Genomic DNA, 54945 nt, shown 5'->3' on the forward strand with positions numbered 1-54945 from the left:
ATGCCCGCCAGCGTTGTCGCCTGCAGGGGCTGCTGGCGTCCTGGGGGGCGACGGTGGTGGCTGCGGCCAGCGGTGCCGAAGGGCTGGCCTTGCTGGAACAGGGGCAGTGGGACGGCGTGGTGGCCGATTCCCGTCCGGCCGACGGCGACGCTGGGGACCTGCTCGGGCACCTGGCCCGGAGTCCCGGCCGGGTGCCGCTGCTGATGCTGCTCAGCCCCAGCCGCATGCGCCAGGAGATCGCCCGTTGCAAGGCTTTGGGCGTGGGACATTACCTCGGCAAGCCGGCCCTGGCCGACGAGCTGTGGCGCAGCCTGCAGGCATTGCTGGAGCCCGCCGTGGCCGGGGTCCCCGCCACGGTGGCGGAGGCTGCCGGCACGCCGCCGGCAGGCCTGGAGGTGTTGCTGGCGGAAGACCACCCGGTCAACCAGCAGCTCATGCGCAACATGCTGGAACGCATGGGCCACCGGGTGACCCTGGCCCGCCACGGCGGGGAGGCGGTGGCGGCAGCGGCCCGCCGGCGCTTCGACCTGGTGCTGATGGACATGCAGATGCCGGAGATGGGGGGCGAACAGGCGACCCGCCTGATCCGGGCCGACGAACAGGCCAGGGGCCTGACGCCTCTGCGCATCTACGCCCTGTCGGCGGCGGCGCGGCGGGAGGACCGGCAACGGGGGCTGGCGGCCGGCATGGACGGCTACCTGCTGAAGCCCCTGCAGCAGAAGGACCTGCAGGAAGTGCTGGCGGGTCTGGCCCGGCCCGGGCAGGAAGAGGGGGGCTTCGACTACGGCAGGATGCTGGAAGGGGCCGACAGGGACGTGCTGCAGATCATCGGCGACGTCTTTCCCGGATTGGCGCGGCTGGAAATGGCCGCGATGGAGGAGGCTCTGGCCGCGGCTGACTGGGAGCGCCTGGGGCGGGTGGCCCATTCCCTGCGCGGTGCGGCGGCCAATTTTGGCCCTTCGCCGCTGGTGCAGCAGGCGGCCGAGGTGGAGCGCCTGGCGCCTCATCAAGCGGTGCAGCCGGCCCATCTGGCCGAACTGCGGCTGGCGCTGGAGGCGTTGCTGCAGGGCTTGCAGCAGTTCGACCGCTAGGGGCGGCGCTGCTGCCGCGGGAGTTGGAGCGGCGGAAGCCTACTGGGCCATGCCCAGAGCCTGCAACAGGCCTTCCCGGTTGATGGGCTTGATCAGCAGGTCGTCGAAACCCGCTTCCATGATCTGGTTCTTCTCGCTGGCAAAGGCGTGGGCGGTGTAGGCGATGATGTGCAGGCCCCGGGTCCTTTCCTCCTCCCGCAGGCGCTGGCAGACCTCGATGCCGGTCATGCCGGGCATGCTCACGTCGAGCAGCACATGATCCACCTCCGGCGTCCGGGCCAGGCATTCCAGGGCCGCCTCGCCGGAGTCCGCTTCCAGCACCTCGATCCCCAGCTTGCTGAGGATGGCGCGGGGCAACATGCGATTGACCTTGTGGTCGTCTACCACCAGCACTTTCATCATTCCTCCTTCTCGCCGATGGGCAGCGTGAAGTAGAACTCGCTGCCCCGGCCCGGTTCGGATTGTAGCGTCAGGCGTCCGCCCATCAGTTCCACCAGCTGGCGCGACAGGGCCAGGCCCAGGCCGCTGCCGCCCTGGCGCCGGGTGGCGAAGCTTTCGCCCTGGCGGAACTTGTCGAAGATCGTCTCCTGATCCGCCGGGGCGATGCCGGGGCCGCTGTCGCGCACGGCAAAGCGGATGCGCTTGCCATCCCTGCGCACGCTCACGTCCACTGTACCCCGATCGGTGAATTTCACCCCATTGTGCACCAGATTGTTGAGCACCTGGGTCAGGCGCAGGTGGTCGCACAGCAGCTGCCGGGGCACGTCCCGGTCGATTTCCAGGTTCAGGGCCAGGCCCTTGCCGTCGGCCTGGGGCTGGTGGGCCTGCACCACCCGCTGCAACAGGGGCTGGAGCGGCTCCAGGGTCGGCGCCAGTTCGAAGCGACCGGCTTCGATCTTGGCCAGGTCGAGGATGGAATTGACCAGTTCCAGCAGGTGGCTGCCGCTGCTGTGGATGGTGCCGGCGTATTCCCGCAGATCCTGGTCGTCGGTGCTTTCCTGCAGCAGTTCGGCATAGCCGATGATGCCGTTGAGGGGCGTGCGCAGTTCGTGGGACATGGAGGCGAGGAACTCGGACTTGAGCCGGTTGGCCTCTTCCGCCTTGGCCCGGCTCTGTTCCAGGCGCGCCAGCAGCAGGCCGATGCCCCAGGAAAAGGCCAGCACGATGAGGGTGACGAGGCCGCCGAAGGCCAGGTAGCTCCAGGCCCGGTGCCGGGTTTCGGCCAGGGCCTCGTTGCGGTCGCTGCCGACGATCACCATCAGGGGATAGTCGAAAAGGACCCGGTAGGCGAAGAAGCGGTCGATCTTGTCAATGCTGCTGGTGAGTTCCAGGGTGCCGCTGGCCTCCTTGCTGGCTGCCGTCAGGATGGGGCTGTTGGCCAGGCTCTGGCCCACCTGTTCATCCTTGCCCGACTTGCGGGCGCGGACGATGCCGTCCAGCCCCAGCAGGGTGATGACGCTGTGGGGGCCCAGGTTAACGTCGGCATAGAGCTGGGTGAAGTAGAGGGGGTCCAGGGAGACCACCACGACGCCGCCGAAACTGCCGTCCGGCTTGTTGATGCGGCGGGTCAGCTGCAGCGACCATTTGCCCGAGGCCCGCCCCAGCACCGGCTTGCTGACGAAGAGCTGGCCCGTGTCGCGGGCGATGTGCACGCGGAAGTGCTCCCGGTCCGAGAGGTCCAGCACCTTGTGGTTGGGCAGGTTGGAGAGGATGTACTGGCCGTGCTCGTCGATGATGCCCAGCTGGTTGAAGAGGTTGGAGAAGATCATCCCGTCCCGCACGTAGGCGGCGATGTCCACCTTCTCCGGATGCCGCTCGTACTGGTACTTGAGGAACATCACCGCCTGATCCACGCTCTTCAGGGTGCGCAGGGTGTGCTCTTCCAGGGCCCGGGCCAGGTTCAGGTTGTCCTGGTTGATGGAGGCGATTTCCAGGCTTTCCTCGTTGTGGATCTTGAAGGTGATGGCGCACCAGTTGAGCACCAGCAGGGCCAGGGCGAAGGTCCACACCAGGCGTCGCCCCTGGGCCGAGGCGGAGTGGGGATTGCTGGCGGGTGGGCGGGACAGGTCGGGCATCGGTGTCAGCTTCAAGGGATGACGTGGGTATCCGGATAACGGATTCCAGTATATTGAAACGGACAAAATACGGTCCCGGGTGAAACCCTAGGTCGGCCCCCTGGGAATCTCCCTGAAAAAGGGCATTTCTCCTCGTGCCGCCAGCCCTTACGTGGTCTACAATGCCGCCAGCCCTCACTCACCGATAGCCATGCAGCGTGTCAGCATCAACCGGCTCCAGCCCGGCCTCTTCATCTCCCTGTCCCATGTGGGCTGGGTGCGCCATCCCTTTTTGCTCAACGAATTCCGCATCTCCAGCGAGAAGCAGATCCAGGTCCTGAAGGAAATGGGCCTGGAGGACGTACCCTGGGATCCCCAGCGCAGCACCACCGTGCCCCTGCCCGAAGTGGCCCGCAGCGCCGCGCCGGAAGAGGTGGATTTCGGTGCGGCGGCCCTGGCCGGCATGCTCGACGAGAAGAAGCTGCGCATGGAGCGGGTGCGGCGCCAGCGGGAACGCCTGGCCCGGCGCGAGCGGGAATACGATCAGGAAATCAGCGCCGCCTCGGAAATCCTCAAGACCCTCGGCCCCCAGCCGGCGGAGGCCCACGCCGAAGCCCAGAAGCTGGCCAGCCGCATCGTCGATGGCCTGATGGGCTCGGAGAGCGTGGTCATCCAGCTGATGAGCCAGAAGGTGCGGGAGGCCGGCCTGGCCTTCCACTCCATCAACGTCATGGTGCTGTCCCTGCTGCTGGGCAAGGCGGCGGAGCTGTCGGCGGAGGAGATGAAATACCTGGGGGTGGGCGCCCTGCTGCACGACGCCGGCAAGACCGAGATTCCGCCCCGCATCCTGCGCGCCACCACCCGCACCCCGCCGGAAGAGGAATACTACCGGGCCCACGTGGGCTACGGCATCAAGGCCGTGGCCGGGGCCAAGGGCATGGCCGTGCCGGCCCGCAACATCATCGCCTGCCACCATGAGCGCTGGGACGGCAACGGTTTCCCCAACCGCCTGGCCGGCGACAAGATTCCCCGCCTGGCCCGCATCGCTGCCCTGGCCAATCGCTACGACAACCTGTGCAACCCCTTCGACATCCAGAGCGCCAAAACGCCGGCGGAGGCCCTGGGCCATCTCTTCAAGAAGGAAAGCGGGGCCTTCGATCCGGATCTGCTGCAGCGCTTCGTTAAGGTGCTGGGGGTCTATCCCCCCGGCACCTTCGTCACCCTCTCCAACGGTGCCGTGGGCCTGGTGGTGGAAAGCAATCCCAACCGCCTGCTGCAACCCCTGGTGATGCTCTACGACGCCGATATTCCCCGTCACGAGGCCCTCATGCTCGACCTCAAGGAAGCCGAGTTGAACGTGGAGAGCACCCTCAACCCGGCCAACATGCCCCTGGAAGTGGTGGAGTATCTGGCGCCCCGGGGCCGCATCGACTACTACGTCGAAGGGGCGCCGTAAGGTATTTGCCCGTAGGCATTCGGTGGCGGCTGTGCTAGTCTGGAATTGTGTCGTGGCTGGCGGCACCCACGATGGCAGTTGGCAGTCGCCGTGTTTCAAGGAGACCCTATGACCGTTGCAGATAGGCATGTCTTTTGAGATTACCGGGTAACACCAACGACGGCGAAAAGCCGTATTCCCGAGCCTGAAGGGCCAGGGAGGCAGCAACGGAAAGCCCATGCGATGCTTGCATGGGCTTTTTCTTTGGCGCTCGCAAAGACGGCTAGCTTGGCCCGGTGCGGCGCGTAGAATTGGGCGGTGATCTTCCCTTGCGGAGTACTGCCATGAGCCACAAGCACGCCAATCTGCTGCGCAGTATTTTCCAGGACCCCTTGAGCGCCAACATCCACTGGCGTGAGGTCGAATCCCTGCTGCATCATCTGGGGGCCGCCGTCGAGCCGACCCACGGCGCCCGCTACCGGGTGGTGCTGAACAAGGTGGAAGGCTTCTTCCACCATCCCCACAACAGCTCCACCTGCTCCAAGACCGACATCAAGCAGCTGCGGGAATTCCTGGGGCACGCCGGCGTTTCTCTTTCCGCCTACGAAAAGGGGCCGGACTGAGACGCAGGGCCCGGTCGCGCCGTGCGGCGCCACGGGACGCTGTTCCGTATCCGTCAAAAAAAAGCCCCTCCGGCGCATGCGGGAGGGGCTGAAGAAGCCGGCGGGGGGCCGGCCTCGGGGGTTGTGAGCCTTACTGGCCGGCCTTGGCCACCGGCGCGGCGGCCTTGTCGTTGCCGGAGTTCTTCAGGGATTCGGCCTTGAAGTCGTCCTTCCAGCCGCCGCCTAGGGCCTTGAACAGGTCCACGGCGGAGCTCAGGCGGGCCTGGCGGGTGCTGACGTAGTCCAGCAGGGCGTCGTTGGCGCTGCGCTGGGCGTCAAGCACTTCGAGGAAGGCGGAATAGCCTGCCTCGTAGCGCAGCTGGGCCAGTTCCAGGGTCTTCTGGGTGGCCTGCACCCGCTTCTCCTGGGCCCTTTCCCCTTCGCCGTTTTCCCGCAGTCCCACCAGGGCGTCGTTCACTTCCTTGAAGGCGGTCTGCACCGTCTTCTGGTAGCTGATCAGGGCCTGTTTCTGCTTGGCCGTGGCCTGGTCGATCCGGGCTGCGTTACGGCCGAAATCGAAGATGGGCATGGTGGCGGCCAGGCCCAGGGACCAGGCGCCGGCGGCGGAGGTGAACAGGTTGGTGAGGGCGGCGCTCTCGCTGCCCAGGCTGCCGGTGAGGGACAGGCTGGGGTAGAGGGCGGCCTTGGCGACGCCGATCTTGGCGTTGGCCGCCACCAGGGTTTCCTCGGCCTGGCGGATGTCCGGACGGGCTTCCAGCAGGGAGGAGGGCAGGCCGGCCGGGGGCACCGGCGGCAGGGGCAGCTGGCGCAGGTCGCCGGCGGCGATCTTCAGGTCGGGCTTGCCGGTGAGTAGGGCCAGCTGGGTCTCGGCCACGGCCCGCTGCCGGCGCAGACTGGCGGCCTGGGCCTGGGCGGTGGCCAGGGTGCTTTCGGCCTGGTGCAGGTCCAGGGGTGAGGCGCTGCCGGCTTCCTGCTTGCTCTTGACGATGTCCAGGGCCTTTTCCCGGGTAGTTACGGTGTCCCGGGTCAGGGCCAGGTCGGCATCGGCGGCGCGCAGGGTGAGGTAGGCATTGGTCACCAGGGAGGCGACGGACAATTCCACTGTGTCCCGGGCGTAGCGGCTGGAGAGCAGCTGGGCCCGGGCGGCCTCGTTGGCGCGGCGCAGCTTGCCCCACACGTCGATCTCGAAGGAGGTGCTGAGGCTGGCCTTGCGGCTGTCCCGCAGACGCTGGGTATTGGCCGCCGGCAGGGGATCGGTCTTCATGCTGATCTCGTTGCGGCCGCCGCTGGCGTTGGCATCAATCTGGGGGAAGAAGGCGGCGCCCGCTTCCCGGGCCACACCTTCGGCCTCTTCCACCTGGGCCACGGCCAGCAGCAGGTCGTGGTTGTGCTCCTGGGCCTGGCGCACCAGGTCGTTCAGGGTGGCGTCCTGGAACAGCTTCCACCATTCCTTTTCCACCGGCGCCTGGGCCGCCGGGGCGGCTTCGGCGGTGGCCACGTAGGCTTCCGGCAGGGTGGCTTCGGGGCGCTTGTAGTCGGGGCCCACGGCGCAGCCGGCGAGGGCCAGCAGGGTCAGGGTGGCGACCAGGCCCTGGCTCAGGGCGAAGGGGGCGTGGGATGCAGGGCGGCTCATTGGCCTTCCTCCTTGTTATCGTGCGCAACGTGGTGGTAGGAGCCTTCCGGCAGGTTGGCACGGCGGCCCGACAGCCAGGTGAAGAACATGGGAATGAAGATGGTGGCGATGAAGGTGGCGGCCAGCATGCCCCCGAACACGCCCGTGCCCATGGACTTGCGCGCCGCGGCGCCGGCCCCGGTGGCCTTGACCAGGGGGAAGACGCCGAGGATGAAGGCCAGGGAGGTCATGACGATGGGGCGGAAGCGCAGGCGGGCACCTTCCAGGGCCGCCTCCAGCACGCCGAGGCCTTCCGCCCGCTTCTGGGCGGCGAACTCGACGATCAGGATGGCGTTCTTCGCCGCCAGGCCGATCAGCACCACCAGGCCGATCTGGAAGTAGATGTCGTTGGGCATGCCGCGGATCATCACCGCCGCCAGGGCGCCGAAGAGGGCGAAGGGCACGGCCAGGATCACCGCCAGGGGCAGGGACCACTTCTCGTACTGGGCCGCCAGGATCAGGAACACCATGATGATGCCGAAGCCGAAGGCAACGGCGGAAGTGGTGCCGGTGCGCTTTTCCTGGAAGGCCTGGCCGGTCCATTCCAGCTCGTAACCGGCGGGCAGGGTTTCCTTGGCCACTTCCTCGACGATCTTGATGGCGTCGCCGGTACTGACCTTGGGCACGGAGCTGCCCATGACCTTGGCGGAGAGGAAGCCGTTGAAGCGCTCCAGCTGTTCCGGGCCGACCACGGACTTGACCTTGATCAGGGCCGAGACGGGCACCATGGAACCGCTGCTGCTCTTCACGTACACCCGGCCCAGGTCTTCCGGCTTGGAGCGGAACTGGCCGTCGGCCTGGAGCTGCACCCGGTAGGTGCGGCCGTTGAGGTTGAAGTCATTGACGTAGAGGGTGCCCATGGTGGCCTGCAGCGTCTGGTACACGTCGCTGACGGCGATGCCCATGGAGATGGCCTTGGCTTCGTTGACCTCGACGCTCAGCTGGGGCGAGGTGGGGCGGAAGAAGGTGTTGATGCCCACCAGTTCCTGGCGCTTCTTCAGGCCTTCCATGAACTGCTGCACGACACCGGAAAGCTTCTGGGGATCGGCGTCGCCGCGGGCCTGGATGTAGGCTTCGAAGCCGCCGGCGTTGCCCAGGCCGCGGATGGCGGGCGGGTTGAACACCAGGCCGAGGCCGTCCGGCAGCATCATGCCCATGCCCATGAACTTCTTGGCCAGGTCGTCGGCGCCGGCCTTGCGTTCGTCCCAGTCCTTCAGCGGGATGAAGACGGTGCCGGCATTGGGCTTCATGCCGCCGCCGATGATGTCGTTGCCGGCGATGACGAAGACCCGGTCCACCGCCTCGTCCTGCTTGATCATGGTCTGGAACTGTTCGCCGGTGGCGCGGGTGCGCTGCAGGCTGGCGCCGTCGGGCAGCATCAGGGCGCTGATCAGGTAGCCCTGGTCTTCTGCCGGCACGAAACCGCCCGGCACGATGCGGAACATGAGGATGGAACCGCCGAGGATGATGACGCAGGCCACGGTGCCGATGATGCGGTGGTGCAGGGTCTTGTTCACCGTGTCGGTGTAGGACTTGGTGAAGCGCTCGAAGAGGCGGTTGAAGGGACGGAAGATGACCGGCTCTTCATGCTTGGGCTGCAGCAGCAGGGCGCACAGGGCCGGCGTCAGGGTCAGGGCGACGATGCCGGAGAGGGTGACGGAGATGGCCACGGTGACGGCGAACTGCTTGTACAGCATGCCGGCGATGCCGCCGAGGAAGGCGACCGGGATGAACACCGCGCACAGCACCAGGACGATGGCCACCACGGCGCTGGAAACTTCGCGCATGGCTTCGATGGCCGCTTCCTTGGGCGCCATCTTCTCTTCCCACATCAGGCGCTCGACGTTCTCCAGCACCACGATGGCATCGTCCACCACGATACCGATGGCCAGCACCATGGCGAACAGGGTCAGGGTGTTGATGGAGAAGCCGAACAGCCACAGGCCGGCGAAGGTGCCAATCAGGGAGACGGGCACGGCCACCAGGGGAATCACCGTGGCGCGCCAGTTCTGCAGGAAGACGAAGACGACGATGGCCACCAGGATCAGGGCTTCCACCAGGGTGTGCACCACTTCGGTGATGGAGGCCTGGACGAACTTGGTGGTGTCGAAGGGCACCACGTAATCCACGTCGCTGGGGAACTTCTGCTTCAGTTCGTCCATGCGCAGCTTGACCTTCTTGGCCACGTCCAGGGCGTTGGCGCCGGACTGCAGGAAGATGCCGACGCCGACCACGGGCTTGCCCAGCAGGGCGGTGGAAGCATCGTAGTTCTGCGCGCCCAGCTCGACCCGGGCCACGTCCTTCAGGTACAGGGCGCCCTTGGGGCCGTCGGCGCGGATGACGATGTTGCCGAACTGCTCCGGCGTCGTCAGGCGACCCTTGGCGGTCACCGTGTAGACCAGCTGCTGGCCGTTGGGGGCCGGCTCCTGGCCGATCTTGCCGGCGGCGTTCTGCTTGTTCTGGGCGGCGATGGCGTTGGAGATTTCTGTCGTCGTCACCCCCAGCTGGGCCATGCGGTCGGGCCGCAGCCACAGCCGCATGGAGTAGTCCATGGCACCGAAGATCTGGGCGTCGCCGACGCCGGGAATGCGCTTCAGGTCGTCCAGGATATTGACCAGGGCGTAGTTGGACAGGTACAGGGGCGTGCGGGTGCCTTCCGGCGAGGTGATGGCAGCCACCATCAGGATGTCGTTGGAACGCTTCTGCACGGTCACGCCGTACTGGCGCACCACGTCCGGCAGGCGCGGCTCGGCGATCTTGACCCGGTTGTTCACGTTCACCGTGGCCATGTCCACATCGGTGCCGACCTCGAAGGTGGCGGTGATGGAGAGGGAGCCGTTGGCGGAGGCCGTGGAGTTGAAATACATCAGGTTTTCAACGCCGGAGAGCTGCTCCTCGATGGGGGCGGCGACGGTCTTGGCCAGGGTTTCGGCGGAGGCGCCGGGGTAGGAGGCGGAAATGATCACCGTCGGCGGCGCGATTTCCGGGTACTGGGAAATGGGCAGCACCCGGGATGCCATGATCCCGGCGATGACGATGACGATGGAGATGACCGATGCGAAGATCGGCCGATTGATGAAAAAGCGTGACATGTTGGGTTCGAATCCCTTTCTGGCTCAGCTTATTGCTTGCCTTGGGCAGCAGGCTGGGCGGGCGTCTTGGCGGCATCACCCTCGGCGCCCTTGGCAGGCGCGGCGGCGGGGGCGGCATCGGCCGGCTTGGCGGCGGCAGGCTGGCCCTGGGCCGGGGTGCCCGGAGCGGCGCCAGGGGCGCCGGGTGCAGCCTGGGGACCGTGGGGCGCCACGGGCGCACCGGGGCGGGCCTTCATCAGGTTGTCCACGATCACCTTGTCGCCGGCCTTGAGGCCGCCGGTGATGACCCAGTCCTTGCCGCGCCATTCGGCGGTCTGCACCGGGCGCGGGGCGACCTTGCTTTCGGCGTCCACCACCATCACCAGGCGGGCCTGTTCGGTCTGCATGACGGCAGCCTGGGGCACCAGGAAGACGCCTTCCCGGTTGCCGGTGAGCAGGCGCACACGCACGAACTGGCCGGGCAGCAGCTTGCCGTCGCTGTTGTCGAATTCGGCGCGCAGCTGCTGGGTGCCCAGGGTGGTGTCGATGGTGGAGGCGAGGAAGTTGATCTTGCCCGGCTTGTCATAGACGCTGCCGTCGGGAAGGATCAGCTCGACGCCGCTGACCATCTCGGCCTTCAGCTGGCCGCCGGGCAGGTTGGCGGTGTCGGACTCGGAGAGGCCGAAGCGCACCCACATCGGATTGGCCTGGTACACGGAGGTGAGCAGGCTGGCGTCGGAGGTGTTGATGAGGTTGCCTTCGGACTTCACGGCCCGGCCGGAGGTGCCGGAAACGGGGGCGGTGACGGTGGTCCAGGACAGGTTCAGCTGGGCTTGGCGCAGGGCGGCCTGGGCGATGGCGTTGTTGGAGGCCGCATCGTCGTATTCCTTCTGGCTCACGGCCTGGCGGGCCAGCAGGCCCTTCAGGCGGCCTTCTTCCCGGGCCGTCTGCTCGGCCTTGGCCTTGGCTTCGGCCAGGGCGATCTCGTAGGGCGCCCGGTCGATCTGGAACAGGGGCTGGCCGGCCTTCACCAGGGCACCTTCCTGGTACAGGCGCTTCATCAGGATGCCGCCCACCCGGGCGCGCACTTCCGTTTCCTTGGCACCTTCGGTCTGGGCCATCAGCTCCAGGGAGGCCGGCAGGTTCTGGGGCTGCATTTCCAGCACGGTCACCGGCAGGGCCTGGGGGGCGCCGCCCTGGGGGGCTGCGTTTTCACCGGAACAGGCAGCCAGGCCGAGGGCCAGCACCAGGGCGGCGGCAGCCGGCCGCAGGCGGAGGAGGGGGGCGGGGAATTGTTGGGTGGACGACATGAGTGGAGCTCCGGACTTTGAATTATGCTGATGATTATATACAATCAAGGTTGTATGTAAATCGACCTATTTGTAACGTTGTGTATCAAACGGCCCGGCAAACACTTGGTGTGCAGCCAGGGCCAATGGTTCGCGGAGCGGCGCCAGGCGCCGTTCCAGAGGAAGGAAGCATGGTCAGGAAAACCAAGGCCGAGGCGGAACAGACCCGGCGCGAAATCATCGATGCGGCCCGTTGCGTATTCCACGAATGTGGCGTCAGCCGTACGTCCCTGGAAAAGATCGCCCGGGTGGCCGGAGTAACCCGGGGCGCCGTCTATTGGCATTTCGAGAACAAGGCGGAACTGTTCTTCGCCATGCGGGAAGATTCCCTGGCGGTGCTGGACGAGGTGGATGCCTACCTGGATTCGCCGGATCTCCCGAATCCCCTCGACGGCATCGAGCAGAGCCTGCTGGCGTTTTTCCGCATCATCGACGGACGTTCGGAAGTCCGTCAGGTTTTCGAGATTATGACCCTGCGCTGCGAGTATGTGGATGAATTTGCGCAGGTGCTGCAGGAAGTCAACAAACCCTGCATGGACTTCCTCGCCAAGCTCATCCGCTCCTACCAGCGTGCTGCCGACAAGGGCTACCTGCGTCCCGGCCTGGACCCGGAGGGGGTCGCCTACGACACCCTGTCCTTCACTGCCGGCCTTTTCAACAACTGGCTTTCCAGCCAGCCCGGCGACCTGCTGCGCCTCAAGGTGCCGGACATGATCCGCCAGCACCTGCTGCTGCGGCGCCCCTGATGCCCGCCCTGCAGACCCTGCTGCTGTTCGTCGCCACCGCCGTGGCGGAAATCGTCGGTTGCTACCTGCCCTGGCTGTGGCTGAAAAAAGGGGGCTCGGTCTGGCTGCTGCTGCCGGCGGCCTTCAGCCTGGGCCTGTTCGCCTGGCTGCTGACCCTCCATCCCCAGGCCGCCGGCCGCACCTACGCGGCCTACGGCGGCGTCTACATCGGCGTGGCCCTGCTCTGGCTGTGGCTGGTGGACGGCATCCGCCCCACCCTATGGGACGGAGTCGGCGCCACGGTGGCCCTGGCCGGCATGGCCATCATCATGTTCGCCCCCCGCTCTGCCTGATCTTTATGTAAAACGATACGACCTCAGCGGCGGGTCAGTCGTTTTTCATGTTAGCTGTTTGATTGGGTGGTTATCTTGGACGCCTGGATGCTTGTCCGCCATGGCCATTGCCCTTCTGAAGTTAGTCAATAAATCACTCGCGCCTTTTCCGGCAGGGAAAATGTTGATGCTTTTAGATTACTAGTTCGGCCATTTTCCTTTGCTTAAGTAATCAAGGAACCATCTACTTTCGTAGATGCCAGAGAGTGCTTATTCGCCCAGCAGCAGGAAGGGGTTGATGCCGATGCGCTGGTAGCCTTCCTCGCTCACCAGGATGTCCAGGGCCAGGGTGGCCATGTCGTCGGCGATGGGGTCCAGGCCGGGGGCCTTCTCGGCCAGCAGCAGCTTCAGATAGTTGCGGCAGGTGTCGCAGGCTTCGGCCCGGGCGCCGTCTTCCCGCTCGTCGAGGGCGCGGTAGCTGACTTCCTTGCCTTCGCCGCAGGCGACACAGGTGGCGCGGACGTGGTGCCAGGCGGTGTGGCAGAGGCCGCAGTGCAGGTAGCGCAGGCCGCCGGATTCGTTGCCGACGTGGATGACGCCGGCCACCGGGGCGCTGCCGCAGACGGGGCAGCTGTGGGCGGTGGCGGGGGCGGCGACGCTGGCGGCGTCCAGGCCGGCGGCGTGGCGGGTCCAGGCCACTTGCAGGGCGGCCATGACGAAGGGGGCGAGGATCATGTCGTCCGCTTCCATGGTGCCGCCGACGATGCGCTCGGCCAGGGCGCTGAGGCTGGCGGCGTCGGCCTGCTGCAGGGCGGCCAGGGTGGGACGGGCCGGTTCGGGTACCTGGTCCTGGAGCAGGGCCAGCAGGGCCTGCAGGTCGCCCTGCCATTGCTGTTCCGGCGAGGCGCCGGGGGTCAGGCCGGGGGCGGCGTCGATGCGTTGTTGCTGGGCGTCGCTGAGGGTGGCGACGAAACCGAGCCAGTCGCCCAGGCTGTGGCCTTCGGCCAGCTGGCGCAGGCGGGCGGCCCGGGTCTTGAAGACGCTGGCGGCGGCGGGCAGGCGCACGGGGGAGGGGGACTGGCCGGGCACCAGGCCGGCGGCGGCCATGGCGGCGGCGGTGTCGTCGTGGGCGGAGAGGGTCATGTGGGTGGGTCTCTTCAGTGGGCGGTGAGGGCCGGATTGGGCCCGGGCTGGCGGGCCATCGGCGCAGGGTTGCAAGAATCGTGCACGGGATTGTGCCCGGAAGCGGCGCCGGGCGCGAATGGCGGGGCGGCGGAACGGCGCGGCGCCAGGGCCGTGGCGGGGTCCGGTACCGATGGCGACGGCCCATTTTCGGCCCCGCTGCGGGGGCGGGGTAGGGCCTTTCTGCTGCGCTGCAGCGGGACATTCTGTCCGGTCAGCGAGGGACAGAATGTCCCGTTTTTGCTTGCTGCAAAGCACAAAACCCTTGTGGCGAAGCGGTTTTGGCGGGTGGCACGGAAAGTGCGAAATGTTCCCCGAGCCGTGGGCGGCGACGGTCCGGCGGAAGGTCAGGCGACTTCTGCACGGGCGGCCCGGAGCACGGCAATTCCGCTTTCAAGGGAGGATTCATGCAAGTCACACGACGGCAGTTCTTCAAGGTTTCGGCGGCGGGTCTTTCCGCCTCCAGCCTGGTGGCCCTGGGCTTCTCGCCCGCCACCGCCCTGGCCGAGGTACGTCAGTACAAGCTGACCCGGGCCAAGGAAATCCGCAACACCTGTACCTACTGTTCGGTGGGCTGCGGCCTGCTCATGTACAGCCTGGGCGACGGCGCCAAGAACGCCAAGCAGGAGATCATCCACATCGAGGGCGACCCGGATCACCCCGTCAGCCGCGGCTCCCTGTGCCCCAAGGGCGCGGGCCTGCTGGACTTCATCCACAGCCCCAACCGCCTCAAGTACCCGGAAGTGCGGGAAGCGGGCAGCAAGGAATGGAAGCGCATCTCCTGGCACGAGGCGGTGGAACGCATCGCCAAGCACATGAAGGCCGACCGGGACGCCAACTTCGTCGCCAAGAACGCCGACGGCGTGACGGTGAACCGCTGGCTGTCCACCGCCATGCTGACCGCCTCCGCCTCCTCCAACGAAACCGGCATCCTGACCCAGAAGTTCATGCGCTCCCTGGGCATCGTCGGTACCGACGCCCAGGCCCGGGTCTGCCACGGCCCCACGGTGGCCGCCCTGGCCGCCACCTTCGGCCGCGGCGCCATGACCAACACCTGGGTGGACATCAAGAACGCCGACTTCATCCTGATCATGGGCGGCAACCCGGCCGAGGCCCACCCGGTGGGCTTCAAGTGGGCCATCGAGGCGAAGAAGAAGGGCGCCAAGCTGATCGTGGTGGACCCGCGCTTCAACCGCTCCGCCGCCGTCGCCGACGAATTCGTGCCGATCCGCGCCGGTTCCGACATCGCCTTCTTGGGCGGCATCATCAACTGGCTGGTGAGCAACGACAAGATCCAGTGGGACTACGTCAAGTCCTTCACCAACGCCAGCTTCATCGTCAATGAAGGCTTCACCTTCGACGAGGGCCTCTTCTCCGGCTACGACGAGGCCAAGGGCAAGTACGACCGGGGCTCCTGGAGCTACGAGCTGGATGCCAAGGGCCAGGCCAAGACCGACCCGACCCTGCAGCACCCGCGCTGCGTGTGGAACCTGATGAAGGCCCACTACGCCCGCTATACGCCGGAAGTGGTCTCCGACCTCACCGGCAGCCCCAAGGAAGGCTTCCTCTCCGTCTGCAAGCATCTGGGCGAGACCTGCGTGCCGACCAAGGTCGGCACCATCCTCTACGCCCTGGGCTGGACCCAGCACACCGTGGGCGCCCAGAACATCCGCACCATGGCCATGATCCAGCTGCTGCTGGGCAACATCGGCATGCCCGGCGGCGGCGTGAACGCCCTGCGCGGCCACTCCAACATCCAGGGCCTGTCCGATCTGGGCCTGCTGTCCACCAGCCTGCCCGGCTACCTGACCCTGCCCAGCGAGAAGGCCCATCCGACCTTCGCCGACTACCTGGAGAAGACCACGCCCAAGGCCCTGCAGCCGGGCCAGCTGAACTACTGGGGCAACACCCCCAAGTTCTTCGTCAGCCTGATGAAGTGGTTCTGGGGCGATAAGGCCACCAAGGAGAACAACTGGGGCTACGACTGGCTGCCCAAGTGGGACAAGATGTATGACGTGCTGCAGGTGATGGACCTGATGCACCAGGGCAAGATCAACGGCTTCATCGTGCAGGGCTTCAATCCCCTGACCTCCTTCCCCGATGCGAAGAAGACCGCCGCCGACTTCGCCAAGCTGAAGTACATGGTGGTCATCGACCCCATCGCCACCGAGACCTCCACCTTCTGGCAGAACCAGGGCGAGCTGAACGACGTGGACCCGGCCAGCATCCAGACCGAGGTGTTTCGTCTGCCCTCCACCTGCTTCGCGGAAGAGGACGGCGCCATCGTCAATTCCTCCCGCTGGCTGCAGTGGCACTGGAAGGGCGCCGACGCCCCGGGCGAGGCCAAGACCGACCAGGAGATCATCGCCGAGCTGTTCATGGCCCTGAAGAAGCTGTACCAGGAGCAGGGCGGTGCCGTGCCCGAGCCCATCCTCAACCTCTCCTGGCCCTACAAGAATCCCTACGATCCGACTCCGGAAGAGCTGGCCAAGGAACTCAACGGCCGCGCCCTGGCGGACATTCCCGATCCGAAGAACCCGGGCCAGTTCCTGGTGAAGAAGGGCGAGCAGATTCCCGGCTTCGCCGTGCTGCAGGACGACGGCTCCACCATGTCCGCCTGCTGGATCTTCGCCGGCTGCTGGACCCAGGCCGGCAACCAGATGGCCCGCCGCGACAACACCGACACGGGCCTGGGCAACACCCCGGGCTGGGCCTGGGCCTGGCCGGCCAACCGCCGCATCATCTACAACCGGGCCTCCTGCGACGCCGCCGGCAAGCCCTGGGACCCGAAGCGCAAGCTGATCGCCTGGAACGGCGAGAAGTGGGCCGGCGCCGACGTGCCCGACTTCAAGGTGGATGCGGCCCCGGATTCGGGCATGAACCCCTTCATCATGAATCCGGAAGGCGTGGGCCGCCTGTTCGCCACCGACAAGCTGGTGGACGGCCCCTTCCCCGAGCACTACGAACCCATGGAAAGCCCCCTCGGCACCAACCCCCTGCATCCCAAGGTGGTGACCAGCCCGGCGGTGCGCATTTTCAAGGCGGACAAGGAGCGCCTCGGCACCCACAAGGAATTCCCCTATGTGGGCACCACCTACCGCCTCACCGAGCACTTCCAGTTCTGGACCAAGAGCGTGCGCCTCAGCGCCATCGCCCAGCCGGAGCAGTTCGTCGAGGTGGGCGAGGCCCTGGCCGCCGAGAAGGGCATCAAGGCCGGGGACTGGGTCAAGGTCAGTTCCAAGCGCGGCTACATCAAGGCCAAGGCCGTGGTGACCAAGCGCATCAAGGCCCTGACGGTGAACAAGCAGACCGTGCATCAGGTCGGCATTCCCCTGCACTGGGGTTGGGAGACGGTGGCCAAGAAGGGCTTCCTCTCCAACACCCTGCCCCCCGCCGTGGGCGACTGCAACACGCAGACGCCGGAATACAAGGCCTTCCTTGTGAACATTGAAAAGGCTTGAGGAGCAAGAACACATGGCTCTGCAATCTCTCGACATCCTGCGCCGCTCGGCCAGTCCGACGGCGGCCCCCCAGGCCCGCAATCCCCTGGAAGTGGCCAAACTCATCGACGTTTCCGTCTGTATCGGCTGCAAGGCCTGCCAGGTGGCCTGTTCCGAATGGAACGAGCTGCGTGACGACGTGGGCAGCTGCGTCGGCGTCTACGACAACCCCACCGACCTTTCCGCCCAGGCCTGGACGGTGATGCGCTTCAACGAGGTGGAGCAGCCCGACGTCAGCGGCGGCAAGCTGGAATGGCTGATCCGCAAGGACGGCTGCATGCACTGCGCCGACCCGGGCTGCCTCAAGGCCTGCCCCTCCCCCGGCGCCATCATCCAGTACAAGAACGGCATCGTCGATTTCCACCAGGAAAACTGCATCGGCTGCGGCTACTGCGTTTCCGGCTGCCCCTTCAACGTGCCCCGCATCAACCCGAAGGACAACAAGGCCTACAAGTGCAACCTGTGTTCCGACCGGGTGGCCGTGGGCCAGGAGCCGGCCTGCGTCAAGACCTGCCCCACCGGCGCCATCCAGTTCGGCTCCAAGGAGGACATGCAGGAAGTGGCGGCCAAGCGCGTCACCGACCTCAAGTCCCGGGGCTACGACAACGCCGGCCTCTACGATCCGCAAGGGGTGGGCGGCACCCACGTGATGTACGTGCTGCACCACGCCGACAAGCCCGAGCTGTACAACAACCTGCCCAAGGACCCGGCCATCAGCACCACGGTCAGCCTGTGGAAGGGGCTGCTCAAGCCCGTTGCCACCCTGGGCATCGCCGCCGCCGGCCTGTTCGGCTTCTTCCACTACATCACCGTGGGCCCCAACCGGGCCGAGGACGAACACGAGGCTGAAGAAGAGGTGACCAAATGAAAGAGCAACTGATCCAGCGTTACAACGCCGCCGAGCGCATCAACCACTGGGTGGTGGCGGTGTGCTTCATCCTGCTGGCCATCTCCGGTCTGGCCTTCTTCTACCCGGCCTTCTTCTGGCTCACCGGCGTCTTCGGCACGCCCCAGCTGGCCCGCATCGTGCACCCCTTCGTCGGGGTGGTGATGTTCATCGCCTTCGCCCGCCAGTTCTTCCGCTACTGGCACCACAACCTCGTCACCAGCGAGGACGTGAAGTGGATGAAGTCGGTGAAGGAAGTGATGAAGGGCAACGAGGTGGGCGACATCGGCCGCTACAACGGCGGCCAGAAGGGCATGTTCTGGGTGATGGTGGGCTGCATGGCCCTGCTGCTCATCTCCGGCGTCATCGCCTGGCGTCCCTACTTCGCCCTGTACTTTCCCATTCCCCTGATCCGGGTGGCCCTGCTGGTGCATGCCGCCAGCGCCCTGGTGCTGATCGCCAGCATCATCGTGCACGTCTATGCCGCCCTCTGGGTGCAGGGCACCATCCGCGCCATGGTGGAAGGGGTGGTCACCCACGCCTGGGCGCGCAAGCACCATCCCAAGTGGTTCCGGGAAATGACCGGCAAGGAATCCTGATCCCCTGATTCCCTGACGTTGCGGCCGGGGGCGCGCTTGCCGCCTCCGGCCCCTGCAGCCCCATCTTTGCAGTACAGGACACACGACCATGGCCAGCGAATCCCTGCACCTTCTCCACGGCACCCAGTTCGACGACGAGCTGGAAGGCCCCGAACACGCCACCGTCTGCCGCACCACGGTGCTGCGCCTGAGCGGCGGCGAGGCCGAGACCTGCGACGACCACGTGGTGGAAGAGGTGCCCGTGGCCCTGGTCTTCAACGGCATCTCCCACGCGGTGATGCTGGCCACGCCGGATAACCTGGAAGACATGGCCCTGGGCTTCGCCCTCACTGAAGGCATCCTGGAGTCGCCGTCCGAGCTGTACGGCGTCGAGGTGGTCTCCGGCTGCCAGGGCCTGGAAGTGCATCTGGAAATTTCCTCCCGCCGCTTCGTCGCCTTGAAGGAGCGCCGCCGCAACCTGGCCGGCCGCACCGGCTGCGGCCTCTGCGGTGTCGAGAGCCTGGACGCCGTGGCCCGGCCCTACAAGCCCCTGCAGCGGGGCCTGCTGCTGCCCGTGGCCGCCGTGGCCCGGGCCCTGGACCAGCTGCCGGACTGGCAGCAGCTGCATCGCATCACCGGCGCCGTCCATGGCGCCGCCTGGGTGGACAACCTGGGCAACATCCGCACCCTGCGCGAAGACGTGGGCCGCCACAACGCCCTCGACAAGCTGGTGGGCTGGCTGGCCAAGAGCCGCATCGACCCAGCCGCCGGCTTCGTCCTCACCTCCAGCCGGGCCAGCTACGAGATGGTGCAGAAATGCGCCGCCGCCGGCATCGGCTGCCTCGTCGCCATCTCCGCCCCCACCGGCCTGGCGGTGCGCCTGGCCGAAGAAAGCGGTATCACCCTGGCCGGTTTCGCCCGGGGTTCCCGCCTGGTCATCTACAGCCATCCGGAATACCTGGCCGCCGAAGGCGTGGCTGCGACCCGCCCCCTGGGCCAATCCCAGGGCAGTGCCAGCCAGGAGCCGCTGCCGCCGCGCTCCGGCGGCCGCACCCTGATGTAAGGCCCGCCCGGCAATGATTTCAGAGCAGGCGCCCCCTGGCGCCCCGCTGCACCTGCCCCCTGGCGGCCTGGTGGACCGCTTCGGCCGCCGCATCACCTACCTGCGCCTCTCCATCACCGACCGCTGCGACTTCCGCTGCACCTACTGCATGGCGGAAGAGATGACCTTCCTGCCCCACGGCGCCGTCTTGAGCCTGGAAGAAGCCCTGCGCCTGGTGCGCATCTTCGTCTCCCTCGGCGTGACCAAGGTGCGCATCACCGGCGGCGAGCCCCTGGTACGGCGCAACGCCCTCTGGCTGCTGCAGGAAATCGGCAGGCTGCAAGGCCTGAAGGAACTGGTGCTCACCACCAACGGTTCCCAGCTCGCCCGCCACGCCGCAGACCTGCGCCGGGCCGGCGTCAGCCGCCTCAACATCAGCCTGGACACCCTGCGCCCCGAGCGCTTCCGCACCATCACCCGCATCGGCGACCTGACCAAGGTGCTGGACGGGGTGGAAGCGGCCCTGGCCGCCGGCTTCTCCCGCATCCGGCTGAATGCCGTGATGCAGCAGGGCGTGAACGACGACGAACTGGGCGACCTGCTGGCCTACGCCGTGGCCCGCAACATCGACCTGGCCCTGATCGAGGAAATGCCCCTCGGCGACACCGGCCACGACCGCAGCGCCACCTATTTTTCCAGCGATGCCGCCCGGGCCCGTCTGGCCGAGCGCTTCGAGCTGATCCCCACCCTGGAGAACAGCGGCGGCCCCGCCCGCTACTGGCGGGTCGGCGGCAGCGACAGCCGGGTCGGCTTCATCTCCCCCCATTCCCACAACTTCTGCGACACCTGCAACCGGGTGCGCATCAGCGCCCAGGGCACCCTCTACCCCTGTCTCGGCGACGACGGCGCCATCCCCCTCCTGCCCTTACTGCGCGCCCATCCCCAGGACGACGCCCCCCTCGGCGCCGCCATCGCCACCGGCATGGGCCTCAAAGCCCAAGGCCACGACTTCACCGCCGCCATGGCCACCCCGAAGATCGTGCGCTTCATGTCGAGTACGGGCGGCTGAAGAGATCCTTTAGGTTGCTCTTCGGTTGATGGCTCGAGACGGCCATCAGTAGGTGTAAGAGAAATCGTGCCAATGCCGTCGTTCGCAAACATTCCGCTTGCATGACATTTGGCTGACTGACTGGCAGAATTGATGTGACATTGAACCGGGCCGCTTATGACCACCGTCTATCCCCGAAAATATTGCTGCCAATTTTGCGGGAGCCGCTATTGGGAAGCCTTCCAGGCTGCCGTCTATTTCGCATTAGCTCTAATTATGAGCGTGGTCATCTATGAATTTCAGAAGCCATATTTCAAAAGTAGGGCAAATAGTTGAGGCCCGTAGATGCCGTAAGCGTGTACAGATAAGAACCCGTGCTGATTTGGTATCTAATACAAAAAAACAACCAGGGCTCTATTGGATAGAAACCAATATGCCTGCTTCAGACATCACAGAAGCCGTAAAGAAATGCTCAGGAAAAACCAAAAATGTCAGGAAAACGAAACCACAAGGCATTGGCATTACAAGATCAGTTTCCGGCTATCAGATAATTTACTCCGGTACAGAAAGTGACATCCAAAAGCGGTTGCTAGAGCATCTCTTTAATGAAGGTGCTGATAGCACCGAGAAAATGTCTTTGCAAATCGATAAGCCACCCTTTGCTCAGTATGATTGGTATATAAGCTGCGTACATATAAAGGATTATTCAACTCGTTATGCTCTTGAGGCGTGGTGGAGATTAAATATAGGCTGGCCACCTTTCTGTAAGCGCTGATTTCTAACGTTAGCTTTCTTTATTCGCGTCATGCCAAACCTGTCCGCCCAATCCGCAGCCGAACTCTTGCAGCAACTTAGGGAAATTGATATCTCGGTCCCACTGCGGACCGAAGGGCGCACTACCGAGCACTGCGAACGCTGGTCGATTTGCAGATTCCTCGCAAGCTATGCCGAAAGTTCGCTAATCAACTATCCGTTACGGCTCCAAAAGCGCGAACGGCCTGATTTCCTGTTAGAGATTCCGTTCGGTAGCGTCGGCATCGAAATCACCGAGGCAGTCCCGCCTGATTTCGCCTGGGCAGATGCCAAGCGTGAGGAGCTGAACTACGACACTTTGACTTTCATACATCGTTTCGAGCCCGGTGAACCTCGACGGTCTAAGGAAGAAATCGATCGGATTGCCCGAGGCGCCACCTGGGGTGATGTTTGGGCCGGTGATGCTCCGGAAAGAGAATGGGCTGACGCAATGCTCCACTTCGCACGACGTAAGGCAGAAGCCCTCGCGAAAACCGGCTTCGAACGGTTTCCAGCAGACTGGTTACTTATCTACGACAACTGGCCATTGCCCGCAGTCGATGATTCAAAGGCTGCTGCATATTTCATGGAACTTCTATGCACACAGCCAGGGCCGTTGCCCTTCGACCGCATCTTTGTGGAATGCAAGCGATCCATATGGCAGTTCCAGATTCCTAGACATGCACCCCAGCCAATACTAGACCTTTGGTAGGCAGTTACCCCGTCATTGCTTGGGATGCTGCGCAATAAAGCCGCACCGTGTCCCTGAACTCCGACGTTGAGGCTGTAGAAAAACTCAATTTTGAAAATTCTGGAACGCTATGATCGAAAATCGACCTTCACAACCGATCGCTATAAAAAAACGCGGAATAAGGAATGGTCGAACGCCCCCGGAAAAGGCATGGACGTGACCCCTCAACTAGTTTTTCTAGAGTCTCGTTAGGCGGCTCCGCCGGTTCTAGCTAGATGCCCTTCATGTAAAACACGCTTTCTCCTTTCATCCTGTGAAAGGACGAAGACAGCGGACCTGGCAGCGCCTTTCCTGTTTCAGGACACGGGCTATCCCAAGAATCAGCAGCCGGGGCAGCGCGCCATAGCTTCGCTATACTCCCGGTTCTGCCTTCCTCCCACCTTCCCATGCAAGTCGTCATCGTCGGTACCGGCAAGCTCGCCAGTGAGCTCCTCGCTTCCCACCAGTTGGGCCATCCTTTTCAGGTCGTGCCCTGGGGCCGGCAGGCCGGGGGCGCATCGGCCATCGTCGTCCATGCCGGTTCGGGGAGGGAGCTGGAGGCGGTGGCGGCCTTTTGCCGTGCCACCGCCTCGCCCCTGATCGAGCTTTCCACCGGCTCCGCCCTGGAGCGGGAGGCGCCGGAGTTCCCGGTGCTGCTGTGCCCCAACACCAATATCCTGATGCTCAAGTTCATGGCCATGCTGGAGGCCAGCGGCCATTTCTTCCGCGGCTACGAGATGGAACTGGTGGAGTCCCACCAGGCGAGCAAAAGCTCGGTGCCGGGGACGGCGGTGAATCTGGCGGCCTCCGTCGGCCTGGGGCCGGAGGCGATCCGTTCGGTGCGGGACCCCCGGGTGCAGCGGGAGGAGTTGGGCATTCCCGAGGCCGACCTGCCGCGCCATGCCTTCCACCGCCTCAGCATCAGCGACGGGGCCTGCAGCCTGCGCCTGGAAACCCGGGTCCAGGGGGAGGCGCCCTACGCCGCCGGGGTGTCGCGCATCGTCGAGGCGGTGCATGGCAAGGCGCTGGAAAAGCGCCTCTACCCGATCATGGAATTCATCAACCGGGGCTGGCTGTAGTGCCTGCCAACCGGGCGGGGCGGCGGAGCCGACTGGCCTGAACTCCCCGTCGGGCGGCGCGGTCGAAGCGCCGCCGTCATCGCGGCCGCCAACATTGCCGGAGGCGTCGGGCCCGGCGCCGGCAGACGCTCCGCCGACGGGCCGGGCAGCGGGCCTGCGGCCCCTGCCTTGTTCCTCCGGCGGCATGGGGGATAATGGCGGCGGTCCCACATTCCCTCAGTTCATGGGTGCTTCCAAGTGCAAAAGATCATTGATGGTTTTCTCAAGTTCCAGAAAGAGGTCTTCCCGGCCCGTTCGGAACTGTTCCGCCATCTGGCCGACGGCCAGAGTCCCAAGGTGCTCTTCGTCACCTGTTCCGACAGCCGGGTGGTGCCCGAGCTGCTGACCCAGCAGGAACCGGGCGATCTTTTCGTCATCCGCAACGCGGGCAACATCGTTCCCTCCTACGGGCCCGAGCCCGGCGGCGTTTCCGCCACCGTGGAATACGCCGTCTCCGTGCTCAAGGTGACCGACGTGGTCATCTGCGGCCACTCCAACTGCGGCGCCATGGCGGCCATCTCCAGCTGCCAGTGCCTCGACCACCTGCCGGCCGTGGCCCACTGGCTGCGCTATGCGGATGCGGCCAAGGCCATCATCTCCGCCCGGGAATACGCCACGCCCCGGGAGCGGGCCGACGACCTGGTGCGGGAGAACGTCATCGCCCAGCTGGCCAACATCCGCACCCATCCGGCGGTGGCCCTGGCCCTGGCCCAGCGCAAGCTGAACCTGCACGGGTGGATCTACGACATCGAGAACGGTGCCATCGACGCCCTCGACGGCCGCACCATGTCCTTCGTCTCCCTCTCCGACAATCCCGAGGTCAATGCCACCTGAGCCCGGCCCCCGGCAGGGAACGAAAAAGGCGCCCGCGGGCGCCTTTTTTCTTGCTGGTGGCGGCCTGCTGGCCCGGCACCGTCAGCGCAGGCTGGCCCCCGCCAGCTTCACTCCGAAGCCGATGAAGAGGCCGCCGACGGCGCCGGTGGCCCCGGCGGAGAGACGGCGGCGCCGGCGGAAGGCATCGGCCAGATAGCTGCCGCCGAAGATCAGGGCGGAGAGGTAGAGGGCGCTGCAGAACTGGACGATGGCGCCGAGGATGAGGAAGGACAGGGCCGGGTGGGGGTAGTCCGGGGAGACGAACTGGATGAAGAAGGAAACGAAGAAGAGGATGGCCTTGGGGTTCATCAGGCTGATGACGAGGGCGGTGCGGAAGGGCTGGCGGGCGTCGCCTTCGCTCAGGCGGCTGGCGGGCGCTTCGATGCCGCGCCAGCGCTGCACCGCGGCCCGCAGCAGGCCGATGCCGAGCCACACCAGGTAGGCGCCGCCGGCGTACTTGAGCACCATGAACAGGGCCGGCACCGCCACCAGCAGGGAGGCGACGCCGGAGGCGGCCAGGGTCATCAGGATCAGGTCGCCGAGGAAGATGCCGCAGGCGCCCCGGTAGCCGGCGGCGATGCCCCAGCGGGAGGCCACCAGGGTGACGTACATGGAATTGGGCCCGGGCAGCAGGACGATGAAGATGGTGCCGAGGATGAAGGTGGCCAGGTCGGTGATGCCGTAGGTCATGGTGGAGCCTTTTGCGCTTACTTGTAGTAGCTGGGGTCTTCGAAGAGGGACTTGATGACCACCTTCTTCACTTCCTTGTGGTCGGGCACGGCGTAGAGCACCGGGGCCAGCAGTTCCTCGAAGATGCCCCGCAGGCTGCGGGCGCCGGTCTTGTACTCGAAGGCGATTTCGGCGATCTGCTGGAATACCGCCGGCTCGATCTGCAGTTCCACCCCCTCGCTTTGCAGCAGCAGGCGGAACTGGTTGTAGAGGGAGTTCTTCGGCTCGGTCATGACCCGCACCAGCATGGCCTTGGAGAGGTCCTGGAAGCGGGCCACCACCGGCAGGCGGCCGGTGAATTCGGGGATCAGGCCGAATTCGAAGAGGTCGGTGGGCTTCACCCGGCTGTTGAGGCGGTCCAGGATGTTCTGGTTGTCGTCCTCGCCGGTGCCGATGTAGCCGAAGCTGTGGCTCTTCTCCATGATCTGCTCCAGGCCGACGAAGGCGCCGCCGCAGATGAAGAGGATGCCCGAGGTGTCGATGCTGCGGTTGTCCGGCAGCCGCACCGGATAGCCTTCCATGATCTTCAGCAGGGCGTGCTGCACGCTCTCGCCGGAAGTGGCCTGGACCCGGGCCGCTTCCCCGGGGCGGGCCTTCAGCTTGTCGATCTCGTCGATGAAGACGATGCCGCGCCCGGCCCGCTCCGTGTCGCCGCCGGCCTTTTCCAGCAGGCGCAGCAGGATGGCCTCGATCTCCTCGCCGACGTACTTGGTCTGGGCCAGGGAGGTGGCGTCGGTGGTGACGAAGGGCACCTGCAGGAAGCGGGAGAGGGTCTCGCACAGCAGGGTCTTGCCGGTGCCGGTGGGGCCGATGATGAGGACGTTGCTCTTGTCCAGGCGCACCGTCTCGCCGGCGGCGGTGAGCTTGCGGTAGTGGGCGTAGACCGCCACCGCCAGCACGCGCTTGGCCTCTTCCTGGCCGATGACGTACTGGTTGAGGTATTTGACGATGGCGCTGGGGGTGGCGTTCTCGGGCAGCACGGCGGTATCCGGGACAATGACGTTGCCGTGACTGTAATCCAGCCGGGCGCCGGCGACTACCCGGCGGCGGCTAAAGCTGGGTAAAGAGCCCGGCCAGGGCTTGCGCTTCCGCTTCCAGGCGCCGCTGCTGCAGGTCGAAGCGGGCCACGGTGTGCAGGGGGCCGCCGATGGTGTCGGCGGCGTAGGTCATCAGGTCCAGGTGGCGCACCGGCAGCACCAGGCCCGGTCCCGGGGCGAGGCCCTGCAGCCGCGCCTGCATGGGCGCCAGGGGATAGGCATCGTCGTAGAGGCCCAGGGTCAGGTGGGGGGTGTAGGGGAAGTCGTCCCGCTCCGGATGGGAGTCGAGCAGGGCCTGGCGCAGTTGCAGCAGGCTGGGGCCGTCACCACCCACCGCCAGGTAGGGGGCCGAGGCGAAGGTGGCGCAGGGGCCCAGTTCCAGGGAAAAGGGCGGCGGCGCTGCCCGCTCCAGGGCCGCCACCTGGGCGGCGAGGCAGGCGGGGCTGTAGTCGTCGGCCCGTTGCCGCGCCGGGGCGGGAAAACCGCCCAGGGCCACCGTGATGTGGGGCTGGCGCCGGTAGCCGGGCAGCAGCCAGGGGGCCAGCTGCGCCTTGAGACCGTCCACGGCGGCCGTCAGCACCGGGGTGTCGGCGGTAATGGCCCACACGGCGTAGCAGCGCCGGCCCTGGTGCCAGTCGCTGAAATCGTCGTGGCGGCAGGCCAGGGTGAAGGCGTCGGTGGCTTGCAGCATGATTGCTAGAAAGATCCGGGCATAAAAAAACGGGACTGTTGCCAGTCCCGTTTTGCGGCCAGATCAGGTGATCAGGCGAAGTTCTGGGCAGCGAAGTCCCAGTTGGCCAGGGAGGCCAGGAAGGTCTCGACGAACTTGGGGCGGGCGTTGCGGTAGTCGATGTAGTAGGCGTGTTCCCACACGTCGATGGTCAGCAGGGGCTTGCCTTCGCCGGTCTTCAGGGGGTTGCCGGCGGCGCCGGTGTTGACGATGTCCACGGAGCCGTCGTCCTTCTTCACCAGCCAGGTCCAGCCGGAACCGAAGTTGCCCACGGCGGAGGCGGTGAAGGCCTTCTTGAACTCGTCGAAGGAACCCCACTTCTTGTTGATGGCGTCAGCCAGGGCGCCAACAGGAGCGCCGCCGCCGGCGGGCTTCATGGAGCTCCAGAAGAAGGTGTGGTTCCACACCTGGGCGGCGTTGTTGTAGATGCCGCCGGCGGGGGCCTTCTTGAAGATTTCTTCCAGACCCAGGTTCTCGTACTCGGTGCCCTTGATCAGGTTGTTCAGGTTGGTCACGTAGGCCTGGTGGTGCTTGCCGTAGTGGTAGTCGAAGGTTTCTTCGGAAATGTGGGGAGCCAGGGCGTTCTTGGCGTAGGGCAGGGCGGGCAGTTGATGTTCCATCTTATTCTCCGTTTAGTAGGCGGGTTGGTTGGGGTAACCGTCAATTCTAGACAGTCGCATCGCCACAGACAACGCAAGTCGGCGGCGGTTCCCCGGGATTGTTCAGTTCGCTCCGGCGGCGGTGTCGGATTCGCCCCGCACTTCCACCTGGCGTTCGCCCCGGTGCAGGCGCAGGGTCAGGCGCTGGCCCGCCGCCAGTGACCCGGCATCGTGGACCGCCTGGCCCTGCTGGTCGAAGGCGATGGCGTAGCCCCGGGACAGCACGGCTTCCGGATTGAGGTGGGTGAGGCCGGCGGCGAGGCGCTCCAGCTGGCCGCGGCGGGTCTGCAGGGCGCGCTGCTGGGCGTTGGCCAGGCGGCGCTGCAGGGCTTCCAGGCGGGCGGCCTGGGCCCCCGGCTGGGGCCGGGCCAGGCGCAGGCGCTGGCGGGCCCGCTCCAGATCGAAGCCGGCCCGTTCCAGGCGGCGGCCCAGGGCGTGTTGCAGGCGCTGGCCCAGGGCATGGAGATTCTGCTGCTGCAGGGCCAGGCGTTCGGCCGGGTGCTTGAGGCGGCGGGCGGTCCAGTCCAGGCGCTGCTGGGCTTCCTCCAGGCGGCGGTGCATGCGGCGGGAGAATTGGCCGGCGAGGCGTTGCAGGTGGTCGCGCAGCGCATCCCGGTCCGGGCTGGCCAGTTCGGCGGCGGCCGTGGGAGTGGGGGCGCGCAGGTCGGCGGCGAAGTCGGCGATGGTGAAGTCGGTCTCGTGGCCGACGCCGCTGACCACTGGCATGGGGCAGGCGGCGATGGCCCGGGCCACACCTTCGTCGTTGAAGGCCCACAGGTCCTCGATGCTGCCGCCGCCGCGCACCACCAGCAGCACCTGGCATTCCCGGCGGCTGGCGGCGGTCTCGATGGCGGCGGCGATCTGGCGCGGTGCTTCCTCGCCCTGGACCAGGGTGGGGTACAGCACCACCTTCACATGGGGCGCCCGCCGCGCCAGGGTGGTCAGCACATCGCGCAGGGCGGCGGCCTGGGGGCTGGTGACGATGCCCAGGGTGCGCGGATGGGCGGGCAGGGGACGCTTGCGCTCGGCGGCGAAGAGGCCTTCCGCCTCCAGCTTGGCCTTGAGCCGCAGGAAGCGTTCGTAGAGGTCGCCCTGGCCGGCCCGGCGCATGCCTTCCACATTGAGCTGGAAGTCGCCCCGGGGCTCGTAGAGGGAGACCAGCACCCGGGCCTCCACCTGGAGGCCGTTCTCCAGGCGGAAGCCCAGGGTCTGGGCCTTGTTGCGGAACATGACGCAACGCACCTGGGCCTGGGGATCCTTGAGGGAGAAATAGGCGTGGCCGGAGGCGGCCACGGTCAGGTTGGAGATTTCGCCGCTGACCCAGCACAGGGGAAAGGCGGATTCCAGCCGCTGCCGGGCCAGGCGGTTGAGGCTGCTGACGCTGATCACTTCCCGGCCGCCGTCGGCGGCAAAGGGCTCCTGGCGGGCGGGGGAATAGGCGGGACGGGCAGGGTAGTCGGGCATGGGCGCCATTTTACGTCAGCCGGCCCGCCGCCGAGCCGGGGGGAACGGCGGAAAAATATCCCTTGCCTGTTGTGGATTTATCTTATCTATATGTTTTTAAATGAATTGTTGTGGAGTGCCCCTTTTTGCGGCAGAGCAAGAAAAACCCTTGTCCCAGCCCGACTTAGACAATTTGATGACAGGCTATCCACAAAGTTATCCACAGGTTTTGTGGATAAGCCGGGATAAGCCCGCCCCGGGCCTGCCATGCCGGTGGAAAATTCCTCCGGGATGCCGGCCCCGGGGCGGGCCGGGCAAAGGGACGGTCCGGCCGGGCTGCCGCCGGGCGGGCGGGACTTGCCCGAAGCATGAGGGGCAGGCTAAAGTTGCGGGCTTAAAAAGACCCTTCGGAGGTTCCGTGTTCGCCATCATCCAGGCTGCTGGCTGGCCCATCTGGCCCCTGCTGTTCGCATCCATCATCGCCCTTGCCCTCATCATCGAACGTCTGGTGGCCCTGCGCCGCAGCAAGGTGGCTCCCGAAGGATTGCTGGCCCGGGTCGTCGGCGAAGTGCGCCAGGGAACCGTCAATGAAGCCGCCATCAATGCCCTGGAGCAGGGTTCGCCCCTGGGCCGGGTGCTGGCCGCCGGCCTGCGCAACGTCAAGAGCAGCCGCGAAGTGATGAAGGAATCCATCGAGGAAGCCGGCCGCGGCGTCACCCACGAGCTGGAGCGCTACCTCACCACCCTCGGCACCATCGCCTCCATCAGCCCCCTGATGGGCCTCTTCGGCACCGTCGTCGGCATGATCGAGATCTTCGGCTCCCAGGCGCCCACCGGTGCCAACCCCATGCAGCTGGCCCACGGCATTTCCATCGCCCTCTACAACACCGGCTTCGGCCTGGTGATCGCCATTCCCGCCATGATCTTCTGGCGCCACTTCCGCGCCCTGGTGGACAGCTTCGTCATCGAGATGGAGCAGCAGGCGGTGAAGCTGGTGGAAGTGGTCCACGGCGAACGTAACTGAGCGGGCGCCTGATCATGCAATTCCGTCAAGGCCGCCACCGGGAGGAGCCGGAGATCAACCTGATTCCGTTGATCGACGTGCTCCTGGTGATCATCATCTTCCTCATGCTCACCACCACCTACGCCAAGTTCTCCGGCCTGGAAATCAATCTGCCCACCGCCGATTCCTCCCAGAATCCGGAGCAGCCCCAGGAAGTCAGCGTGGCCGTCACCGCCAGCGGCCAGGTGCTGGTCAACAAGTCGCCCCTGAGCACGCCCGACGTGCCGGTCATCGCCGAGGCCCTGCGCCGGGCCGCCGGTAGCCAGAAGGACCCGGTCATCGTCATCAATGCGGACGCCAAGGCCACCCACCAGAGCGTGGTGGACGTGATGCAGGCGGCCCAGAGCGCCGGCTATCCCCGCATCTCCTTCGCCACCCAGGCGCCCCAGAAATAAGGCATGGCCCTAGGCCCGCGACTGCAGAAGTTCTGGTTTCGCGGTACCTTGCCGCGCCGGGGTGATGGCGCCCCGGCCTGGTTCGACGCCCTGCTGTTCAACCTGCTGACCCCCATCTCCTGGCTGTTCCGGGGCCTGACGGCCCTGCGCCGCCTGGCCTTCCGCCACGGCTGGCTGGGGTCGGCGCGCCTGCCGGTGCCCGTGGTGGTGGTGGGCAACATCATCGTCGGCGGTGCCGGCAAAACTCCCCTGACCCTCTATCTGGCCCGGCAGCTGCGGGCCGCCGGCTTGCGTCCGGGCATCGTCAGCCGCGGTTACGGTAGCGCCCAGGAGGGCGTGGCGGCCGTCAGCCCCGAGGCGACGCCCGCACAGGTGGGCGACGAGCCCCTGCTGCTGGCCCGGGAAAGCGGCTGTCCGGTATGGATCGGCCGGGACCGGGCGGCGGCGGCCCGGGCCCTGCTGGCGGCATCCCCCGATTGCAACCTGATCCTCTGCGACGACGGCCTGCAGCACTACCGTCTGGCCCGGGACGTGGAAATCGCCGTGTGCGACGTGCGCGGCCTGGGCAACGGCCGCCTGCTGCCGGTGGGCCCCCTGCGGGAGCCGCGGCAGCGCCTGGCCCAGGTGGATGCGGTGGTGGGCAACGGCATGGCCGCCGAACTGCTCTTCTCCGCCAAGGCGGCGACGCCGCCCCTGTTCCGCATGGACCTGCGGCCCGCATCGTTCCATGGCCTGCAGGACCCGTCCCGGCAATGCAGCGCCGCCGACCTGGCCGGCAAGCGGCTCTACGCCGTGGCCGGCATCGGCCATCCCCAGCGCTTTTTCCGCACCCTGGCCGAACTGGGTCTGACGGTGGAGGCCCGGGCCTTTCCCGACCACCACGCCTACACCGCCGCCGACCTGGCCTTCGCCCGGGACGGCGTGCTCCTTACCACCGCCAAGGATGGGGTAAAATGCGCGGCCATCTACGGGGGCGAAGCCTGGGTGTTGCCGGTGGACGCCCAGCTGACCCCCGACCTATCCGCTTTTGTTCTGGAGAAAATCAATGGACGCACGGTTGCTGGACATCCTGGTCTGCCCGGTGTGCAAGAGTAGTCTGGAGTACCGCAAGGAGCAGAAGGAACTGGTCTGCAAGCCCTGCAAGCTGGCCTTCCCGGTGCGGGACGACATTCCCATCATGCTCGAGGAAGAAGCCCGCACCCTGGGCCAGGACGAAAACTGAGCCCTGCCCGGAATTCCGCCATGCAACGCTTCAAGGTCGTCATTCCCGCCCGCTACGCTTCCTCCCGCCTGCCGGCCAAGCCCCTGCTGGACCTGGGCGGCAAGCCCATGGTGGTGCGGGTGGCGGAACGGGCGGCCCTTTCCGGCGCCGAGGAAATCTGGGTGGCGACCGACCACCGGGAGGTGGAGGCGGCCTGCCGGGCCCACGGTCTCAATGTGCTGCTGACCCGGGACGACCATCCCACCGGCACCGACCGGCTGGCCGAAGTGGTGGCCCTGCGGGGCTGGAGCGACGACACCCTGGTGGTCAATGTGCAGGGCGACGAGCCCCTCATCGAGCCGGAACTGATTTCTGTCACGGCGAACCGCCTGGCCGAGAGCGGGGCCGACATCGCCACCGTGGGCCACGGCCTGTCCGAGGCCGCCGAGTTCTTCAATCCCAATATCGTCAAGCTGGTGTGCAAGGCCGACGGCGACGCCCTGTATTTCTCCCGGGCGCCCATCCCCTACGCCCGGGACCATTTCGCCCGGGAAGGCGGCGGTGAAACCCTGCCGACGGACTTCCCCGCCTACCGCCACATCGGCCTCTACGCCTACCGGGCCGCCTTCCTCAAGGCCTACTCCGGCCTGGCCGTCTCGCCCCTGGAGCAGTTCGAATGCCTGGAGCAGCTGCGGGCCCTGTGGCACGGCTACCGCATCAGCGTGGCCATTTCCGACAGCCTGCCGGCCCCCGGCGTGGATACCCCGGAAGATGCGGTGCGCATGCGCAAATGGTTTGACCGAGAAGGAATTTCCGAGTAATTTTCGCTCCTTAAAAAGAGGGGTGAACACAACCCCAGCGGCTTCCCCAAGGCCGCCGCCAGAACAGCGCCAGACCTGTACAAAAACATAAATTCAATCAACGCACTTCTGACTGACATCACGTCATCGCACACATTCCGAGGACTCCATGCGACTGATTCTCCTCGGCGCTCCCGGCGCCGGTAAGGGCACCCAGGCCCAATTCATCCGCGAAAAATTCGGCATCCCCCAGATTTCCACCGGCGACATGCTGCGTGCCGCCGTCAAGGCCGGCACCCCCCTGGGCATCGAAGCCAAGAAGGTGATGGACGCCGGCGGCCTGGTTTCCGACGACATCATCATCGGTCTGGTGAAGGACCGCCTGCTGCAGGACGACTGCAAGGCCGGCTACCTGTTCGACGGTTTCCCCCGCACCATTCCCCAGGCCGAAGCCATGAAGGCTGCCGGCGTGGCCATCGACTTCGTGCTGGAAATCGACGTGCCCGACAGCGACATCATTTCCCGCATGAGCGGCCGTCGCGTGCATGTGGCCTCCGGCCGCACCTACCACGTCACCTTCAACCCGCCCAAGGTGGCCGGCAAGGACGACGAGACCGGTGAAGACCTGATCCAGCGCGACGACGACAAGGAAGAAACCGTCAAGAAGCGCCTGGACGTGTATCACTCCCAGACCAAGCCCCTGGTGGATTACTACGGCAAGTGGGCCGCCACCGGTGACGCCAACGCCCCCAAGTACCGCAAGATCGCCGGCGTCGGTTCCGTGGAAGACATCAAGAACGCGGCTTTCGCAGCGCTGAAGTAAGGGGAGGCGGATCACCATGGCGGTGAAAAACGCCTTCTACGCCCAGTCCGGCGGGCCCACCGCCGTGATCAACGCCTCCGCCTGCGCCGTCATCGAGACGGCGCGGGCCCATCCGGACAAAATCGGCAAGGTCTTCGCCGGGCGCAACGGCATCGTCGGCGCCCTCACCGAAGACCTGATCGACACCAGCCTGGAGTCCCCCGCGGACATCGCTCGGCTGCGCACCACCCCGGGAGCCGCCTTCGGCTCCTGCCGCTACAAGCTCAAGTCCATCGAAGAGCACCGGGCCCAGTACGAGCGTCTGATCGAGGTCTGCCGCGCCCACGACATCGGCTATTTCTTCTACAACGGCGGCAACGATTCCATGGACACCGCCTGGAAGGTTTCCCAGCTGTCCGAGAAGATGGGCCACCCGCTGATCTGCGTCGGCGTACCGAAGACGGTGGACAACGATCTGCCTCTCACCGACTGCTGCCCGGGCTTCGGCTCCGTGGCCAAGTATGTCGCCACCTCCATCCGCGAAGCGGGGCTGGACGTGGCCTCCATGGCCCGCACTTCCACCAAGATTTTCGTCCTCGAAGTCATGGGCCGCCATGCCGGCTGGATCACCGCCGCCTGCGGCCTGGCTTCCGGTGCCGGGGTCGGGACCGGCCAGCCGCCCCACATCCTGCTGTTCCCCGAAGTGCCCTTCGACGAGGCCGCCTTCCTGGCCCGGGTGCAGCAGTGCGTGGACCGCTACGACTATTGCACCATCGCCGTCTCCGAAGGCCTGAAGACGGCCGATGGCAAGTTCGTTTCCGAGCAGGGCGGCAAGGATGCCTTCGGCCATTCCCAGCTGGGCGGCGCCGGCCAGTGGATCGCCCAGCTGATCAAGGACAAGCTGGGCCACAAGTACCACTGGGCCCTGGCCGATTACCTGCAGCGGGCTGCCCGCCACATCGCCTCCAAGACCGATGCCGACCAGGCCTATGCCCTGGGCAAGGCGGCGGTGGAGCTGGCCGTGGCCGGACGCAATGCGGTGATGCCCACCGTGCAGCGCCTCGCCGACGCGCCCTACCGCTGGGAAGTGGGCGTGGCCGAACTGAAGGACGTGGCTAATGTGGAGCGCAAGATGCCGGCGGATTTCATCAGCGCCGACGGCTTCCACATCACCGACAAGTGCCGTGCCTACCTGGCGCCCCTGATCGAAGGGGAGGACTATCCGCCCTACCGGCACGGCCTGCCCGATTACGTCAGTCTGAAGAATATTGCCGTGCCCCGGCAGCTGGGAGAGTTCAAGGTGTAAGACCCAGCATCGCCCGGCGCGGCAGGAAAGGTTTGTTTCTCTGTAGCAAACCGGACCGTAAGGACGGACCATCGCCCGAACGGCCTGAGCTTTACCACTATCTAGGAGGGAGTTCATGTCATCAGGTCTGTTGTTAGCGCTAGTGTGTGCGGTGCTGGCGGTGCTTTACGGCGCCATCTCCAGCAAGTGGATCCTCGGCCTGCCCGCCGGTAACGAGCGGATGCAGGAAATCGCCAAGGCCATCCAGCAGGGGGCATCCGCCTATCTCAACCGGCAATACACCACCATCGGCATCGTCGGTGCGGTGCTGTTCGTCGTCATCGGCATTTTCCTCGCCTGGAGCACCGCCATCGGCTTCCTCATCGGTGCCGTGCTCTCCGGTGCCACCGGCTTCATCGGTATGAACGTCTCGGTGCGGGCCAACGTGCGCACCGCCGAGGCAGCCCGGGGCGGCATCGCCCCGGCCCTGGACGTGGCCTTCAAGGGCGGCGCCATCACCGGCATGCTGGTGGTGGGCCTGGCGCTCCTGGGGGTGGCCGGCTACTACGCCATCCTCAAGGCCGGCGCCGCGCCTGGCACCGACATCTACCACATCGTCGAGCCCCTGGTGGGCCTGGCCTTCGGCGGCTCCCTCATCTCCATTTTCGCCCGTCTCGGTGGCGGCATTTTCACCAAGGGCGCCGACGTGGGGGCCGACCTGGTGGGCAAGGTGGAAGCCGGCATTCCGGAGGATGACCCGCGCAACCCCGCCGTGATCGCCGACAACGTGGGCGACAACGTGGGCGACTGCGCCGGCATGGCGGCCGACCTGTTCGAGACCTACGCCGTGACCGTGGTGGCCACCATGGTGCTGAGCGCCCTCATGCTCAAGGGCGTGCCGGCGGCCAATGACAACCTGGTGGTGTATCCCCTGGCCCTGGGTGGCGTCTCCATCATCGCCTCCATCATCGGCTGCTTCTTCGTCAAGACCACGGAAGGTGGCAAGATCATGGCCGCCCTCTACCGCGGCCTGGCGGTGGCCGGCGTGCTGGCCCTGATCGCCTTCTATCCCATCACCACCTGGATGCTGCCGGAGGGCGTGCCCCTGGCGGACGGCAAGGTCATCGGCGTCAATGCCATCTTCGGCGCCTCCGTCGTCGGCCTGGTGCTGACCGCCGTGCTGGTGTGGATCACCGAGTACTACACGGGCACCGACTATGCGCCGGTGAAGCACGTGGCCTCGGCCTCCCAGACTGGCCATGCAACCAACATCATTGCCGGCCTGGGCGTCTCCATGAAGTCCACCGCCTGGCCGGTGCTGGCCGTGTGTCTGGCCATCCTGGTGGCCCACCATCTGGCCGGGCTCTACGGCATCGCCATCGCCGCCACCTCCATGCTCTCCATGACCGGCATCGTCGTCGCCCTGGACGCCTACGGCCCCATCACGGACAACGCCGGCGGCATCGCCGAAATGGCCGAGCTGCCCGACTCCGTGCGCGGCGTCACCGATCCCCTGGATGCGGTGGGCAACACCACCAAGGCCGTGACCAAGGGCTACGCCATCGGCTCCGCCGGCCTGGCCGCCCTGGTGCTGTTCGCCGACTACACCCACGCCCTGGAGTCGGCCGGCCAGTCCCTCAAGTTCGACCTCTCCGACCCCCTGGTGATCGTCGGCCTCTTCATCGGCGGCCTGATCCCCTACCTCTTCGCCGCCATGGCCATGGAGGCCGTGGGCCGGGCTGCCGGTTCGGTGGTGGAGGAGGTGCGGCGCCAGTTCCGCGAAGTGAAGGGCATCATGGAAGGCACGGCCAAGCCCGATTACTCCCGGGCGGTGGACATGCTGACCAAGTCCGCCATCAAGGAAATGATCCTGCCTTCCATCCTGCCGGTGCTGGTGCCGGTGCTGGTGGGACTGTTCCTCGGGCCCAAGGCCCTGGGCGGGGTGCTCATGGGCACCATCGTCACCGGTCTCTTCGTCGCCATCTCCATGACCACCGGCGGCGGCGCCTGGGACAATGCCAAGAAGTACATCGAGGACGGCCACTTCGGCGGCAAGGGTTCCGACGCCCACAAGGCGGCGGTGACCGGCGACACCGTGGGCGACCCCTACAAGGACACCGCCGGCCCGGCGGTGAATCCTCTGATCAAGATCATCAACATCGTGGCCCTGCTGATCGTGCCCCTGGTGGTGAAACTGATGGCCTGAGGCTTTCCTCCGGCAAGCAAAAGGCGGCTGCGGCCGCCTTTTTTCATGGCCGTGCCGGCGGCGGGCTAGCGGCCGCCGGCCACGTCCAGGATGGCGCCGGTGGTGTAGGAGGCTTCCTCCGACAGCAGCCAGAGAATGGCCTTGGCCACTTCCTCCGGCGTGCCGCCCCGCTGCATGGGAATGCCAGTACGCAGCCGTTCCACCCGGCCCGGCTCGCCGCCACTGGCATGGATGTCGGTGTCGATGAGGCCGGGAGCCACCGCATTGACGCGGATGCCTTCCGCCGCCACCTCCCGGGCCAGACCCAGGGTGAGGGTGTCGATGGCGGCCTTGGAGGCGGCGTAGTCCACGTATTCCCCGGCCGCGCCCAGGCGGGCGGCGCGGGAGGAGAGATTGACGATGGCGCCGCCGTGGCCGCCATGGCGGGTGGACAGGCGGCGCACCGCTTCCCGGCAGCAGAGGAAGGTGCCGATCACGTTGGTGGCGAAGATGCGCTGCAGGCGATCCCCGTCCATGTCCTCGACCCGGGTCTGGTGCTCCAGGATGCCGGCGTTGTTGACCAGGGCCGTGAGGGGGCCGAACCGCTGTTCCGCCGCGGTGAAGAGGGCCCGGATTTCCTCTTCACGGCTGATGTCGGCCTGGAAAGCCAATATCGGCGCGCCTTCCCGGCCACTATCCCGGCCGCTTTCCCGGGTCACTTCCGCCACCAGCTGTTTCGCCGCCGCCGTATCCTGGCGGTAGCTGAAGCACACCGCGTAGCCGGACCGGGCCGCCAGGCGCACGGTGGCGGCACCGATGCCGCGGGAACCGCCGGTGATGAGGAGGGTCTTGTGCATGGGCTGACTCCTTGTGTCATGGGGCGGCCGTCGCCCCGCCGGCCCAGCTTAGCGGGCCGGGCCGGCGGCGTCCATGGCTGTTTCCCCGGGAGGCGGGTCTGTGGCAGCATGCCTCCTCCGCCACGCCCGACTGCCGCCATGAGCCCTGTCTTTCATACCGCCCGCGCCGACATTCCCGCCTACCGCACCAAGGACGGCTCGGAAATCCGCGAGCTGATGCATCCCGACGTCCACGGCAACCGCCTGCAGAGCCTGGCCGAGGCCACGGTGCCGCCGGGAACGCGCACCCTGCTGCACCGGCACCGCCTGAGCGAGGAGCTGTACCACGTCACCGCCGGCCACGGCGTCATGACCCTGGGGGAGCGGCGTTTCCTCATCGCCGTCGGCGATACCGTGCATATCGCCCCGGGCACCGCCCATGCCCTGGAGAACAGCGGCGACCAGCCCCTGGTGGTGCTGTGTGCCTGCAGCCCGGCCTACCGCCACGACGATACGGAACTGCTGGAAGCGGAAGCGGGGAGCGGCGTCTGACCATGGCCTTCGATTTCGATACCCCGGTGGAGCGCCGGGGCAGCGACAGCTTCAAGTGGGGCCGCTACGCCGGCCGGGACGTGCTGCCCCTGTGGGTGGCCGACATGGATTTCGCGGCACCGCCGGCGGTGCTGGAAGTCCTGCGGCAGCGGGTGGATCACGGCGTCTTCGGTTACGGCGGGGCCACGCCCGAGGTGACCGGGAGCGTGCTTCAGGCCCTGGACCGGGATTACGGCTGGCAGGTGCAGGCCGAGTGGCTGGTGTGGCTGCCCGGCCTGGTCACCGGTCTCAACGTGGCCTGCCGGGGGCTGGCGGGGCCGGGGGAGACGGTGCTCTCGGCAGTGCCCGTCTATCCGCCCTTCCTCTCCGCTCCGGCCCTGTCGGAGCGGCGCCTGGCCACGGTGCCGCTGCACTGCCAGGAGGGGCGCTGGTGCTGGGACTTCGCTGCCCTGGAAGCGGCGCTGCAGGCCGATCCCCGGCCGTCCCTGCTGCTCCTCTGCCATCCCCACAATCCGGTGGGCCGGGCCTGGAGCCGGAGCGAACTGGAGACGGTGGCAGAGCTGTGCGGGCGTTACGACGTGCTGGTCTGCTCCGACGAAATCCACGCCGACCTGCAACTGGAACCCTGCGCCCGCCACCTGCCTTTCGCCTGCCTCGACGCCGAAGCCGCCCGGCGCAGCGTCACCCTCATGGCGCCCTCCAAGACCTACAACATCCCGGGGCTGTCCTGCGCCTTCGCGGTGATTCCCGACAGCACCATCCGTCGCCGCTTCACCCGGGCCATGGCGGGCATCGTGCCCCACGTCAATGTACTGGGACTGGCCGCCTGCGGTGCCGCCTACGCCCACGGCGAGCCGTGGCGCGAGGCCCTGCTGGCCTATCTGCGGCAGAACCGGGAACGGGTGGTACAGGCGGTGGCCGGCTGGCCGGGGCTGGAGATGGTGGCGCCGGAAGCCACCTATCTGGCCTGGATCGACGCGCGGCAGAGCGGCCTGGAGGAGCCGGCCCGGGCTTTCGAGGCCGCCGGCGTGGGGCTGTCGGATGGCCGGGAGTTTGGCGCTCCCGGTTTTGTCCGTCTCAATTTCGGCTGCCCCGGGACCACCCTGGAGGCAGCCCTGGAGCGCATGGGGCGGCTGCTCAGGCCTTGAGGGCAGGGTTGAGGCTGTAGGTGCCGGTCAGCTGGGCCTGGGCCAGGATGTGTCCCTCCATGGCCTGACGCAGGTCGGCGCCGCTGAAGCGGCCCGTCACCGGCAGCTGTTCCACGTCCAGGGCGTAGATGGTGAATACGTAGCGGTGCCGCAGGGCATCGTTCCAGGGCGGGCAGGGGCCATCGTAGCCGTAGTAGTCGCCGCTCATGTCGCCGTCGCCGGCGAACCAGCCGGTGTAGTCGTTGATGCCGTGGCGGCTGCCTTCCAGGCTGGCGGGGCCGGGCTTGCCCCGGGGTGTCACTTCGCTGCAGAACTCGCCGGCCCGAATTTCCCGGCGCATGGCGGAGATGTCCGTCAGCACCCAATGGAAGAAATCCACCCGGGGCAGGTCGGCCGGCACGCTGCGGCCTTCCTGGTTCACGTCGTCGCCTGAGGACGGCACGTCGGGGTCGTGGCAAATGAGGGCGAAGGAGCGGGTGCCGATGGGCACGTCGCTCCAGCGGAGGTGGGGGTTGTGGTTACCCCCGAGGCAAACGTGGTGCTGGGCGTGGGGGATACAGAAGGCGAATTCCCCGGGAATCGGCTGGCCGTCGCTGAAGCTCTTGCTTTCCAGTTTCACGTTGCACTCCTCCTTGAAAAGTGCCGGTCGTCGGACTATTCCGCGGCCCGGCGTTTGAAGTCCCTCATTCTAAAGCCAAGTGCATAAAGGGTGGCGAAGTAGGCGAATATGCCGCCGGCCACCAGGGCTCCCAGATGCAACAGGCGTTGCAGGGTGGAATAGAGCAGCCAGTCTGCCTCCCGGCCCATGCCCAGCCACAGGGCGGCGCCGAGCACCGCCAGGGCCGCCAGCAGCTTCAGCAGGAACGGCAGCCAGCCCGCCTGGGGCCGGTAGATGTCGTGCCGGCGCAGGCCCTGATAAAGCAGGAAGGCGTTGAGGCAGGCGGCCAGACCGATGGAAAGGGCCAGGCCGGCATGACCCAGGTCGAGGAGGACGACGAAGAGCAGGTTCATGGCCTGGGTGGCGCAGAGGGAGGCCAGGGCGATCTTCACCGGGGTGCGGATGTTCTGCCGGGCGTAGAAGCCGGGCGCCAGGACCTTGACCAGGATCAGGCCGGTGAGGCCCACGGCGTAGGCCGCCAGGGCGTCCCGGGTGTGGAACACGTCGGCGCCGGTGAAGGCGCCGTGGTGGAAGAGGGTGGCGATCAGGGGCACGCCCAGGATGGCCAGGGCCAGGGCCGCCGGCAGGGTCAGCAGCAGGCACAGACGCAGGCCCCAGTCGAGCAGGCGGGCATAGTCCTCACCCTTGCCGTCGGCGTGGTACTTGGCCAGGGAGGGCAGGAGGATGGTGCCGAGGGCGGCGCCCAGCAGGCCGGAGGGGAATTCCATGAGCCGGTCGGCGTAGTAGAGCCAGGAGACGGAGCCGCTCTGCAGGAAGGAGGCGAACACGGTGTTGATGAGCAGGCTCACCTGGCTGACCGAGACGCCCAGCACCGCCGGGGCCATCAGGCGCAGGATGCGGCGCACCCCCTCGTCCTTCCAGTCGAAGCGGAAGCGGGGCAGCATGCCGATGCGGCGCAGGGCCGGCAGTTGCAGCCCCAGTTGCAGCACGCCGCCGACAAAGACGGCCCAGCCCAGCACCAGGGCCGGCTGGTCGAACCAGGGCGTGGCGAAGAGGGCCAGGGCGATGAAGCTGACATTGAGCAGTACCGGCGTGAAGGCCGGCAGGGCAAAGCGGCTCCAGGTGTTGAGGATGCCCCCCGACAGGGCCACCAGGGACATGAACAATATGTAGGGGAAGGTGATGCGGGTCAGGGTCACCGTCAGTTCGAACTTTTCCGCCTCGGCGGCAAAGCCGGGGGCGGAGATGTAGACCAGGATGGGGGCGCCGGCAACGCCGAGGGCGGTGACCAGGGTCAGGATAAGGAAGAGCAGGGTGGCGACCCGGTCTACCAGGTGGCGGGCCTCTTCCTCGCCGCGGCGATTCTTGTATTCCCCCAGGATGGGGACGAAGGCCTGGGAGAAGGCCCCCTCGGCAAAGAGGCGGCGCAGCAGGTTGGGCAGCTTGAAGGCGACGAAGAAGGCGTCGGTGGCCAGGCCGGCGCCGAAGGCCCGGGCGATGACGAAGTCCCGGACGAAGCCGAGCAGGCGGGAGAGCAGGGTCATGCCGCTGACGGTGACCAGGGCGCGAAGCAGATTCATAGACGGGAAGCGTGGGGCCGGGGTGCCGGCGGCGTGGCGAAGGCGCTATATTAGCCCGTCCCCGGGCCGCGGGCGGGGCGAAAAGGTCAATTGCATGTAGTGCTTGCCTTTTTTCTGGCGAACCGGTAAACTCGCGCCCTTTCGATTAACCCCCGTTTTCAGGAAGAATTCATGGCCAACAGCGCTCAAGCCCGCAAACGCGCGCGCCAGTCCGAGAAGCAACGCGCTCACAATGCCAGCCTGCGCTCCACGCTGCGTACGGCTATCAAGCGCGTCCAGAAGGCCGTTCTGGCCGGCGACAAGGCTGCCGCACAAACCGTATTCCAGCAATCCGTCGCCGTTCTGGACCGTATTGCCGACAAGAAAATCATCCACAAGAACAAGGCCTCCCGTCACAAGAGCCGCCTGTCCGCTGCGATCAAGGCCCTGGCTGCCTGATCTCCCGGTCTCCGGATGAAAAAAACGGCACCTGCGGGTGCCGTTTTTGTTTTCTGGCTCCCGGGGAGCCGGTATTCGTGGTCTTGCTGGTGTCGGGTGTGGTGTAAGCGTGCTTCGGCGGCGGGATGCCGGCCGATATCGGAGCGTCAGTTGTGGGGGCGTTCGGCGCCTTCGACGACCTGCAGTTCGTTGTCGTTGGCAAAGTTGAGCATGAACTTGTAGGCCATGGGTTCGAGGCGGCCCAGTTGGGCGTCCACGAACACGGCTTTTTCGCCCTGAAAGGTACAGGGGCCGACGAAGGGGGAGTATTTCATCTTCTTTTCGGCGCCAAAGGCAGACATGACGCCGCACAGGCGTTCAGCCCAGTCGCTGGGGCGAAATTTTCGCCCCTCCCGGGTCAGGCCGACAATGATGAAGTTGGGGGCTGCGTCTGTTGTCATGTCTCCACGTATTCTTATCGACTCGCCGGTGCCTTGTGGGTGCCGGTCGGGGTGGTGTGGATGTCGGGATGATGTCCGACTGCATCGGCGGGGAGGCTCCTCCGTGCGCCGCGAAGCATTCTAGCAGAAATGCCGCATTCGTCGTCGCTGGCGGCGGGCGGATTTTCCCGGGAACGGGTGTCGGCGGGTTTTGTTTTCGAGAATGTTCAATGAAATTATGGTGGTGCGTTGCATAGTTAAATGTCTGTGCATATACTGCATCCCATCCCATCCCATTGAATTAAAGGGGGTCGTCGTGACGCCCGTCTTTTTCACCAAGTTCAGTTTCCGCATCCGCACCCGTACCGGTGCGGTGGTGGATCATCTGACCATTCAGGGACGCGATGAGGGTGAAGCCCAGCGCAAGCTGCGCCAGATGTACCGGGACTGCGAGGTGCTGGAGGCCCGCCGTCTGGCGGTGACCGGCCGGGCCGGGGCCAGCTTCGAGGAGGTGGTGGATTTGCTGTCCGGTTGAGCGGACGGTATTCCGGTAACGAGGGGCGCTGCGGCGCCCTTTTGCATTTCAGAGGAAGTCGCTGCCCCGCAGTTCGTCATGCAGGGCCAGGTAGTCCTGGGCGCCGTTGCTGGCAAAGGCGTGGGTGAACACGTCCTGGTTGAGGGAGGGGCTTTCGGCGACCGCCACGTTCTCGGAGATGGCGGTGCGGCAGACCTCGTCGCCGAAGGCGGCACAGAGGCGCTGGCGGATGTCCTCGCTCATGCGCCGGCGCCTGTCGAAACGGGTGAGCACGTAGCGCCGCGCCACGCGCCGCTTCAGCACCGGCTCCAGGATGTCCAGGGTGCGGGCCATGTGGAAGGCGGCCTGGAGCGAGAGGAAGTCGGTGGAGACGGGGATCAGCACCCGTTCCACGGCAAAGATGGCGTTGAGGGCCAGGACGCCCACGTAGGGGCAGCAGTCGATCAGGGTGACCCGTTCGCCCTTGCTCTCTTCCAGGTGGTTGAGTCCCAGGCGCAGCTTGTTGAGGATGGTGGGGCCCTTGCCGTAGATGGAGTCCACCTTGATCAGCTGCTGGTGCGAGGGGATCAGGGTGCCGATCTCCGGCCAGGGCAGTTCCAGGTCGCCCAGGGGGCGGTTGTCCTGGTAGAAGGAATAGAGGGTGTGCTCCACCTGGTTGGGGGCGCCGCCGTGGATGCTGGAGAGGTGTCCCTGGGGGTCCAGGTCCAGGAGCAGGGGCGGGCGGTTGTGGCGGATGCTGGCGGCGGCAAGGTTGAGGGTGGTGGTCGTCTTGCCGACGCCGCCTTTCTGGTTGAAGATCGCCAGCCGGGGCATGTTGGAGTCCTGTTCGGTCTAGGTTTTACGGCACTCTCGGGCCGGGTGTCGCCTATACAAGGCGGCGTTTTTCGCTTAGTATTCAACCTTTAGCAACCCCGTATTTCTGGGCTTTTCACTACAGCACAGCACCGGGTACGGGGGCGCCACGGCGGCGGCACTGGCCGCCGTTTGTCATTCTCGCGCCCCTCGCCCGTCACTTCAAGGCAAGGTCATGCCCCACCTGATGAATACCTACGCCCGCCTGCCGGTGGCTTTCAGCCATGGCGAGGGGAACCGGATCTACGATACCGACGGCAAGTGTTATCTGGACGCCCTGTCTGGCATCGCCGTCAATACCCTGGGTCACAACCATCCCAAGCTGGTCAATGCCATCGCCAGCCAGGCGGCTCGGGTGCTGCACACCTCCAATCTATACCGGATTCCCCTGCAGGAGGAGCTTGCCGATCGTCTGGCCGGGCTTTCCCGCATGGAAGAGGTCTTTTTCTGCAACTCCGGTTGCGAAGCCAACGAGGCCGCCATCAAGCTGGCCCGCTTCTTCGGCCATCAGAAGGGCGTCGATGCGCCGGTCATCATCGTCATGGAAAAGGCCTTCCACGGCCGCACCCTGGCGACCCTGTCGGCCACCGGCAACCGCAAGGCCCAGGCCGGCTTCGAGCCCCTGGTCTCCGGTTTCGTGCGGGTGCCGTACAACGACCTGGACGCCATCCGCGCCGCCGCCGAGCTGAATCCCAATGTAGTGGCCGTGCTGCTGGAAATGGTGCAGGGCGAAGGCGGCATCCATGTGGCCGATCCGGAATTCCAGCGCGGCCTGCGCAGCTTGTGCGACGAGAAGGACTGGCTCCTGATGTGCGACGAAGTGCAGTGCGGCATGGGCCGTACCGGCACCTGGTTCGGCTTCCAGCATGCCGGCATCCTGCCCGACGTGGCCACCCTGGCCAAAGGCCTGGGCTCCGGTGTGCCCATCGGCGCCTGCATGACCGCGGGCAAGGCTGCCGGCCTGTTCAAGCCGGGCAACCACGGCTCCACCTTCGGCGGCAATCCGCTGGCCTGTGCCGCGGCCCTGACCACCATCGCCTGCATCGAGGAAGAAAAGCTGCGGGAAAACGCCGTGGCCCAGGGCGAGGCCATCCGTCGCGGGCTCAGCGAAGCCCTGGCCGGTGTCAGTGGCCTGGTGGAGATTCGCGGTAAGGGCCTGATGCTGGGCATCGAGTTGGACCGCCCCTGCGGCGAACTGGTGGCCAAAGGCCTGGAGGCTGGCCTGCTGATCAACGTCACCGCCGAGAAGGTGGTGCGCCTGTTGCCTGCATTGACTTTCAGCGTGGCGGATACCCAGGAGCTGGTGCAGCGCCTGGCCGCCCTGATCAAGGAGTTCCTGACGGCCTGAGGCAGTCGGGGAGGGGAGACCACTATGTCGTCAATCAAGCATTTTCTGCAGTTCAAGGATTTCACCCGGGAAGAGTTCGACTACCTGTTCGCGCGCACCCGCTGGATCAAGGACCAGTTCAAGAACTACAAGCAGTACTGGCCCCTGACCGATCGCACCCTGGTGATGATTTTCGAGAAGGCCAGCACCCGTACCCGCCTCTCCTTCGAGGCCGGCATGCAGCAGCTGGGCGGTTCCGCCATCTACCTCAACACCCGCGATTCCCAGCTGGGCCGCGGCGAACCGGTGGAGGATGCGGCCCAGGTCATCTCCCGCATGAGCGACATCGTCATGATCCGCACCTTCGAGCAGGAGATCATCGAGCGCTTCGCTGCCAACTCCCGGGTGCCGGTGATCAACGGCCTGACCAACGAATACCACCCGTGCCAGATCATGGCCGACATCTTCACCTACATCGAGCACCGGGGCCCCATCCAGGGCAAGACCGTGGCCTGGATCGGCGATTCCAACAACGTCTGCAACACCTGGCTGCAGGCGGCCGAAGTGCTGGATTTCAACGTCCACGTCTCCACGCCTCCGGGCTACGAGGTGGAAGCGGAGCGGGCGGGCCTCTACGGCACCGCCAATTTCGAGCAATTTAGCGATCCCATGGAAGCGGCCAAGGGGGCCGACATCGTCACCACCGACGTGTGGACCTCCATGGGTTTCGAAGCTGAAAACGAGGAACGCCTGAAGGACTTCGCCGACTGGCAGGTCGATGGCGACATGATGCGTATCGCCAAGTCCGACGCCATTTTCCTCCATTGCCTGCCGGCCCACCGTGGCGAGGAAGTGACCGCCGAAGTGATCGACGGTCCCCAGTCCGCAGTCTGGGATGAGGCGGAGAACCGGCTGCACACCCAGAAGGCCCTGATGGAGTATCTGCTCCTGGGCCGCGTCAATTCTTAATCTTTGCAGGGAAGCATCATGAGCGACATCAAGAAAGTGGTTCTCGCCTACTCCGGCGGCCTCGACACCTCCGTCATCCTCAAGTGGCTGCAGGATACCTACCAGTGCGAAGTGGTGACCTTCACCGCCGACCTGGGCCAGGGCGAGGAACTGGAACCGGCCCGCACCAAGGCCCTGAAGTTCGGCATCAAGCCCGAGAACATCTTCATCGACGATCTGCGCGAAGAGTTCGTGCGCGACTTCGTCTTCCCCATGTTCCGCGCCAACACCGTCTATGAAGGCGAGTACCTGCTGGGCACCTCCATCGCCCGCCCCCTGATCGCCAAGCGCCTGATCGAGATCACCAACCTGACCGGTGCCGATGCCATCTCCCACGGCGCCACCGGCAAGGGCAACGACCAGGTGCGCTTCGAGCTGGGCGCCTACGCCCTCAAGCCCGGCGTCAAGGTCATCGCCCCCTGGCGCGAATGGGACTTGCTGTCCCGCGAGAAGCTGCTGGCCTATGCCGAGCAGCATGGCATCCCCGTCGAGATGAAGCACAAGCAGGGCGGTTCTCCCTACTCCATGGACGCCAACCTGCTGCACATCTCCTACGAAGGCCGTCACCTGGAGAACCCCGCCGCCGAGGCCGAAGAAGACATGTGGCGCTGGACCGTCTCCCCGGAGAACGCTCCCGATGCCGCCGAATACCTGGATCTGGAATTCGTCCAGGGCGACCTGGTGGCCATCAACGGCCAGAAGATGAAGGCCCACGAACTGCTGGCCAAGCTCAACGAGCTGGGTGGCAAGCACGGCATCGGCCGCCTGGACCTGGTGGAAAACCGCTACGTCGGCATGAAGTCCCGCGGCTGCTATGAAACCCCGGGGGGCACCATCCTGCTGCGCGCCCACCGCGCCATCGAATCCATCACCCTGGACCGGGAAGTCGCCCACCTCAAGGACGACCTCATGCCCCGCTACGCCAGCCTGGTGTACAACGGCTACTGGTGGGCGCCCGAGCGCAAGGCCCTGCAGACCCTGATCGACCACACCCAGCAGACCGTGAACGGTACCGTGCGCCTCAAGCTGTACAAGGGCAACGTCATCGTCGTGGGCCGCGATTCCAAGACCGACTCCCTGTTCGATCCGACCATCGCCACCTTCGAGGACGATGCCGGCGCCTACGACCAGAAGGATGCGGGCGGCTTCATCAAGCTCAACGCCCTGCGCATGCGCATCGCCGCCAACCTCAAGGCACGCAAGGGTTAAGCGGAGGGTTTGGTGGAAAGCACCCTCTTCGGCTTTACGGAAGCCCAGATCTCCGAATTCGGCGTCACTTTCGGGATCGGGGCTTTCATCCTCTACATGCTGTTCATCATCGGCGAGCTGGCCTACAAGTCCAAGGCCGGCAAGGTCGGTACCTTCGTCCTGTTTTTCGTGCTGTCTCTGGGGATGCTCGGCTTCATCTCCAAGACCTTCATCCAGAAATTGTGGGGAATCTGATGTCTCAATTCGATAATGTTTCCGTGGTCAAGGCTGCCAACGTCTACTTCGACGGCAAGTGCGTCAGCCACACCGTGATTTTTGCCGACGGCTCCAAGAAGACCGTGGGCGTGATCCTGCCCGCCAGCCTGACCTTCAACACCGGCGCTCCCGAAGTCATGGAAACCGTGGCCGGTGCCTGCCGCTATCGCCTCAAGGGCGAGACGGAATGGAAGACTTCCGGTGCCGGTGAGTCCTTCAACGTGCCGGGCAATTCCAGCTTCGACATCGAAGTGACCGGCGAGCCCTACCACTACGTCTGCTACTTCGGTTAAGCGAGGACCGTCATGCCGTCTTTCGATTTTTCCTCTGAAGTGGACATGGTGGCGCTGAAGAACGCCGTCGATGCCACCGGCAAGAAGATCGTCGGCCGCCACGACTTCAAGGGCACCACCGCCAAGGTGGAGCTCAACGAGAAGGACAAGGTCATCACGGTCTACGGCGACTCCGACTTCCAGCTCGACCAGATCAAGACCATTCTCTTTCCCGAAATGGAAAAGAAGGAGCCGGACTGCGTCAAGCGCCTGGACCAGCAGGCCGTGCAGAAGGTCTCCGGCGACAAGGTGAAGCAGGACCTGAAGATCAAGATCGGCATCGAGAGCGAGCTGGCGAAGAAGATCGTCAAGCTGGTGAAGGACTCCAAGCTCAAGGTGCAGGCTGCCATCCAGGGCGACACGGTGCGCGTCACCGGCGCCAAGCGCGATGTGCTGCAGGAAACCATTGCCCTGGTGAAGAAGTCCATTACCGACTTCCCCATCAAGTACGGCAATTTCCGCGACTGAACCGGCGTTCTCCGCCTGCATGAAAAACGGCGCCCGCGGGCGCCGTTTTCTTTTGCCGTAGTCCTGTCAGCGGCGCAGGTTGGCGATCCAGGCCCCGTACAGGCGGTCGGCCAGCTGCCGCATGGCGGGCAGGCGCCATTCGATTTCGGCCACCATCTGCTCGGGCGTCTGGCCGGCAGGATGCCGGGCGGCGGCCCGGGCTTCGTCCGCCCAGTCGCTGCTCCAGGTAGCGATCAGCTCCGGCGTCATTTCCACATGGCACTGCATGGCCAGGTGGGGCCCCAGGGCGAACATCTGGTTGGCGCAGAAATCGTTGGTGAGCAGGCGCACGGCCTGGGGCGGCAGGGAGAAGGTTTCGCCGTGCCACTGGAAAACGGTGACTTCGCCCCCCAGGCCGTTGAACCAGTGGCCGGGAATTTCACCCTCCTCGATGCGGGCCGTGCCCCAGCCGATTTCCTTGATTGGATTAGGCGTCACCTGGCCGCCCAGGGCTTTGGCCATGAGCTGGCCGCCGAGGCAGTGCCCCAGTACCGGGATGCCGGCAGCGACGGCGCTGCGGATCAGGGCGCAGGTATGGTCGATCCAGGGCAGGGGGTCGTTCACACTCATGGGGCCACCCATGAAACAGAGGCCGGCATAGGCCTCCGGCGAGGCCGGCACGGGGGCGCCGGCATCCACGGGAATCAGCTCCCAGTCGATGCCGTGGCCTTCCAGGAATGTGGCAAAATAGCCCGGACCTTCTGTCGGAGTATGGCGAAAAATGGCAACGGGACGCATGGCAGGGAAATGGGGCGGAAGGATGGCGACGGGGCATTCTAGTCTGGGCTGGCTGTCATGCCTATGTCTTTTGCAGGCAGCGCCCCTGCAGGCTGTCGAAGTCGGCATTGCCGGCGTCTTCCCCAACAAGGCCCTGCTGGTCATCGACGGCGCCCCGCCCAAGGGCGTGGCCGTGGGCCAGAAGACGGAGCAGGGCGTGAAGCTGGTGGCGGTGGAGGACGGTGCCGCCATCATCGAGGTGGACGGCAAGCGGCGCACCCTGCGGGTGGGCCAGAGCGTCGTCTCCCAGCAATCTTCCGACCGCACCCCCACCCTGACCCTGTCTTCCGATGCCAGCGGCCATTTCTACGCCACCGGCAACATCAACGGCGGCACCATCCGCTTCCTGGTGGACACGGGTGCTACTATGGTTTCCATCGGCGCGTCCGATGCCCGCCGTCTGGGCCTCGACCTGCGCAATGCCCAGGTCGGTTATACCCAGACAGCCAACGGCACGGCGCGGGTGTATAAGGTACTTCTGTCCACCGTGCGCATCGGCGACGTCACCCTGACCGATGTGGATGGCCTGGTGCACGAGAGCGACATGCCCATCGCCCTGCTCGGCATGAGTTTTCTCAACCGCATGGAAATGCAGCGGGACGGGCAGCGCATGATTCTAAAAAAACGTTATTGATTCCCCCTGGAGGAACCCCCAATGCCCCAACGTGATCAGGAAATCGCCCTGCTGCGCGAAGAACTGGAACTGCTCATGGGCGAGCGTCACTTGCTGCTGCAGATCGTCGGTGCCGCCGCCAGCCTCATCGCCGGCCTGGACAGCAAGCGCCTGCCGGTCGGCGCCGTGGAGGCCGCCGATCTGGTGGCGACCCACATCAACCGCCTGCCGGAAGAAACCCTGCAGGACGCCCTGCAGGCCGTCAGTGCCGAGATCGAGGAAAGCGGTGCTGAAACCCATTGACGGTCCGGCCGGCGTGGTGGACCTGGAGCGCCTCCGTGCCAGCCTTTCCGCCGAACCCCTGGCGGCCCCGCCGATCCTGGAAGACGGCATCGGCAACGAAACCCTGACGCCGGCTGCCGTCCTCTTTCCCATCGTGCTGCGGGAAAGCCATCCCACGGTGCTGCTGACCCAGCGCACCTCCCACCTGCGGGACCATGGCGGCCAGGTCAGCTTTCCCGGCGGCCGGGTGGAGGAGGTGGACCAGTCCCCCATCCACACCGCCCTGCGGGAGACCGAGGAAGAGATCGGCATGTCCCCGGAACTGGTGGAAGTGCTCGGCTACCTGCCGGAGTACCGCACCAGCACTGGCTTTCGCGTCACCCCGGTGGTGGGCCTGGTGCGCCCGCCCTTCACCCTGCGGCCCGACCCCTTCGAGGTGGCCGAAGTTTTCGAAGTACCCCTGGCCTTCCTCCTGGACCCGGCCAATCGCCAGCGCCACTCCCGGGAGTGGCGGGGGCGGCTGCGCCACTATTTCGCCATGCCCTATGGCGACTACTTCATCTGGGGCGCCACCGCCGGCATGATCGTCTCCCTGGCCGACCGTCTCGGCTACCCGGCGACACCGCTGTAGGATGCCCGCCGCTCCCGGCTGTCATCTGCAGGCCGGGGCGAAATGTGTTATCTTGGACCTTCTCCGACAGGGGCGCTGGCAAAGCATTTGGCGGTTGCGTGGTTTCCGCGCCGAGCCACCTGCCAGGCGGCTCCCTGCTTCCGATCAACATCGCGCCTCAAGTTCGGGATGAGCCTTTTTTCCCTGATCGCGGCCCTGTTCCTCGAACAGTTCCGGCCGCTACCCAATCGCCTTTTGCTGGAACCGGTGGGTCGCTATGCCGACTTCCTGGAGTCGCGCCTCAACGCCGGCGACTCGCGGCATGGCCTGATCGCCTGGCTGGCCGCCGTGCTGCCGCCGGTGCTGCTGGCGGCCGGCATCTATTACCTGCTCTGTGCCGTGACGCCGCTGCTGGGGTGGGCCTGGAACGTCCTGGTGCTGTATCTGACCATGGGCTTCCGCCAGTTCAGCCATCATTTCACCGACATCCACCTGGCCCTGCGCATGGGTGACGTGCCCCGGGCCCGCCAGCTCCTGGCCGAATGGCGGGGCCGTTCCGCCGAAGGGCTGTCGTCCAGCGAGGTGGCCCGCCTGGCCATCGAGGAGGCCCTGGCCGCTTCCCACCGCCATGTTTTCGCCGTGATCCTCTGTTTTGTCCTGCTGCCCGGTCCCTGCGGTGCCGTGCTGTACCGCCTCGCCGGCATTCTGGCCGAGCGCTGGGGCCAGCGGCAGGATGAAGAATTCGGCGACTTTGGCAAATTTTCGCAACAAATCTTTGCCATCATCGACTGGCTGCCCCTGCGAGCCACCGCTGCCGCCTTCGCCGTGGTCGGAGATTTCGAGGATGCGGTCTATTGCTGGCGCACCCAGGCCGGCCAGTGGGCCGACCACGAGTTGGGCATCGTGTTGTCCAGCGGTGCCGGTGCCCTCGGCGTGCGTCTCGGCCAGCCCCTGGTGGAAGGCGGCGAGGTCACCGACCGGGCTGAACTGGGAGTCGGCGAGGAAGCCGATGTGGATTTCATGCAGAGCACGGTGGGCCTGGTTTGGCGGGCCCTGGTGCTGTGGCTGTTGCTGTTGCTGTTGATCGGGCTCGCCACTTGGGTGGGTTGATAAGTCAGTTATAACAAGGAGATGCTCATGAGCAAGGAAATCGTAGTTCTGTCCGCCGTTCGTTCCGCTGTGGGTGGTTTTGGCGGTTCCCTGGCTGGCATGGAACCCGCCGAGCTGGGTGGCCTGGTCGTCAAGGAAGCCATTGCCCGTGCCGGTGTGGACCCCAAGGCTGTGACCTTTGCCACCGTCGGCAACTGTATCCCCACCGAAACCCGCTACGCCTATGTCGCTCGTCTGGCCACCATCCAGGGCGGCATGTCCATGGATTCCGTGGCCTTCGCCGTGAACCGTCTGTGCGGTTCCGCCATGCAAGCCATCGTCTCCTCCGCCCAGGCCATCATGCTGGGTGATGCGGACTACGCCATCGGCGGCGGCGTCGAAGTCATGTCCCGCGGCGCCTACCTGATGCCGGCCCTGCGCTCCGGCGCCCGCATGGGCGACACCAAAGCCATCGACGCCATGGTCTCCGTGCTGACCGACCCCTTCGGCGTCGGCCACATGGGCATCACCGCCGAAAACCTGGTGACCAAGTGGGGCCTGACCCGGGAAGAGCAGGACGCCTTCGCCCTGGAATCCCAGAACCGCGCCGCCAAGGCCATCGCCGAAGGCCGCTTCAAGAGCCAGATCGTGCCCATCACCTTCCAGACCAAGAAGGGCGACGTGGTCTTCGATACCGATGAGCATCCCCGCGCCACCACCATGGAAGCCCTGGCCAAGATGAAGGCCGCCTTCAAGAAGGACGGTTCCGTCACTGCCGGCAACGCTTCCGGCATCAATGACGCCGCCGCCTTCCTGGTGCTGGCCGATGCCGCCAAGGCCGCCGCTGCCGGCCACAAGCCCATTGCCCGCCTGGTGTCCTACGCCATCGCCGGCGTGCCCAACGAAATCATGGGCGAAGGTCCGATCCCGTCCTCCAAGCTGGCCCTGCAGAAGGCCGGCCTGACCCTGGACCAGATCGACGTCGTCGAATCCAACGAAGCCTTTGCCGCCCAGTCCCTGGCTGTGGCCAAGGGCCTGGGTCTGGACCCTGCCAAGACCAACGTCAATGGCGGCGCCATCGCCCTGGGGCACCCGGTTGGTGCAACCGGTGGCGTCATCGTCACCAAGTTGTTGCATGAAATGCAGCGTTCCGGTGCCCGTTACGGCATGGCCACCATGTGCATCGGCGGCGGCCAGGGCATTACCACCATCTACGAACGCATCTAAAACAAAGGCTTAGGCTGAAAAGCCCGGCGGGAGTCATCCCGCCGGGCTTTTTTTCGTCTGGCGGGCACGATCTGTGATTCATGCTAAGGGCAATTGCAATGAAGTTGAGATAACATCGCGAGGCCATCCAAATGAGAGTGGCTCTCAGGGAGTAGTAGGGAAACATGAAAAACAATCTTCCCGTTACACAAGTCGAAGTGCCCTTCATCAAGGGCAAGTACATCGTTTCGAAAACCGATCTGAAGGGGATCATCACCTACGCCAACGACACCTTTGTCGAGCTGAGCGGCTTCACCCGGGATGAACTGATCGGCAAGAACCACAATCTGGTGCGCCATCCGGACATGCCGCCAGCCGCCTTTGCCGATCTGTGGATTTCGGTGAAGGAAGGCCGTCCCTGGCGCGGTATCGTCAAGAACCGCTGCAAGAACGGCGACCATTACTGGGTCGATGCCCTGGTGGTGCCGGTGCGGCAGAAGGGCCAGACCATCGGTTACATGTCGGTGCGTACCGAGCCCTCCCGGGCCCAGGTGCAGTCTGCCGAGGCCCTCTATGCCAAGCTGGGCAAGGGGGGCGGCGCCATTCCCCGGCCGGGTGGCTGGCGCAAGGTCAGCCTGCGCAAGAAGATGGCCGGCCTCACCCTGTTCGTCATGGCGGCCCAGCTGTTGACCGGCATCGGTGTCTGGTTCGGCAGCAGCATCGGCTTTTCCGCCGACAGCATCGTTGCCCTGGTGCAGATCCTGAGCCTCACCGGCCTGGCCGCCGGGGCGGTGCAGATTGGCCTGCAGCAAGGCATCTTCCGCGCCATCGACGCCACCAACACCAGCCTGGACCGGGTGGCCCAGGGCGACCTGTCGGAAGACCTGTGGCACGACCGCCTGGACGAGGTGGGCAAGCTGCAGGATTCCCTGCTCACCACCCAGGCCCACCTCAAGGTCATGCTGGCGGAGATCGCCGAAGCGGCGAACCGGGTCAGCGGCAACACCACCCAGCTCAACCTGGAGATGTCCAGCGTCTCCTCCCAGTCCGAGTCCCAGTCCGACTCGGTGAGCCGCATCGCCGCCTCTATGGAGGAAATGAGCGCCACGGTGGAGCAGGTCTCGGCTGACGCCCAGGAGACGGCCAGCGCCGTTGGCACTACCCGGGAGCGCATCGCCGGGGTGGAGCAGCGCATGATCCAGGGCCGGGAGGCCTCCCGGGCCGTGGTCTCGGCGGTGGATACCGCCTCCAACACCATGGCCACCCTGTTCCAGTCCCTCAACCGCATCGGTGTGGTGACCCAGGGCATCCAGGAGATCGCCGACCAGACCAACCTCATCGCCCTCAACGCCGCCATCGAGGCGGCCCGGGCCGGCGAGGCGGGGCGCGGTTTCGCCGTGGTGGCCGACGAGGTGCGCAAGCTGGCCGAGCGCACCCGCCTGCAGACCGCCGAAATCGCCGAAATGGTGACGGAAATCCAGAAGATCACCGAGAGCGCCGTCGGCAGCATCGAATCCGCCGGCGCCCAGGTGGGGCACAACGATGAGGCCATGGGCGAAACCGGGGTCAGCCTGGCCGAAGTGGTCCAGGACGGGCAGCACATCGACGAGATGGCGCGCCACATCGCCCAGGCCACGGTGCAGCAGTCCCAGGCCAGCCAGGACGTGGCCATGAGCGTCTCCGAGATCGCCGCCCTGATCGAGGAAAACGCCGCCGCCATCGGCGAGGCGGAGCGCAATGTGCAACAGCTGCTGGCCACCGCCGGCGAACTGCGCAACCTCATCGCCTACTTCCAGTTCCAGCCCGGGCGCTAAGCCGGTCGACGAAGTCCATAAAAAAAAAGCCCGGGGCCGAAGCTCCGGGCTTTTTTCATTGGGCGTTGCCGGCCTCAGGTCTGGAAGCGGTTCACCAGGCCCTTCAGGTTGTGGGCCACCCGTTCCAGGTCCTGGGCAGAGGTCATGGTGTTGTTCATGGTGGTGCTGGTTTCTTCCACCGTCTGGGCAATGGCTTCGACGCGCTGGGCGATGGAGGTGCTGGCGGCGCTCTGTTCGCGGATGGCATTGGCCACTTCCTGGATGTGCTCCAGGGTGCGCAGGGCGCCGGCCTCGATATTGGCCAGGGATTCCGCCGCCGCCTGGGCCAGGCTGACCCCCTGTTCCACCTGGGGCAGGGCGTCGTCCATGGACTGCACCGCGTTGTTGGTCTCGCTCTGGATGCTGGCGATCATCTGCTCGATTTCGATGGTGGCGGAGGACGTCCGTTCCGCCAGCTTGCGCACCTCGTCGGCTACCACGGCGAAACCGCGGCCCGCCTCGCCGGCC

Annotated in this window: 56 protein-coding genes (2 of these 56 cut by a window edge); 38 read left to right on the top strand and 18 right to left on the bottom strand. The window is 65.9% G+C overall.

Features of this window, described 5'->3' with window-relative positions; translation table 11 throughout:
• Nucleotides 1-1091, top strand: partial view of a hybrid sensor histidine kinase/response regulator gene (locus AZSP09_RS00290; protein ID WP_152088822.1) — the 3' portion only. Its footprint begins 856 nt before the window's first position; 1091 of the gene's 1947 nt are visible here — the last part of the coding sequence; its start codon lies beyond the left edge, outside the window; the stop codon is at nucleotides 1089-1091.
• Nucleotides 1092-1130: 39 nt separating this feature from the next.
• Here the strand turns inward: AZSP09_RS00290 and AZSP09_RS00295 are convergent, their stop codons facing one another.
• Both AZSP09_RS00295 and AZSP09_RS00300 read right to left on the bottom strand, forming a co-directional pair.
• Nucleotides 1131-1493 carry a response regulator gene (locus AZSP09_RS00295; RefSeq protein ID WP_043798013.1) on the bottom strand — a complete coding sequence of 121 codons (363 nt, stop codon included), beginning with the start codon at nucleotides 1491-1493 and terminating at the stop codon, nucleotides 1131-1133.
• Nucleotides 1490-3166, bottom strand: a complete 1677-nt coding sequence (locus AZSP09_RS00300; protein ID WP_152090798.1) for a cache domain-containing sensor histidine kinase — start codon at nucleotides 3164-3166, stop codon at nucleotides 1490-1492. The genes AZSP09_RS00295 and AZSP09_RS00300 overlap by 4 nt, the downstream gene beginning before the upstream one ends.
• Before the next feature lie 190 nt (nucleotides 3167-3356).
• On the opposite strand from AZSP09_RS00300, the gene AZSP09_RS00305 reads away from it, so the two are divergent.
• Together AZSP09_RS00305 and AZSP09_RS00310 are read left to right on the top strand one after the other, a co-directional pair.
• On the top strand, nucleotides 3357-4601 hold the full coding sequence (locus AZSP09_RS00305) for an HD-GYP domain-containing protein (RefSeq protein ID WP_014236942.1): 1245 nt from the start codon (nucleotides 3357-3359) through the stop codon (nucleotides 4599-4601).
• Between the two features lie 323 nt (nucleotides 4602-4924).
• Entirely contained in the window at nucleotides 4925-5203 is a 279-nt protein-coding gene (locus AZSP09_RS00310) for a type II toxin-antitoxin system HicA family toxin (RefSeq protein ID WP_130458093.1), read from the top strand.
• Nucleotides 5204-5333: 130 nt separating this feature from the next.
• Here AZSP09_RS00310 and AZSP09_RS00315 read toward each other — a convergent pair whose 3' ends face one another.
• From AZSP09_RS00315 to AZSP09_RS00325, 3 genes are read right to left on the bottom strand one after another with little or no spacing between them, the layout of a single operon-like run.
• Entirely contained in the window at nucleotides 5334-6836 is a 1503-nt protein-coding gene (locus AZSP09_RS00315) for an efflux transporter outer membrane subunit (protein WP_152088823.1), read from the bottom strand.
• The gene (locus AZSP09_RS00320) at nucleotides 6833-9967 is read right to left on the bottom strand and encodes an efflux RND transporter permease subunit (RefSeq protein ID WP_152088824.1); all 3135 of its coding nucleotides are present in this window, start codon (nucleotides 9965-9967) and stop codon (nucleotides 6833-6835) included. Before AZSP09_RS00320 ends, AZSP09_RS00315 begins: the two co-directional genes overlap by 4 nt.
• 29 nt (nucleotides 9968-9996) lie before the next feature.
• A complete protein-coding gene (locus tag AZSP09_RS00325) occupies nucleotides 9997-11256 on the bottom strand; it encodes an efflux RND transporter periplasmic adaptor subunit (RefSeq protein WP_130458095.1) in 1260 nt (419 codons plus the stop codon).
• Between the two features lie 170 nt (nucleotides 11257-11426).
• On the opposite strand from AZSP09_RS00325, the gene AZSP09_RS00330 reads away from it, so the two are divergent.
• Entirely contained in the window at nucleotides 11427-12041 is a 615-nt protein-coding gene (locus AZSP09_RS00330; RefSeq protein ID WP_152088825.1) for a TetR family transcriptional regulator, read from the top strand.
• Entirely contained in the window at nucleotides 12041-12373 is a 333-nt protein-coding gene (locus AZSP09_RS00335) for a YnfA family protein (protein ID WP_197739032.1), read from the top strand. The genes AZSP09_RS00330 and AZSP09_RS00335 overlap by 1 nt, the downstream gene beginning before the upstream one ends.
• Before the next feature lie 249 nt (nucleotides 12374-12622).
• On the opposite strand, the gene fdhE is transcribed toward AZSP09_RS00335, so the two are convergent.
• The gene (gene fdhE, locus AZSP09_RS00340) at nucleotides 12623-13495 is read right to left on the bottom strand and encodes a formate dehydrogenase accessory protein FdhE (RefSeq protein WP_152088826.1); all 873 of its coding nucleotides are present in this window, start codon (nucleotides 13493-13495) and stop codon (nucleotides 12623-12625) included.
• Between the two features lie 446 nt (nucleotides 13496-13941).
• Between fdhE and fdnG the strand changes: the two genes are divergently transcribed.
• The 9 genes from fdnG (at nucleotide 13942) to AZSP09_RS00385 (ending at nucleotide 24062) form a co-directional block, all read left to right on the top strand.
• Complete coding sequence (gene fdnG / locus AZSP09_RS00345) at nucleotides 13942-16995, top strand: formate dehydrogenase-N subunit alpha (RefSeq protein ID WP_152088827.1); 3054 nt, start codon at nucleotides 13942-13944, stop codon at nucleotides 16993-16995.
• A 13-nt stretch (nucleotides 16996-17008) separates the two neighbouring features.
• Entirely contained in the window at nucleotides 17009-17902 is an 894-nt protein-coding gene (gene fdxH, locus AZSP09_RS00350) for a formate dehydrogenase subunit beta (protein WP_130458898.1), read from the top strand.
• The gene (locus tag AZSP09_RS00355) at nucleotides 17899-18519 is read left to right on the top strand and encodes a formate dehydrogenase subunit gamma (protein WP_130458897.1); all 621 of its coding nucleotides are present in this window, start codon (nucleotides 17899-17901) and stop codon (nucleotides 18517-18519) included. Before fdxH ends, AZSP09_RS00355 begins: the two co-directional genes overlap by 4 nt.
• An 88-nt stretch (nucleotides 18520-18607) precedes the next feature.
• Nucleotides 18608-19561, top strand: coding sequence for a formate dehydrogenase accessory sulfurtransferase FdhD (gene fdhD / locus AZSP09_RS00360; RefSeq protein WP_130458896.1), 954 nt, complete (start codon nucleotides 18608-18610; stop codon nucleotides 19559-19561).
• A 13-nt stretch (nucleotides 19562-19574) separates the two neighbouring features.
• Nucleotides 19575-20609 (top strand): GTP 3',8-cyclase MoaA, encoded by a 1035-nt coding sequence (gene moaA / locus AZSP09_RS00365; protein ID WP_152088828.1) that lies wholly within the window; start codon nucleotides 19575-19577, stop codon nucleotides 20607-20609.
• A 271-nt stretch (nucleotides 20610-20880) separates the two neighbouring features.
• Entirely contained in the window at nucleotides 20881-21363 is a 483-nt protein-coding gene (locus AZSP09_RS00370) for a hypothetical protein (protein WP_152088829.1), read from the top strand.
• Between the two features lie 30 nt (nucleotides 21364-21393).
• Nucleotides 21394-22092 (top strand): hypothetical protein, encoded by a 699-nt coding sequence (locus tag AZSP09_RS00375; protein ID WP_152088830.1) that lies wholly within the window; start codon nucleotides 21394-21396, stop codon nucleotides 22090-22092.
• Nucleotides 22093-22517: 425 nt separating this feature from the next.
• On the top strand, nucleotides 22518-23189 hold the full coding sequence (locus AZSP09_RS00380; protein ID WP_152088831.1) for a dihydrodipicolinate reductase C-terminal domain-containing protein: 672 nt from the start codon (nucleotides 22518-22520) through the stop codon (nucleotides 23187-23189).
• 237 nt (nucleotides 23190-23426) lie between these two features.
• Complete coding sequence (locus AZSP09_RS00385) at nucleotides 23427-24062, top strand: carbonic anhydrase (protein WP_014238285.1); 636 nt, start codon at nucleotides 23427-23429, stop codon at nucleotides 24060-24062.
• An 81-nt stretch (nucleotides 24063-24143) separates the two neighbouring features.
• Here AZSP09_RS00385 and leuE read toward each other — a convergent pair whose 3' ends face one another.
• The 5 genes from leuE to xseA all read right to left on the bottom strand — a co-directional run bounded on the left by leuE (nucleotide 24144) and on the right by xseA (nucleotide 28720).
• The gene (gene leuE / locus AZSP09_RS00390) at nucleotides 24144-24791 is read right to left on the bottom strand and encodes a leucine efflux protein LeuE (protein ID WP_152088832.1); all 648 of its coding nucleotides are present in this window, start codon (nucleotides 24789-24791) and stop codon (nucleotides 24144-24146) included.
• A 17-nt stretch (nucleotides 24792-24808) separates the two neighbouring features.
• On the bottom strand, nucleotides 24809-25810 hold the full coding sequence (gene clpX / locus AZSP09_RS00395; RefSeq protein ID WP_152088833.1) for an ATP-dependent Clp protease ATP-binding subunit ClpX: 1002 nt from the start codon (nucleotides 25808-25810) through the stop codon (nucleotides 24809-24811).
• Nucleotides 25811-25880: 70 nt separating this feature from the next.
• Entirely contained in the window at nucleotides 25881-26558 is a 678-nt protein-coding gene (locus AZSP09_RS00400; RefSeq protein WP_152088834.1) for a 2'-5' RNA ligase family protein, read from the bottom strand.
• Nucleotides 26559-26629: 71 nt separating this feature from the next.
• On the bottom strand, nucleotides 26630-27217 hold the full coding sequence (locus AZSP09_RS00405; protein WP_152088835.1) for a superoxide dismutase: 588 nt from the start codon (nucleotides 27215-27217) through the stop codon (nucleotides 26630-26632).
• 102 nt (nucleotides 27218-27319) lie between these two features.
• On the bottom strand, nucleotides 27320-28720 hold the full coding sequence (gene xseA / locus AZSP09_RS00410; protein WP_152088836.1) for an exodeoxyribonuclease VII large subunit: 1401 nt from the start codon (nucleotides 28718-28720) through the stop codon (nucleotides 27320-27322).
• Nucleotides 28721-29117: 397 nt separating this feature from the next.
• Between xseA and AZSP09_RS00415 the strand changes: the two genes are divergently transcribed.
• The 8 genes from AZSP09_RS00415 to AZSP09_RS00450 all read left to right on the top strand — a co-directional run bounded on the left by AZSP09_RS00415 (nucleotide 29118) and on the right by AZSP09_RS00450 (nucleotide 36451).
• Nucleotides 29118-29723, top strand: coding sequence for a MotA/TolQ/ExbB proton channel family protein (locus AZSP09_RS00415; protein WP_014238279.1), 606 nt, complete (start codon nucleotides 29118-29120; stop codon nucleotides 29721-29723).
• Between the two features lie 14 nt (nucleotides 29724-29737).
• A complete protein-coding gene (locus AZSP09_RS00420; protein WP_014238278.1) occupies nucleotides 29738-30157 on the top strand; it encodes an ExbD/TolR family protein in 420 nt (139 codons plus the stop codon).
• A gap of 3 nt (nucleotides 30158-30160) precedes the next feature.
• On the top strand, nucleotides 30161-31252 hold the full coding sequence (gene lpxK, locus AZSP09_RS00425) for a tetraacyldisaccharide 4'-kinase (RefSeq protein WP_172974661.1): 1092 nt from the start codon (nucleotides 30161-30163) through the stop codon (nucleotides 31250-31252).
• On the top strand, nucleotides 31203-31379 hold the full coding sequence (locus AZSP09_RS00430; RefSeq protein ID WP_014238276.1) for a Trm112 family protein: 177 nt from the start codon (nucleotides 31203-31205) through the stop codon (nucleotides 31377-31379). Before lpxK ends, AZSP09_RS00430 begins: the two co-directional genes overlap by 50 nt.
• Before the next feature lie 20 nt (nucleotides 31380-31399).
• Nucleotides 31400-32179 (top strand): 3-deoxy-manno-octulosonate cytidylyltransferase, encoded by a 780-nt coding sequence (gene kdsB / locus AZSP09_RS00435; protein ID WP_152088837.1) that lies wholly within the window; start codon nucleotides 31400-31402, stop codon nucleotides 32177-32179.
• Nucleotides 32180-32327: 148 nt separating this feature from the next.
• On the top strand, nucleotides 32328-32981 hold the full coding sequence (gene adk, locus AZSP09_RS00440; RefSeq protein WP_152088838.1) for an adenylate kinase: 654 nt from the start codon (nucleotides 32328-32330) through the stop codon (nucleotides 32979-32981).
• Between the two features lie 16 nt (nucleotides 32982-32997).
• Nucleotides 32998-34266 carry a 6-phosphofructokinase gene (locus tag AZSP09_RS00445; protein WP_152088839.1) on the top strand — a complete coding sequence of 423 codons (1269 nt, stop codon included), beginning with the start codon at nucleotides 32998-33000 and terminating at the stop codon, nucleotides 34264-34266.
• Nucleotides 34267-34381: 115 nt separating this feature from the next.
• The gene (locus tag AZSP09_RS00450) at nucleotides 34382-36451 is read left to right on the top strand and encodes a sodium-translocating pyrophosphatase (protein WP_152088840.1); all 2070 of its coding nucleotides are present in this window, start codon (nucleotides 34382-34384) and stop codon (nucleotides 36449-36451) included.
• A 65-nt stretch (nucleotides 36452-36516) separates the two neighbouring features.
• Here AZSP09_RS00450 and AZSP09_RS00455 read toward each other — a convergent pair whose 3' ends face one another.
• Nucleotides 36517-37287: an SDR family oxidoreductase gene (locus AZSP09_RS00455; RefSeq protein WP_152088841.1), complete on the bottom strand. Its 771-nt coding sequence runs from the start codon at nucleotides 37285-37287 to the stop codon at nucleotides 36517-36519.
• Between the two features lie 138 nt (nucleotides 37288-37425).
• Between AZSP09_RS00455 and AZSP09_RS00460 the strand changes: the two genes are divergently transcribed.
• On the top strand, nucleotides 37426-37818 hold the full coding sequence (locus AZSP09_RS00460) for a cupin domain-containing protein (protein ID WP_152088842.1): 393 nt from the start codon (nucleotides 37426-37428) through the stop codon (nucleotides 37816-37818).
• Nucleotides 37819-37820: 2 nt separating this feature from the next.
• Nucleotides 37821-38966 (top strand): MalY/PatB family protein, encoded by a 1146-nt coding sequence (locus AZSP09_RS00465; protein WP_152088843.1) that lies wholly within the window; start codon nucleotides 37821-37823, stop codon nucleotides 38964-38966.
• Here the strand turns inward: AZSP09_RS00465 and AZSP09_RS00470 are convergent.
• Both AZSP09_RS00470 and murJ read right to left on the bottom strand, forming a co-directional pair.
• On the bottom strand, nucleotides 38956-39585 hold the full coding sequence (locus AZSP09_RS00470) for a YbhB/YbcL family Raf kinase inhibitor-like protein (RefSeq protein ID WP_152088844.1): 630 nt from the start codon (nucleotides 39583-39585) through the stop codon (nucleotides 38956-38958). The two genes, AZSP09_RS00465 and AZSP09_RS00470, sit on opposite strands and share 11 nt — an antisense overlap.
• A 35-nt stretch (nucleotides 39586-39620) precedes the next feature.
• Nucleotides 39621-41165, bottom strand: coding sequence for a murein biosynthesis integral membrane protein MurJ (gene murJ / locus AZSP09_RS00475; protein WP_152088845.1), 1545 nt, complete (start codon nucleotides 41163-41165; stop codon nucleotides 39621-39623).
• Nucleotides 41166-41336: 171 nt separating this feature from the next.
• Here murJ and rpsT point away from each other — a divergent pair, with 171 nt between their 5' ends.
• Nucleotides 41337-41603, top strand: a complete 267-nt coding sequence (rpsT, locus tag AZSP09_RS00480; protein WP_014238266.1) for a 30S ribosomal protein S20 — start codon at nucleotides 41337-41339, stop codon at nucleotides 41601-41603.
• A gap of 146 nt (nucleotides 41604-41749) precedes the next feature.
• Here the strand turns inward: rpsT and AZSP09_RS00485 are convergent, their stop codons facing one another.
• Entirely contained in the window at nucleotides 41750-42043 is a 294-nt protein-coding gene (locus AZSP09_RS00485) for a DUF3579 domain-containing protein (RefSeq protein WP_014238265.1), read from the bottom strand.
• 295 nt (nucleotides 42044-42338) lie between these two features.
• Between AZSP09_RS00485 and AZSP09_RS00490 the strand changes: the two genes are divergently transcribed.
• Complete coding sequence (locus AZSP09_RS00490; RefSeq protein WP_014238264.1) at nucleotides 42339-42557, top strand: hypothetical protein; 219 nt, start codon at nucleotides 42339-42341, stop codon at nucleotides 42555-42557.
• Nucleotides 42558-42605: 48 nt separating this feature from the next.
• Here the strand turns inward: AZSP09_RS00490 and AZSP09_RS00495 are convergent, their stop codons facing one another.
• Entirely contained in the window at nucleotides 42606-43370 is a 765-nt protein-coding gene (locus AZSP09_RS00495) for a ParA family protein (RefSeq protein ID WP_152088846.1), read from the bottom strand.
• Nucleotides 43371-43584: 214 nt separating this feature from the next.
• Between AZSP09_RS00495 and AZSP09_RS00500 the strand changes: the two genes are divergently transcribed.
• From AZSP09_RS00500 to AZSP09_RS00525, 6 genes are read left to right on the top strand one after another with little or no spacing between them, the layout of a single operon-like run.
• Complete coding sequence (locus AZSP09_RS00500; RefSeq protein ID WP_152088847.1) at nucleotides 43585-44757, top strand: aspartate aminotransferase family protein; 1173 nt, start codon at nucleotides 43585-43587, stop codon at nucleotides 44755-44757.
• A 24-nt stretch (nucleotides 44758-44781) separates the two neighbouring features.
• Nucleotides 44782-45705, top strand: a complete 924-nt coding sequence (argF, locus tag AZSP09_RS00505) for an ornithine carbamoyltransferase (RefSeq protein WP_014238261.1) — start codon at nucleotides 44782-44784, stop codon at nucleotides 45703-45705.
• Between the two features lie 18 nt (nucleotides 45706-45723).
• Nucleotides 45724-46953, top strand: a complete 1230-nt coding sequence (locus AZSP09_RS00510; protein ID WP_130458878.1) for an argininosuccinate synthase — start codon at nucleotides 45724-45726, stop codon at nucleotides 46951-46953.
• A gap of 12 nt (nucleotides 46954-46965) precedes the next feature.
• The gene (locus tag AZSP09_RS00515; RefSeq protein ID WP_014238259.1) at nucleotides 46966-47187 is read left to right on the top strand and encodes a DUF2788 domain-containing protein; all 222 of its coding nucleotides are present in this window, start codon (nucleotides 46966-46968) and stop codon (nucleotides 47185-47187) included.
• A complete protein-coding gene (ppnP, locus tag AZSP09_RS00520) occupies nucleotides 47187-47501 on the top strand; it encodes a pyrimidine/purine nucleoside phosphorylase (protein WP_014238258.1) in 315 nt (104 codons plus the stop codon). The genes AZSP09_RS00515 and ppnP overlap by 1 nt, the downstream gene beginning before the upstream one ends.
• A gap of 12 nt (nucleotides 47502-47513) precedes the next feature.
• Complete coding sequence (locus tag AZSP09_RS00525; protein WP_130458877.1) at nucleotides 47514-48008, top strand: YajQ family cyclic di-GMP-binding protein; 495 nt, start codon at nucleotides 47514-47516, stop codon at nucleotides 48006-48008.
• A gap of 66 nt (nucleotides 48009-48074) precedes the next feature.
• On the opposite strand, the gene AZSP09_RS00530 is transcribed toward AZSP09_RS00525, so the two are convergent.
• Complete coding sequence (locus AZSP09_RS00530) at nucleotides 48075-48785, bottom strand: type 1 glutamine amidotransferase (protein WP_152088848.1); 711 nt, start codon at nucleotides 48783-48785, stop codon at nucleotides 48075-48077.
• A gap of 70 nt (nucleotides 48786-48855) precedes the next feature.
• Between AZSP09_RS00530 and AZSP09_RS00535 the strand changes: the two genes are divergently transcribed.
• From AZSP09_RS00535 to AZSP09_RS00560, 6 genes are all read left to right on the top strand, one after another.
• Nucleotides 48856-49458 carry a retropepsin-like aspartic protease family protein gene (locus tag AZSP09_RS00535; protein WP_232058826.1) on the top strand — a complete coding sequence of 201 codons (603 nt, stop codon included), beginning with the start codon at nucleotides 48856-48858 and terminating at the stop codon, nucleotides 49456-49458.
• A gap of 21 nt (nucleotides 49459-49479) precedes the next feature.
• Complete coding sequence (locus tag AZSP09_RS00540; RefSeq protein ID WP_014238254.1) at nucleotides 49480-49740, top strand: hypothetical protein; 261 nt, start codon at nucleotides 49480-49482, stop codon at nucleotides 49738-49740.
• Nucleotides 49724-50350, top strand: coding sequence for a CoA pyrophosphatase (locus tag AZSP09_RS00545; RefSeq protein WP_014238253.1), 627 nt, complete (start codon nucleotides 49724-49726; stop codon nucleotides 50348-50350). The genes AZSP09_RS00540 and AZSP09_RS00545 overlap by 17 nt, the downstream gene beginning before the upstream one ends.
• Before the next feature lie 168 nt (nucleotides 50351-50518).
• Nucleotides 50519-51439 (top strand): CobD/CbiB family protein, encoded by a 921-nt coding sequence (locus tag AZSP09_RS00550; RefSeq protein ID WP_014238252.1) that lies wholly within the window; start codon nucleotides 50519-50521, stop codon nucleotides 51437-51439.
• 27 nt (nucleotides 51440-51466) lie between these two features.
• Complete coding sequence (locus AZSP09_RS00555; RefSeq protein ID WP_152088850.1) at nucleotides 51467-52645, top strand: acetyl-CoA C-acyltransferase family protein; 1179 nt, start codon at nucleotides 51467-51469, stop codon at nucleotides 52643-52645.
• A 164-nt stretch (nucleotides 52646-52809) separates the two neighbouring features.
• Nucleotides 52810-54438 (top strand): methyl-accepting chemotaxis protein, encoded by a 1629-nt coding sequence (locus tag AZSP09_RS00560; RefSeq protein WP_152088851.1) that lies wholly within the window; start codon nucleotides 52810-52812, stop codon nucleotides 54436-54438.
• A gap of 74 nt (nucleotides 54439-54512) precedes the next feature.
• On the opposite strand, the gene AZSP09_RS00565 is transcribed toward AZSP09_RS00560, so the two are convergent.
• On the bottom strand, nucleotides 54513-54945 hold the end of the coding sequence (locus AZSP09_RS00565) for a methyl-accepting chemotaxis protein (RefSeq protein WP_014238249.1). Its footprint extends 1211 nt past the window's final position; the window shows 433 of its 1644 coding nt (coding positions 1212-1644); its start codon lies beyond the right edge, outside the window — the gene reads right to left on this strand; it ends in the stop codon at nucleotides 54513-54515.

This window comes from Azospira sp. I09, assembly GCF_009177135.1.
Classification (GTDB): domain Bacteria; phylum Pseudomonadota; class Gammaproteobacteria; order Burkholderiales; family Rhodocyclaceae; genus Azospira; species Azospira oryzae.

What these genes read in the sequence shown, in the direction of transcription:
- AZSP09_RS00295 (WP_043798013.1), bottom strand. Translation starts at nt 1,493, where the DNA reads ATGATGAAAGTGCTGGTGGTAGACGACCACAAGGTCAATCGCATGTTG.
- AZSP09_RS00300 (WP_152090798.1), bottom strand. Translation starts at nt 3,166, where the DNA reads ATGCCCGACCTGTCCCGCCCACCCGCCAGCAATCCCCACTCCGCCTCG.
- AZSP09_RS00305 (WP_014236942.1), top strand. Translation starts at nt 3,357, where the DNA reads ATGCAGCGTGTCAGCATCAACCGGCTCCAGCCCGGCCTCTTCATCTCC.
- AZSP09_RS00310 (WP_130458093.1), top strand. Translation starts at nt 4,925, where the DNA reads ATGAGCCACAAGCACGCCAATCTGCTGCGCAGTATTTTCCAGGACCCC.
- AZSP09_RS00315 (WP_152088823.1), bottom strand. Translation starts at nt 6,836, where the DNA reads ATGAGCCGCCCTGCATCCCACGCCCCCTTCGCCCTGAGCCAGGGCCTG.
- AZSP09_RS00320 (WP_152088824.1), bottom strand. Translation starts at nt 9,967, where the DNA reads ATGTCACGCTTTTTCATCAATCGGCCGATCTTCGCATCGGTCATCTCC.
- AZSP09_RS00325 (WP_130458095.1), bottom strand. Translation starts at nt 11,256, where the DNA reads ATGTCGTCCACCCAACAATTCCCCGCCCCCCTCCTCCGCCTGCGGCCG.
- AZSP09_RS00330 (WP_152088825.1), top strand. Translation starts at nt 11,427, where the DNA reads ATGGTCAGGAAAACCAAGGCCGAGGCGGAACAGACCCGGCGCGAAATC.
- AZSP09_RS00335 (WP_197739032.1), top strand. Translation starts at nt 12,041, where the DNA reads ATGCCCGCCCTGCAGACCCTGCTGCTGTTCGTCGCCACCGCCGTGGCG.
- fdhE (WP_152088826.1), bottom strand. Translation starts at nt 13,495, where the DNA reads ATGACCCTCTCCGCCCACGACGACACCGCCGCCGCCATGGCCGCCGCC.
- fdnG (WP_152088827.1), top strand. Translation starts at nt 13,942, where the DNA reads ATGCAAGTCACACGACGGCAGTTCTTCAAGGTTTCGGCGGCGGGTCTT.
- fdxH (WP_130458898.1), top strand. Translation starts at nt 17,009, where the DNA reads ATGGCTCTGCAATCTCTCGACATCCTGCGCCGCTCGGCCAGTCCGACG.
- AZSP09_RS00355 (WP_130458897.1), top strand. Translation starts at nt 17,899, where the DNA reads ATGAAAGAGCAACTGATCCAGCGTTACAACGCCGCCGAGCGCATCAAC.
- fdhD (WP_130458896.1), top strand. Translation starts at nt 18,608, where the DNA reads ATGGCCAGCGAATCCCTGCACCTTCTCCACGGCACCCAGTTCGACGAC.
- moaA (WP_152088828.1), top strand. Translation starts at nt 19,575, where the DNA reads ATGATTTCAGAGCAGGCGCCCCCTGGCGCCCCGCTGCACCTGCCCCCT.
- AZSP09_RS00370 (WP_152088829.1), top strand. Translation starts at nt 20,881, where the DNA reads ATGAATTTCAGAAGCCATATTTCAAAAGTAGGGCAAATAGTTGAGGCC.
- AZSP09_RS00375 (WP_152088830.1), top strand. Translation starts at nt 21,394, where the DNA reads ATGCCAAACCTGTCCGCCCAATCCGCAGCCGAACTCTTGCAGCAACTT.
- AZSP09_RS00380 (WP_152088831.1), top strand. Translation starts at nt 22,518, where the DNA reads ATGCAAGTCGTCATCGTCGGTACCGGCAAGCTCGCCAGTGAGCTCCTC.
- leuE (WP_152088832.1), bottom strand. Translation starts at nt 24,791, where the DNA reads ATGACCTACGGCATCACCGACCTGGCCACCTTCATCCTCGGCACCATC.
- AZSP09_RS00400 (WP_152088834.1), bottom strand. Translation starts at nt 26,558, where the DNA reads ATGCTGCAAGCCACCGACGCCTTCACCCTGGCCTGCCGCCACGACGAT.
- AZSP09_RS00405 (WP_152088835.1), bottom strand. Translation starts at nt 27,217, where the DNA reads ATGGAACATCAACTGCCCGCCCTGCCCTACGCCAAGAACGCCCTGGCT.
- xseA (WP_152088836.1), bottom strand. Translation starts at nt 28,720, where the DNA reads ATGCCCGACTACCCTGCCCGTCCCGCCTATTCCCCCGCCCGCCAGGAG.
- AZSP09_RS00420 (WP_014238278.1), top strand. Translation starts at nt 29,738, where the DNA reads ATGCAATTCCGTCAAGGCCGCCACCGGGAGGAGCCGGAGATCAACCTG.
- lpxK (WP_172974661.1), top strand. Translation starts at nt 30,161, where the DNA reads ATGGCCCTAGGCCCGCGACTGCAGAAGTTCTGGTTTCGCGGTACCTTG.
- AZSP09_RS00430 (WP_014238276.1), top strand. Translation starts at nt 31,203, where the DNA reads ATGGACGCACGGTTGCTGGACATCCTGGTCTGCCCGGTGTGCAAGAGT.
- kdsB (WP_152088837.1), top strand. Translation starts at nt 31,400, where the DNA reads ATGCAACGCTTCAAGGTCGTCATTCCCGCCCGCTACGCTTCCTCCCGC.
- adk (WP_152088838.1), top strand. Translation starts at nt 32,328, where the DNA reads ATGCGACTGATTCTCCTCGGCGCTCCCGGCGCCGGTAAGGGCACCCAG.
- AZSP09_RS00445 (WP_152088839.1), top strand. Translation starts at nt 32,998, where the DNA reads ATGGCGGTGAAAAACGCCTTCTACGCCCAGTCCGGCGGGCCCACCGCC.
- AZSP09_RS00450 (WP_152088840.1), top strand. Translation starts at nt 34,382, where the DNA reads ATGTCATCAGGTCTGTTGTTAGCGCTAGTGTGTGCGGTGCTGGCGGTG.
- AZSP09_RS00455 (WP_152088841.1), bottom strand. Translation starts at nt 37,287, where the DNA reads ATGCACAAGACCCTCCTCATCACCGGCGGTTCCCGCGGCATCGGTGCC.
- AZSP09_RS00460 (WP_152088842.1), top strand. Translation starts at nt 37,426, where the DNA reads ATGAGCCCTGTCTTTCATACCGCCCGCGCCGACATTCCCGCCTACCGC.
- AZSP09_RS00465 (WP_152088843.1), top strand. Translation starts at nt 37,821, where the DNA reads ATGGCCTTCGATTTCGATACCCCGGTGGAGCGCCGGGGCAGCGACAGC.
- murJ (WP_152088845.1), bottom strand. Translation starts at nt 41,165, where the DNA reads ATGAATCTGCTTCGCGCCCTGGTCACCGTCAGCGGCATGACCCTGCTC.
- rpsT (WP_014238266.1), top strand. Translation starts at nt 41,337, where the DNA reads ATGGCCAACAGCGCTCAAGCCCGCAAACGCGCGCGCCAGTCCGAGAAG.
- AZSP09_RS00485 (WP_014238265.1), bottom strand. Translation starts at nt 42,043, where the DNA reads ATGACAACAGACGCAGCCCCCAACTTCATCATTGTCGGCCTGACCCGG.
- AZSP09_RS00495 (WP_152088846.1), bottom strand. Translation starts at nt 43,370, where the DNA reads ATGCCCCGGCTGGCGATCTTCAACCAGAAAGGCGGCGTCGGCAAGACG.
- AZSP09_RS00500 (WP_152088847.1), top strand. Translation starts at nt 43,585, where the DNA reads ATGCCCCACCTGATGAATACCTACGCCCGCCTGCCGGTGGCTTTCAGC.
- argF (WP_014238261.1), top strand. Translation starts at nt 44,782, where the DNA reads ATGTCGTCAATCAAGCATTTTCTGCAGTTCAAGGATTTCACCCGGGAA.
- AZSP09_RS00510 (WP_130458878.1), top strand. Translation starts at nt 45,724, where the DNA reads ATGAGCGACATCAAGAAAGTGGTTCTCGCCTACTCCGGCGGCCTCGAC.
- ppnP (WP_014238258.1), top strand. Translation starts at nt 47,187, where the DNA reads ATGTCTCAATTCGATAATGTTTCCGTGGTCAAGGCTGCCAACGTCTAC.
- AZSP09_RS00525 (WP_130458877.1), top strand. Translation starts at nt 47,514, where the DNA reads ATGCCGTCTTTCGATTTTTCCTCTGAAGTGGACATGGTGGCGCTGAAG.
- AZSP09_RS00530 (WP_152088848.1), bottom strand. Translation starts at nt 48,785, where the DNA reads ATGCGTCCCGTTGCCATTTTTCGCCATACTCCGACAGAAGGTCCGGGC.
- AZSP09_RS00540 (WP_014238254.1), top strand. Translation starts at nt 49,480, where the DNA reads ATGCCCCAACGTGATCAGGAAATCGCCCTGCTGCGCGAAGAACTGGAA.
- AZSP09_RS00550 (WP_014238252.1), top strand. Translation starts at nt 50,519, where the DNA reads ATGAGCCTTTTTTCCCTGATCGCGGCCCTGTTCCTCGAACAGTTCCGG.
- AZSP09_RS00555 (WP_152088850.1), top strand. Translation starts at nt 51,467, where the DNA reads ATGAGCAAGGAAATCGTAGTTCTGTCCGCCGTTCGTTCCGCTGTGGGT.
- AZSP09_RS00560 (WP_152088851.1), top strand. Translation starts at nt 52,810, where the DNA reads ATGAAAAACAATCTTCCCGTTACACAAGTCGAAGTGCCCTTCATCAAG.